We start from the raw sequence: 53,659 nt of genomic DNA on the forward strand, positions 1-53,659 counted from the left end.
GGCGGATGCCGTCGCTGATCACTTTGTGGGCGGCGCCAAGGACTGTCGAGGTCGCCGCGACATGTTTGCCATAGGAGGCGTCCGCCATTTTTTCATCGATCGACGCCGTGATGGCGCCAAAGTGACCCGCAGACGCCACGCCCTGTGGGATCCCCGCACCGGCAAATACCGCCAGGCCCGTTACAAAGCCGGTCTTGGTCTTGAGGTCGGCGACATAGTCCTGGCGTGCGACGTTCTTCAGCGCGGTGTCCAGTACCTCGTTTTTCTTCGTCGCCGTCGCCAGTGCGCTTGGCGTGTTCGGCTTGTCGTCATCGGTCTTCAGCAACTCGCCAAGCTCCTCCCGGACCTCGCGCAACTGGCCCAATTGATCCTGCGCCCGGTCCCGCTCGGCCTGGGGAAGGCTCTCGTTGCCAGCGGCTTGTTGCGCATGCTCGATTCGGCTTTCCATAAAGGTGTTCAAGCGCGTGGGCATGTCTTGTGTCATGGCTTGCATGACACCCTTCGCATAACTGCGGAAGGCTTTGTGGCTATCTTGCAGCAACTTGCGATCTTCCCCTTCCGGGGTTTTATCGATGACTTCCTGGCACAACGAATGATAGGCGCCGAGGGTATTACCCATGCGGTCGCAGTGTTTGTCCCAGACGGCTTTGAAGCCACCGTCTTCTTTCCTGTCGTCCTCGTTCTTGCCCAGGTATTCGTTGAAGTCCTTGACGAATGCTTCGGTTTCTTCGTGGCCCGACAGCATCGGGTGGGGCGTGCCACCCAGTGTGGTCAAGTGCTTCTGTACGTCTTGATAGCTGGTCCCTGGCGCGTAGCCCAATATTCTGCCTTCCAGGATCATGTGATCACGTGCATAGCCGATGGGGTCGCTGTCAGGGTTCTTCTTGCCGAGGCTGTTGACCAGTCCTGTCAGGCGCTGTTGCCGGGTCTTGAGTGTTTTCTGAGTCTCATCGGTCGGTTTTCCTTCGAAGTGATAAGGCACGAGGGGATTGGTGGAGGGACGAACCTGCCCGGCCAGGCTGGTTCCCACCGGCGTGATCCGATCGTCCTGTTGCTGGCGCAACGCCGCGGAACTGGTGCTTTGTCCTACTGATAAATCAGGCATGTGGTGTTCTCCTAGATTGACAGGGCGTTGTTGAGCCCGGAGCTACGGGGAGTGGGTTTGTGCTGGGTGGTCTTGGCGCTGTCGCTTGGGCTGGCACCGTCGAAGAAGTAGCCGTCTCGCCAAATCAGCGCCATATCGGCGGCGGCGCCCATCAGACCGAGCAGGCGCTCGGCCGCAAGCTCCTCCAGCGGCACGTGGCCGATCAGGATCACTTGTTCGCTGTCGCGGTTGTAGGACAGGGAAGGGCAGAACGCCCCGCTCAGCAGGTACAGGTTGGTTTCCAGCAGCCGTTGCAGGACCGCTTCCCGATTCGCCACCGGCAATGGCCCGAAGCTGCAATAAATAAAGACGTCTCCCTCACCCACGCCTGGGGTGTGCTTCAGGGAAAAGTCCACATCCTTGACTGACAGGTTCGCCTGTTCGTAGAACGCTGACGGGGTGGGGATCATCGTGAGTTCGCACAGCTGGTCGATCAGCCTGCAATAGGTGGGTGACGCCATGGTTGACCTCGCATTGTCGCGCCGGCGCCGACGAGCGCCTGCTAGCCCATGGTGAGTGACACCTGCGTCATTTCAGTTCCCGCCCACCGTTGGCGCGTGGAACCGCTGCCCTGTGATCTGCCACCCAATGGCGCCACCTCATTCAAGGTTGACCGCCATGTCCCGTTCACTTGCACGCTCGCCGGCCCTGCGCTTCGCCCCCAAAGGCTTGTCCATGCTTGCCATAGGCACCTTGTTGTACGGCTGTCAGCATCTCGAACCGCAGCTGACCATCGGCGATCCCTTCGCCAACGAGCCCTACCGTTCCCAGTTGCGCTGGCTGGAGCCGGCGCCCACGGACACCCTCGTGCAGATCGACGAGTTGTCGGGACAAAACAACGGCAGCCTGTGGGCGCGTATGCGCCAGGGATTTTCCCTTCAGGCCAGGACCCGGGGCGTGGCGCGCATCGATGAGCAGCGCCGCTGGCTGCTGGAACGTCCGGCGTTTCTTACCCAGACCGGACGCGCCGGCAGCCGTTACTTGCACTTCATCGTGGGCGAGCTGAGCAAGCGCAATATGCCGCTGGAGCTGGCGCTGTTGCCGGCCATCGAAAGCGGCTTCAACCCGAACGCCCAATCGCCTGCCCAGGCCATGGGCCTCTGGCAGTTCATTCCCGCCACGGGGCGCCGCTACCAATTGCAGCAGCGAGGCGACTATGACGAGCGCCGGGACATTCCATCCTCCACCCGGGCTGCCCTGGATTATCTGTCCTACCTGCATGACTACTTCGACGGCGACTGGCTGCTGGCGCTGGCCGCCTACAATGCCGGCGAAGGGCGGGTTCGCGACGCCATCACGCGCAATCGTGCCCGTGGCCTGGCGACCCGTTACTGGGACCTGTCGTTGCCCGGCGAAACCCAGAACTACGTGCCCCGGTTGCTGGCACTGTCGCAACTGGTGAATTCCCCCGCCGACTATGGCGTGAACCTGGCGCCCATCGCCGACCAGCCGTATTTCCAGATGGTTGCCTTGACGCAGCCCGTGGACCTGGCGCGCCTGGCGACGTTGTCGGGGGTGCATGAGCGCGAGTTGCGCATGCTCAACCCCGCCGGACGCGGCCGGGCCAGTGGGCGGCTGCTGATGCCCATGGAAGCCTCGCGCAGGTTGTTGGCACAACCAGACATGATCGCCAAGGCGGCGCGCCCTCACGTGGCCGGTGGCGAAGAGCCCTTGGTCGCCTCGCCCGATACCGGCACGGCCGAGCCGCAGGTGGCGGAGGTGGCTGCGCCACCAGGGGTGTGAGCCAAGGCCCACCCCCGAGCAGACCGCGCATTGAGTCAGAGGCAGGCCATCGCGACGTTGGCCAGGCCTCGTGCGCGAGGGTCCATCAAGACGTAGGAACCGATGGTGTTACAGGCGAAGCCGAACGCCACCCCGCGCTCAGGGTCGGCAAAGCCGATGGTGCCACCGGCGCCCATGTGCCCGAACGCCTCGGCCCCCATGCCGTAGCTGCCGTTCGCCACATGCGGTTGGTTGAGCATGACACCCAGGCCGAAACGCGCAGGGGTCTGCAGGGTCGGGTCGTACCCCGCACTGTGCTCGCGCAACATTTCGTTGAGCAGCGGCGACTCCAATAACCGTCCATCGAGCAGGCCCGCGTAGAACGTCGCCAGGCTGCGGGCATTGCCGTGTCCGTTGGCCGCCGGTTGGGTCATGCGCTTCCAGCCGGCTTCGTTGCTGCGTCCCAGCACCATCGGCGGGTTGGCGAAGGCCAGCGCGCTCATGGCGGTCGGTTCGTTGAGCACGAACTGAAGCACCCGGGCGAAGGCCTCGTCGTCGATCTCGTCCTTGGTGCGTGCCATGTAGGCGCATCGAGCGATGGCTGCATCGTCCAGGCCGAGGTGGAAATCCAGCCCGAGCGGCACCGCCACCCGTTGGCAGATGCTCTGCGCCGGTGTCTGGCCGTCCACCCGGCGCAGCAATTCGCCGAGGATCCAGCCGAACAGTAACGGCGAATAGGTCTGCTGTTCCCCTGCGGCCGCCCATGGATGCTCTTCGGCGATCAGGTCCGTCATGGTGGTCCAGTCGTAGAGGGTTTCCGGTGCCAACGGCGTGCGCAGCGCCGGGAGCCCGGCGCGGTGACAAAGCACTTGACGCAGGGTGATGGATGCTTTGCCGGCGTTGGCAAAATCGGGCCAGTAATGACAGATCGGCGCGTCCAGCTCCAGGCGTCCTTCGCCCACCAGTTGCATGATCGCCACCGCCGTGAACGGCTTGGTGCAGGAGAACAGATTGAGCAGTGTGTCGCGTTGCCAATGGCTCTGCGGCTCTGGGCCGGCAATGCCGGCCCAGAGGTCGATCACGGTTTCGCCGTCAATCTGGATGCACAAGGCGGCGCCGCGTTCGAAGGGGCTTTGCATCAGCTGGGTAAAAGCTTTTTTGACCGGTTCGAAGCGGGTGTCGCATTGGCCATGGATAGCAAGTGCACGCGTCATGTCAGCTCCACGAAGGGATGGTGTTTTCCCTTGAGTGACCGTGGCGGGGCAAACGGTTCATCGACAGCTAGACGCCCATGTGGAGAGCGAACTTGCTCCCCCAGGGATCTTTTTTGGCGAGCCGTGCCACTCAGGAGCAACGATGCATGCCTTTGGAGAGTGTTCATGGCTTACGAGCGTACCCTGGATTGGAACAGCGACGCGTTTCGCGGCGAAGCTTATCGGCATTATGCGGCGCTGCGCGAGGCCTCTCCGGTGTTCCTCAGCCAGCCTGAGGGGCAATTGCCGATTTGGTATGTCACCGGCGCCCGGGAAGTCGAGGAGGTGCTGCTCGACAGCGACCGCTTCGCCCGTGACCCGTCACGGATCGATCCACAGTTCGCGGCGATGCTCGGCGGCGAGCAATCCATCGCATTTCTTAACGACCACATGCTCAACCGCGACGGGGACGACCATCGCAGGTTGCGCCGTTTGGTCAACAAGGCCTTCACCCTCAAAGCGGTCAACGCCATGCGCCCGCGCATCCTGCAGATTGCCGAGACGTTGCTGGACCCCGTGGGGCCGAACGGGCAGATGGACGTGGTCAGTGAATACGCATTTCCCCTGTCGATCATTGTCATCGCCGAACTGCTCGGTGTCCCCGCTCAAGACCGGGACGATTTTCGCCGCTGGTCGCAGATGATCGTCCAACAGGTCGGGCAGGACTTGAGTCAATTGCAGCGTTGCTACAGTGAATTCGCCGCCTACATGCTCGCCTTGATCGATCAGCGCCGGGCGCAACCGACCAACGATATGATTTCGGCGCTGGCACAAGTCGAGGAAGAAGGCCGGATGCTCAGCCGAAGTGAGCTGTGCAGCATGATCGCGCTGCTCATCATCGCCGGCCACGAGACCTCGGCGTCGATGATTGGCAACGCCGTCCACATGCTCTTGCAACACCCCAGGGCGCTGGCGCGCTTGCGTGACGAGCCGGCACTGATGCCCAACGCGGTCGAGGAGTTCTTGCGTTATGACTCGTCGGTGGAACGGGCAATGGTGCGCTTCGTCACCCGCGACACCGTCCTGGCCGGCCAACATTTGCAACGCGGGCAACTGCTGGTTGCGGTGGTGGGCTCGGCCAACCGTGACGAAGCGCTGTGTGCAAATCCTGGCACACTCGACGTCGCTCGCCCGGCTTGTCCGCACATGGCGTTCGGCAAAGGTATCCACTACTGCCTGGGTGCCTCGCTGGCCAGGCAAGAGTTGGAGATTGCCTTGAGCACACTGCTGCGGCGATGTCCCGGCTTGCAATTGGCCGTTGACCCCGGCGCCATACGCTGGCGCTACGTTCCCAATTTCAGGGGCCCGCAAGCGCTGCCGGTGTGCTGGTCAGTGGACTGACGCAATCGCAACGCGCGATGAGACGCCAGGAGGCGCCCACCTCAAGAAACGGGATGGGCGCGAAAGCTGAAAAATACGGCCCGCCCGGCCAACCGCCGGGCGAGCCGCAGGTTCACGCCAGGCTGGCCTGCGCGTCTTGCCTTTGCACGAGGGGCTTGGCCGGCGCAGTGTCGCTTGGCGTCAGTTGCAAGCCATAGAGCACCACGTCCGCACGGGTGTCGCCGAACCGCGCGATGCCGGGAAAGCGGCCCCACAGCGTTGCGCCCAGGCCTTGCACGCCGCGTTTGCTCGCCTCGTTATGCTCGATGATCCAGGCCACCAGCGTCTCGAAACCATAACGCTTGGCCAAGGTGACGGCGGCCTGGCCGAGGCGAATGCCAACGCCGCTTCCGATGTGGTCGTTGCGTACGTAGATCGACACTTCGCCGGTCAATCGGCAGGCCTGGGCGCCCCAGCTGAAGCGGTTGACGATCAACCAGGCGATGACTTCGCCCCCCCGTTCGAGTACGTAGATCGGATCCCCTTCCTTGACGAAACAGTCGACGAAGAAGGTCATTTCCTTCAGGGAAAACGCTCTGAGTACCGGAGAACTGGTCCCTCCCAGAGCGCTTTCGTTGAAGATATCCGTCATCACCGGCAAGTCATCAGGGGTGAAACGGCGCACACCGCGCGGCAGGTCGGGCCGGTTGTTCAAACGATTGCCGGTCATGGCTGTACCTCCCCGTAGACGCTTCGCTTGAGTTGTTCGCGGGCGCGAAACAACCTGGAGCGCACGGTGCCGATGGGCACGCCCAGTCGCTCGGCGGCGTCGCGATAACTGCTCTCGGTGTCCACGGCGGTCCACAGCGTATCGCGCATGTCCTTGGGCAGCGCATCCATGGCCAACAGCGTGCGGTCCAACAGTCGACGGTGTTCGCACTGCTGGCTCAGATCGGTGCCGTCGCTGGATTCGATGAACTCGCTTTCATCGAAGGTACTCAGCGGCGGTTGTGCGTAGAAGCGCCGAAAATGATTGCGGATGAGGTTGAGGGCGATGCCACACAGCCAGGTGTCCGGCTTTGCCAAGCCCTTGAATTTCTCCTGGTTGCGCCAGGCTTCCAGATAGGTGAGTTGGACGATGTCGTCGGCGTCGTCCTGGTTGAGTACACGTTTTTGCACAAACAGACGCAGCTTGCGTTCTTCGCCGAAGACGAAGCTGGTTGCGCGGGCGCCGGATCGGACGGTCCCTGGGGGTGTCATGAGGTTCAGACTGCTCATTGATGTATCCCTCTGAATGGATTCCATAGCGTCGACAGCAAGGTCGACCTGACCCCTTCAGCAGGAGCTGTGCCATACCTCTGTTTATTTTTATCTATCTGATAAACAAGGGTTTTATCTGTCTTTAAACACGCGTTCGGTGCAAAGGGCTGCGCAGCGGCTACAAGATCCGCTGCACTAATTTGCACGGACGAGGATCGGCTCAAGGGTCTGTGTGTCGTCGCCGCTGGAGGCCTGCGCAAAAGGCTGTGCAGGGATGGAACTCAATGCGCACTCGCCGCCACCCACTGAGCGTCCCAAACCACGCTCGCGGCCATCATGAAAGTAGAAGCACCGATCAATACGCGCATTGCCGTCAATCTTGCCCAGGCCGCTTCGGCGGTGGCGGGCCTGGGCAGGCCTGGCGAAACGTTGCAGGCCGTGCAGTCCAACTCGATGGAGGAAGTCGGCATGACCTTCAGCCATCATGTGGAGCGCAACACCAAGGCGCTGAGCCAGCGGCGTATTCGCAACGCCCGCAGCGAGGTGGGGCAGGCGCGGGTCGAGACGCGTGAGCAGCTGGAAGAGTGGTACGACCAGCTCGGTCATCCTGGCAAGCAGAGCCTCGGGGCGATGGCTGCCCAGGCCGGCATACTATTGAATGGCGAGCCGGTGCTCGAAGAGGTGGTACAGGCCACCGGTGGTGATCCGGCCCGTACCGACCTGATCCTGCAGCAAGCGTTGCGTGATGCCGAGGCGCAAGGCCGCCTCGTCGAAGCCAGGCGTGCGCGCGATTACCTGCAGCTGTTGCGCGAACGCTATGGCGCACAAATCCAGGCGGGCATGAACATCGCCGAAGCGCTGCGTGCTTCGGGCGGTGACCCCGAGCTGCGCCAGGCGGTCAGGCGACTCTATTACGACACGGTGGTGCTCAAGCAGTCGTTGCCCACCATGATGCAGGCGTTGCTGGGACTGTTCGGCGAAGCGGCATTCGTTTCGGGGCTGGACATGATGCGTCGGGCGCTGGCGGACGACATCGCCGCGCAGACACCTTCGCGGCCAACCGCCCTGCTGCGCACGCTGCTGATTGGCCTGGCTGCCTCGACCCAGCTCAGCAGCGTGCTGCAAAGTTGCCGCCAGTTGCTGGAACAGTTGGCCTACAGCTGTCCGGCCAGCCAGCTCACGGCCGTGCTGTTGCTCCAGCGCATGCTGGGATTCGTCAGCAGTGGCCTGTCTTCGGCGGAAGTACGCCGCATCGGTCGGGAATTGGGTGGCGAACTGGAGCGGGATCAATTGGTTTGCCTGAACGGGTTGTACCCGATGCTCAAGCGCATGCCCGTGGCCCTGTGGCGCGATGGCAAGAGCCGTCAGACCGCGCTGAAGAACCTGCTGGTATTGCTCGATGAGCGTTCCCGGGGCGAACCCCGCACACAGACCGCCCGCCCGGTCATCGGGGGCCGCCCATGATCGCCCTGTTGAACAAAGTGGCCGGTGAAGCAGTGCGTCGCGTCGAAGTGGTCGGGGCGTTCGTGGTGCTCGGCATTGTATTCATGTTGATCCTGCCTTTGCCGACCTCGGTGGTCGATGCGCTGATCGCAATCAACATCTGCATCTCCTGCCTGCTGATCGTGCTCTCGCTGTACCTGCCCCGGCCGCTGGCGTTTTCCTCGTTTCCGGCGGTGCTGCTGCTGACCACGCTGTTCCGGTTGGCGCTGTCGGTGGCAACCACACGATTGATCCTGCTCCAGGGCGACGCCGGCCATATCGTTCAGGCGTTCGGCAATTTTGTGGTGGGAGGCAACCTGGCGGTCGGGTTGGTCATCTTTCTTATTCTGACGGTGGTCAACTTCCTGGTGATTACCAAGGGCTCCGAGCGGGTCGCCGAAGTGGCGGCGCGTTTTACCCTGGACGCCTTGCCGGGCAAACAGATGTCCATCGACAGCGACCTGCGTGCAAACCTGATCGATGTCAGCGAAGCCCGCCGGCGTCGCGAAGAGCTGAACAAGGAAAGCCAACTGTTCGGTGCGATGGACGGGGCGATGAAGTTCGTCAAGGGCGACGCCATCGCCGGCCTGGTGATCGTGGTGATCAACCTCATCGGTGGTTTCTCGGTGGGGATGCTGCAACACGACCTCGGCGCCTCCGAATCGATGCACTTGTATGCCGTGCTGACCATCGGCGATGGTTTGATCGCGCAAATTCCGGCACTGCTGATTTCCCTGACCGCCGGCATGATCATTACCCGGGTATCGCCGGAAGGGCAGCCGGCGGGTAGCAGCGTTGGCAAGGAAATCGCCAAGCAATTGACCGCCGAACCCAAGGCCTGGGTGATCGCTTCGGTGGGGATGCTCGGCTTTGCCGCCTTGCCCGGCATGCCCACGCTGGTGTTCATCGTGATCGCCCTGATCACCGGTACCACAGGCATCGTCCAATTGTATTCACGCGCGCGTGAAGCTCGCCGGGGCGACCAGCCGACGGATGTCGTGGCTCCCGAACACAACGGCGCTGAAGACCTGCGCAGCTTCGACCCAACCCGTGCCTATCTGCTGCAGTTTTCCAAAGCGATGGAAGGCAACGCTGCGGCCGAAGACGTCATCCAGGCCATCCGCAAGAAGCGCAATGGATTGGTGGCCGGCTTCGGCCTGACCTTGCCACCCTTCGAGATCGAGTACAGCGCCACGCTGGAGGATGACGAGTTTCGGTTCTGCGTGCATGAAGTGCCGATGTTGCGGGCTACCTTTGGAGAGCGTGTCGCCGTGGCACGTGGGCCGCTGCCGTTCGAGCCTAGCGATGCGCGAGTAGGCAGCGAGGTCCGTGACGAGCACCAGTGGTTGTGGCTGGCGCCAGATGACCCGCTGCTGGCGGACGAACGCGTGGAGGCAGTGTCGGCAGCCGAGTTGCTGGTGGAACGGATGAGCCGTGCCATGTTTGCCACGGGGCCGCAATTCCTCGGGCTTCAGGAAAGCAAGTCGATTCTCAGTTGGCTCGAAGCCGGCCAGCCGGAGCTGGTGCAGGAACTGCAGCGAACCATGCCGTTGGCCCGTTTTGCCGCCGTGTTGCAGCGCCTGGCCGGGGAGGGTGTTCCGCTGCGCGCGGTGCGCCTGATCGCCGAGTCCTTGATCGAACATGGGCAGCATGAGCGTGACGTCGGTGCGTTGACCGACTACGCGCGCATCGCCCTGAAGTCGCAAATCTATCACCAGTACCGCGACGAAGCGGGCCTGCACGTGTGGCTGCTGACGCCGGAAACCGAGGGGCTGTTGCGCGACGCGCTGCGCCAGACCCAGACAGAAACCTTTTTTGCCTTGGAAAGCCTGCATACCCGTGCCTTGGTGATGCAGTTGCGCGAAGGCTTTCCGTTGCGTGCCAGGCGCGTGGCCGTGCTGCTGGTGGCCCAGGACCTGCGCGCACCGCTGCGTGATTTGCTGCGTGACGAATTCAATCACGTCCCGGTGCTGGCCTTCAGCGAGTTGCACAGCAACGCCCAGGTCAACGTGCTGGGTCGTTTCGATCTCGAACAGGAACACTTGCGAGTGGAGGAAGCCGCGTAACGGACGGGCTTGGCGCGTCGGGACCGTCGTCGCGCAACGATGCAAATCCAGGTGCGTTCGACGGCCTGGCTGTGACAGGAGAAGGGGGGCGCGAGAGCCCCGCCGTACAACCGGATTGAGGGCGAACATCGGTCGCCCCTTTGAGGACTTGGCCATGTTCGAACTGCGGGTATTGAGTGGTCTGCATCAAGGCGCGGCATTGCCGCTGGTGGGCGAGCAGTGGGTTGTCGGAGCGGCGGAGGATGCCGACCTGGCGCTTTACGATCCGGGTATCTGCGCCCGTCACGTACGCCTGAGCCAGAGACAGGGCGAGTGGCTGTTGGATCGGTTGGAGGGCACGGTGGGCGATACCGAGGGCGAGCCTCAGGTGCTACAGGCCAACACGCCGTTTTCGGTGGCGGGTGTCTGGTTGTGCCTGGCCCTGGCCGATCAGCCTTGGCCGTCCGAGGCGGTGCTCGATGACGCTGCCCCGATCGGTGCGAGCCAGGAAACCCTCAAGCCCGCCGCGCGGCCGTCATGGCCCAAGCGCCTGGCGATCGCCGCGACGGTGATCACCGTTGCCTCCAGCGCCTGGGCATTCACCAGTCAACCGACGCAGACCGTGGACCGCAGCCCGGCCCAGCCCCTCAAGCGCGTCAAGGTGACATTGGACAATGTCGAGGCGGTGCGCCTGGAGCTTGACCGCATGCTGCAAGAGCGTGATCTGGACGCGGGCGTGCGGGTCGAGGTGGATAACGATCGGCTCGTGCTGGTGGGTGAACTGCCACGTCAACGCCTGGCGGTGGTCGAGCGATTGATCGAGCGCTTCAATGACCGCTATGACACGCCGGTCACCCTGACGGCCAATGTGAAGGAACACCTGACGCAACTGCCCTTTCAGATTGCCCAGATCGTGGGCGGCAAGCGCGGCCATGTCGTCACGTCGGATGGGCGCCGGCTGTTTCTGGGGGACCAGATCGATGGCCTGCGCTTGACCTCGATCGACAGCGGCAAGGTCGTTTTCGAGGGTGATCAACGCTACGAGGTCACCTGGTGATGACGCAGGCGGCCATCGCCCGCCTTGAGGACTGGGAAACCAGGCAGCGCGTCCATTTGCGTCGGTTCGCGCCGGTCGTGGTGCGCGGGCGGGTGCAGCGGGTCAGCGGCATATTGTTGCAATGCCGCCTGCCTGGGGCACAGATCGGCGACCTGTGCCGGGTCGAGCGCGATGCACGGGAATCGCTGCTGGCTGAGATCGTCGGCTTCGATCAGCACGACGCTCTGCTCAGCGCCCTCGGTGGCCTGGAAGGCGTGCGGGTTGGGGCGGCGGTGGAACCGCTGGGCATGCCGCATCGGGTATGCGTGGGGCCGCAATTGCTCGGCCAAGTGCTGGATGGGTTCGGTCGGCCGCTCGTAGACGGCGGTGCGGGAGCGTTCGCCGATGCACATGTGTTGCACGCGTCGGTGGTGATTGGCGAGGCCCCGGCGCCCACCGCAAGGCCGCGCATCCAGCGGCCCTTGATGACCGGTGTGCGGGCCATCGACGGCCCGCTGACGCTCGGCGAAGGCCAGCGTGTGGGCTTGTTCGCCGGTGCCGGTTGCGGCAAGACCACGCTGCTGGCGGAGATCGCCCGCAACGTTGACTGCGACGTCATCGTGTTCGGCCTGATCGGCGAGCGTGGTCGTGAACTGCGCGAGTTCCTCGACCACGAACTCGACGATGAGCTCCGTGCCCGTGCCGTCCTGGTGTGTGCCACCTCCGACCGTTCCAGCATGGAACGCGCCCGCGCGGCGTTTACCGCCACGGCATTGGCCGAGGGCTTTCGCGCCCGCGGCCAACGCGTGCTGCTGCTCATCGATTCGCTGACCCGGTTCGCCCGCGCCCAACGGGAAATCGGCTTGGCCGCAGGCGAACCGTTGGGGCGCGGTGGCCTGCCTCCGTCGGTCTACAGCCTGCTGCCGCGCCTGGTCGAGCGGGCCGGGCTGACCAACGAAGGCGCCATCACCGCCCTGTATACGGTGCTAATCGAGCAGGACTCGATGAACGATCCGGTGGCGGACGAAGTGCGTTCTTTGCTTGACGGTCACATCGTGCTGTCACGAAAGCTCGCCGAGCGCGGCCATTACCCGGCGATCGACGTGCTGGCGAGCCTGTCGCGAACCCTGGCCAACGTAGCCGAGGCGGAGCACCTGCGGGCGGGCATCAATCTGCGTCGGCTGCTATCGGCCTATGAGCAAATCGAATTGATGCTGCGCCTGGGCGAATACCAAGCCGGCGCCGACCCGCTGACCGACCTTGCCGTGGAGTCGCGTGGTGCCCTGGATGCGTTCCTGCGCCAGGACCTGCGCGAGCCTGCGCTGTTTGCGTCCACGCTCGATCATCTCCAGCAGTTGACCGCCTATGTCCCGGGCTGACCTGAACGCCCTGGCGCCCGTGCGCCGCCACCGCGAAGCGCAAGCTGAACGGGTATGGCACCAGCAGCGCGACCTTTTGCGCGAGCGGGAAGCGGCGCTGGTTGCCGCGCGGGCGCAATGGCAGGCCGCCGCTGAACGGCAGGCGGCGCAGCGCGAGGCGTTGTACGACGAACATCGGGGGCGGGCGGTAAGTGCGAGCCAATTGAAAGCCTGGGGCACGCAGGAGCGTCGCTTGATCGGCGAGTTGGCCGAGCAGGCGCGTGCCGTGCAGGTGTTGGATGAGCAACAGGCGCAACAGGCCCGCAACACCGAAGCCGCCCAACAGCAGTTGCAACGACGCCGGCGTGACCTGGAAAAGCTCAAGGCATTGATGGAGAGCCTCGTGGAGATTCCCTGTGATGAATGAATGCACCGTGGGCAGTGGGTCGACGCCCCGTCACGAACCTTCGACGCCCCCCGTCCGGCATCCGTTTCGGGCCTGTGAGCCGCCGCCCGTCCAGGTCAGTCGGGCGACGCGGCCAGCGGCGCGCGAGCCTGCGCCGGGTGCTGGGCGCGATCCTGATGGCACGGTGGGGCGCAGCGACAGCTACTGGTTTCGCCAGTGGGTCGATGCGCCACAGGGCGACTCGCAAGATGACACCGCAGGTACCGGTTCTCTGTCTGGGCGGTTGAGCCTGGAGGGTGGCGACGTGGAGGCCTTCGTCGACCAGCTCACGCCACGCTTGCAGGCCACGCTCGACCAGCAACTGGACCTGCTGCTGCATCTGCCGAATCTGGGCCGCATCCGGGTGGCCGCACGGCGCTTGGGCGGGGCGTCGGGTTGGGACATCGGCCTGAGTGGCGAAAGCGATGAGGCACAGGCGCGACTGTCGAGTCGCTCCGGCCGCCTCGAAGACGCCTTGACCCAGGGCTTGGGCCAGCGAGTGATCGTGCGCGTGGAGCGCGAAAAAGAGGAAAGCCTGACATGACCGTCCGCGCGTTACCGCTACCGCGTATCCGCACCGAGGACGCCAGCGCCCGGCAGCTTTTAGGGATAGGCGTCAGCTTGCCCTTCGAGGTTGCCGGCGAGACCGGGCTGCTGGAGCTGACCCTGGGCAGCGGCCCCGAGGGCGCAGCGCCCTGTGTGCTGGAATGCGCCCATGGCGTTTTCACCCTGAGCGAGCCCGGCGCGGTGTTGAGTCTGTTCGGTGAGTGCCCGGTGGTGCTGCCTGCCGACCCCGGGCCGGATGACGCGTGGTTCTGGGCGCTGTTTCATCAAACCCTGAGCGAGACCCTGCGTCAGGCATTCGGTTATCTCAAACCGGTGGCCACGCCCAGCGCCCCTGGCATCGGCTGTCGGCTCGAAGTGAGGCTGGGGACGGCGTGCGTCGTCAGTCATCTGGAAATTGCCGGATCGATCCTGCTGGCGCTGCTCCGTGGCGCTCCCTGGCAACGCCGTGCAACACCTTGGATCGAGGGCCTTGAGCTACGCGTGCCGTTACTGGTGGGCCAGTTGGCACTGCCCGCCGGGCAGTTGGCGGCGCTGCGCCCCGGTGACGTATTGGTGCCGGAAACAGCGTTGTTCGATTCGTCCGGCCAGGGACTGATCCACTTGGGCCGGCATTGTTTGCAGGTGTGCGTGCAAAGCCGTACCGCGCCGTTGCGCCTGACCGTATTCGCTCTGGAGGAGACCGTTATGAGCACCACCACCGATACCGATATCCTGACGCCCGACTGGGACGATACCGCCCGATACGAACCCGATGCCCAAGCCGACGAGGCGGCAGCGCATCCGGTATCGCTAGCTGCCGATACCCCGGCCGAGGTGATGGCCGAACCGATCGCCGTCGATGCCAACGAGCGCTTCGATGACCTGCCGCTGGCACTCACGATACGCTGCGGTCACTTGAGCCTGACCTTGGCCGAACTGCGCAACCTGGCGCCCGGTGCCGTGCTGCAAGTGCAAGGCATGGCTCCAGGAGGCGGGGCGCTGTTCTATGGCGAACGTGCCCTGGCCCATGGCGAGTTGGTGGAGGTCGATGGCCGGCTGGGCCTGCAAGTCGCCCGCGTGGATGTGGCTGGATGAGTTTCCAGGGGGTCGACCCCTTTCTGCTGGCGCTGTTCATCGGTGGGATCTCGCTGGTGCCGCTGCTGCTGATCATTTGCAGTGCCTTTCTCAAGATCGCCATCGTATTGACGATCACCCGCAACGCCATCGGCGTGCAGCAGGTGCCGCCGAACATGGCGCTGTATGCGATTGCGCTGGCCGCGACGCTGTTCATCATGGCACCGGTCGGCCACAACATCGCCGAAGCGCTCAAGGAACGGCCACTGGATTTCAGCAACAGCGAGGCCTTGCAGGAGACGGCCTTGAACGCAGTCAAGCCGCTGCAAGCCTTCATGTCGCGCAATACCAACCCGGACATCCTTGCGCACCTGCTGGAGAACACCCAGCGCATGTGGCCCAAGGAGCGCGCCGAGCAGGCCAGCCGTGACGACCTGATGCTGCTCATCCCAGCGTTCATGTTGTCGGAGCTCGAAGCCGGTTTCCAGATGGGGTTCCTGATCTACATCCCGTTCATCGTCATAGACCTGATCGTGTCCAACCTGCTGCTGGCGCTCGGTATGCAGATGGTCGCGCCCATGACCATTTCGTTGCCGCTCAAGTTGCTGATCTTTGTCCTTGTGCAGGGCTGGACGCAGTTGCTCGACAGCCTCTTCTATTCCTATCTTTGAGGACCTGCGATGGATGCGCTGACGTTATTCAAGGAAGGCATGTTGCTGGTGGTCCTGCTCTCTGCGCCGCCGTTGATCGTGGCGGTGATCGTCGGCGTGCTGACCTCGCTGGTCCAGGCACTGATGCAGATCCAGGACCAGACCTTGCCCTTCGGTATCAAGCTGGTGGCGGTCGGGCTGACCCTGCTGGTAACGGGACGCTGGATCGGCGGGGAGTTGTTGGGGTTGTTGCGCCGGGCGTTCGAAATGATGGCCAACACCTGATGACGGCCCAGGCGTTCATCCCCTATGTCGACTTGCTGCTGTCGATAGCGCTCGGTATGGCGCGCATTTACCCGGTCGCCTACCTGGTGCCGGTGTTCTGCTTCCAGCATCTGCGAGGCTTGCCGCGTCATGCCGTGGTATTTGCCTTGAGCATGTTGCCAGCGCCCGGCATCCGCCAGGCCTTGATCGACGCAAAGGTCAACTGGCTGTCACTCGGTGGGCTGATGTTCAAGGAACTGGTGTTGGGTTTCTTGCTCGGGGTGCTGCTCGCCGTGCCGTTCTGGCTGTATGAATCGGTAGGTGCGTTGCTGGACAACCAGCGCGGCGCCCTCATCGGTGGCCAATTGAACCCGGCGCTGGGCGCTGACACCACGCCCCTGGGCCATCTGTTCAAGGAAATGACCATCCTGCTGCTGGTCGCCACGCTGGGCATTGGCACGCTGACGCAGGTGATCTGGGACAGCTACCTAGTGTGGGCGCCCACCGCCTGGTTCCCGTTGCCCGGAGCGGATGGCTTCGGTGTGTTCCTGGGGATAATCGCCGAGATGTTCATGCACATGATGCTGTATGCGGCGCCGTTCATTGGCTTGCTGTTGCTGGTGGAATTCAGCCTGGCGCTGCTTAGCCTGTACAGCCCGCAATTGCAGGTGTTTGTCCTTGCCATGCCGGCCAAGAGCCTGATCGGCTTGGGCTTCCTGTTGTTCTACCTGCCCACGTTGTGGGATGCGATGACCGGCCGTCTCGGTCGCTACTCGGAAATCCGGCACCTGCTTCACCTGCTGTTGCAGGCACCCTGATGGAGGGCTCCGTCCATGAGCGACGATAGCGGTGAAAAGACCAAGCGCGCGACGCCGAAGAAAATTCGCGACGCGCGCAACAAAGGCCAGGTCGGCCAGAGCCAGGACCTGAGCAGCCTGCTGGTGCTGGCAGTCATCACCGAGGTGGCGTTGACGCAGGCCGAAGACAGCATGCAGACGCTGCAAGACATGGTGGCGTTCCCGCTGCGCCGGCTGGATGTCGGGTTCGTGCGTGCGTTCGAGGAGACCCTGGCTCATGCCGGTGGGGTGTTGCTCAGTTTCACCTTGATGACCGTAGGGCTGGCGATCGTCACGCGCCTGGTGGCCGGTTGGATGCAGTTCGGCTTCCTGTTCGCCCCGGAGGCCCTTCAACCCGACCCCAACCGTCTGAATCCGCTGAACCAGGCCAAGCAAATGGTCTCCGGCCAGGCGTTGATCCATTTGCTGATGGGCCTGGTAAAGGCGGCGTTCATCGCCATGGTGCTTTATCTGGTGACCCTGCCGTCGCTCGGGTCGCTGATCGGTTTGGTCAACAGCGACCTCCACACCTATTGGCGCGGCCTGGCCAGTCTGTTCCGGCACATCATGCACGTTTGCCTGGGTGTGTTGCTGGTGCTGGCGATTCTCGATTTCGGCCTGCAGAAGTACTTCTTTGCCAAGCGCCTGCGCATGAGCGAGGAGGAGGTGCGCAAGGAATTCAAGGAAATGGAAGGCGATCCTCACGTCAAGATGCATCGCCGCAGCCTGGCTCGGCAATGGGTCGAGCAGCCCGCCAGCAAAGAGACCAAGCCGGTGGAAGATGCCGACATGCTGGTGGTCAACCCCACCCACTTTGCCGTCGCGTTGTTGTATCGGCCGGAAGAGACCGCGCTGCCACAGCTCATCGTCAAAGGTGTCGATGCCGAGGCCCGTGCGCTGATCGAGCGGGCCAAGGCGGCGCGGGTTCCGGTGATTCAATGCATCTGGCTGGCGCGCACGATCTATCGCGAGGACGTCGGTGGCTATATCCCCAGGGAAACGCTGCAGGCGGTTGCGCACATTTATCGGGTGCTGCGCGAGCTGGACGATGAGGCCAAGGGGGAGGTGATCGAGATTCCGGAATTGAATCTGCGCTGAGGCGATGGAACCGATGCACATGCGGTTGCCACTCAGGTAGTGAGCCAGGCTCGTCCGGAGGATACCGGCCTGCCGACAGTGCCCATCACACAGACATCGACTCGTGGAGGATTCCCATGCCTGAACCCAATTCCCTGACGAGCCCCGTGGGGCGCGCAGGTGCCCTGCACGGCATCGACAGCTTATCGCCATCGCGCTCACCCTCGCTGAGCCAACGCCCCCGCGAGGCGCAGCAGCGCCAAGGCACCCAAAGCCTGCACGGCCGCGGACGTTCATCATCGACGCCTCCGGCGGTGCATCAACGCGGTCGCACCCGGACGCGGGATGCCAGCCACGCGGCGGCGCCGAATGACACTCAACCGCTGGATGACGCGTCAACCTCCAGCCCCACTTCGGCATCTCGCACTCCGGACTCCTTCATGAGCGAGATGGAAACCCGTCAAAAGCAGTTGATGGAAAGGCAGTTCGATATGCAGATGCGGATGGAAGAGCGCCAGAGCGCCATGGTGCTGGTTAAAAGCTCCGCCGACATGGCCAAATTGATGAGCGATACGGTGACAGAAGTCACCAAGGGCTTTATGGACAGCGCGAGGAAAGTCATGCAGGAGGGCGGAGAAGCCATGAAGCTTCGTTAACGTCCGGCGGTGCCTTTCGGTCCCGTGGGCGTTGCCCAGCGGGGTCGGAAGGCATTCATGCCGTGGCCGCTTAACCCAGCCGCGTGCGGTTTGTGTTGAGCGAAGCCGGGCGTGGACCACCGGGCGTCGCGGGGGTCATCAGGCGTGTACGAACCTCGGCGACCTGGTCAACGAAGCCCACGATCCAATGGCAGAACCGCGCCTCATCGAGCATCGACAACGGGCAATGGGCACAAAGGCGAACGCTGCCCTTATCGTCCAGCGCCAGCCAGCTGCCGCCGAGCAGGTCCAAGCGGAAATTGAGCTCCAGCAAGCGCTTGTGCAGGCCGGGCGCGTGGGCCGGTACATCGATCGAGCAATGAAGAATGACGGCGTCGCCGAGGTCGGGTAGTTCGATGACCACGGCTTCGCGGTTGTTTGTGTCATACAGCGCGCATACGCCACCTTCCAGTTGCAAGTCCGCGTGCAGATGTTCCGCGAGGGCCGAGATCAAATGCTGGGCTAGCGGTGCGACGGTCATTGAACACCTCCCTCAATAAGTGGCTGAGTAGTCGTCGAGGTCTTCCAGGCCCAGCAGCGACAACTGCCGGGACTGGATTTGATCGAGCAGTTCAGTGGATATCGACGAGTCCGGCAGAGCATGCCAAACCACCAGCGCTCGCTGTGGATCGAGAAATACGAACAATTGGGCGTACTCCGTCGGGTTGGCGAAGCGCCGCTCCAGTGCCCGTTGGATCTGGTTCGCATGCAGCGCCTGGCTTTGTATCTGCAAGGCGAGCCCCACGCTGTGCGGCTCGCGTCGCAGGCTGAATTCAATGCCGGGAGCAATTTCCCAATACGTCGCGATGCCGGCCATGATGTTTTTCTGAAAAGCCTGGCGAGTGCTTACGCTGTGTACCGAAAAAGACATGGCGTTTCAGTTCTCCAGTGGGACGACTGTATGGTCGAGCGGGTGTTCAGGAGAGCCAAGGCCGCCACGCATACCGGGCGACCACCAGATCACCAGTCGGCCGCTGTCGGGCTCGGCACGATCACAGGCCTCGCCGTGGCAGCCCGAGCGGCTCGCACAACCGGCGAACACGGGCAGGCTCAGTAGTAGAACGAACAGCAGTGATGGGCGATTCATGGCGTGGTCCTCGCACGGGTTTGCAGGAGGGAAGGGCGCTCACCGGCAGGCGTGCGAGCGGGTTGTTTCATCACCACGAACACTTCGGTTTCCTCGCTGGGCTCAAGCCACACCTTCGGCCAGGCGGAGGCGGCCATGGACCAGCGACTGCTGCAGCTTGCCTCGTCGAAGCGCAGACGCTGCTGGCCGTCATTGCGGACCACGCCCACGGCGATTCCATAATCGGGGCCCGCAAACCATTGGGCCCGTGCCGCATCCAGCGTTAATCCGGGTGGCAAGGCGCAAAGCGTATCGGGCGAGTACGGAATCGATGACGCTTGTTTGAACGTTGCCGGGACATGACCATCGGCGAGTTGGGCCAGCACGTCGCTGACCTCCAGCCGACCGACGGGTCGGTTGCCGTTGCGTCGCTCTTCCAGGCGCGCCATGGCGCTGTCGACCTGTTCGCGGTCCAGGGCGGAAATGTAGCGGGCCGGGTCGACCTGGTCGCCGATCAGGCGTGGTGTGATGATGAACACCCGTTCGCGGCGGTTGGTCTGGCGCGTAGTCGAAGAAAACAGCAGCGGGCCGATCAGCGGGATACGACCCAGCCACGGCACCCGTTCCAGGTTGTCGCCGGTCTCTTCGGTATGAAAACCGCCCACGACCAACGAGCGGCTTTCGCCCATGACCGCCTGGGTGCTGACCACGCCCCGGCGCACGCTGGGTGTCTGCTGGCCAACCTCCGAGGGTTCGATGCGACCGTCTTCGATGTCCAGGGACATCTGGATCTGGTTGCGACCCCCGGTTTCGATGGCATGGGGTACCACCTGCAGGCTGGTGCCTGCTGTGATGGGTTCGATGTTGGCCACGCGTTCACCGATGGCGGAGAGGTATTCGGTGCGGCTGAAGTCAATCACCGCTGGCTGGTTTTCCAAGGTCAACACTGACGGATTCGCCACCACCGAGGCCAGGCCACGCCCCTCCAGTGCCCGCAGTTGTGCAGAGAAGTCGCCGTAGTCCTGAATGAATACCGTCGAGCTGGCGCCAGGGCGAATCATCGAGGCCCCGCCAATCAGATCGCCGCTCTCGACGTTCCAGTTCGAAGCCAGTTCGGCCAGTTGAGTGCGGTCGATGTCCAGAATGATCGCGTCGATTTCCACCAGCTTGCGCGGCACGTCCACGTCGCGGATCAGCGGCGTGTAGATTTCCCTCCGCTTGGGCGCGTCGTAGATGAGCACCGCATTGTTGCGCACGTCGGCTTCGACCCGGATCTTGCCTCGGCCACCTCCACCACCGTGCCCGACGGGTTGGACCCGGTTGGTGTTCGGTCGGCCCATGCCGCTGAATGCCAACTGTTCGATATTGCCCATCGCCAGGGATTGATGGTTCTGCATGTTCTGGAACGACGCTTGCGGCGAAGCCGTTTGCATGCCTCCCGTCGCGGAACTGCGGGTTTCCAGCAACCCCCTGAGGATGCTCGCGACGCCGGGAATGACCAGTGTCTCGCCCCGGTACTTGACGTTGCGGTCGGCGGCGGTGGCGTAGCGCAGCGGGAAGCTGATGACTTCCTGCTTCTCTTCCGGGGTCTTGCGCGCCTCGGCAAACTGCGCCACCAGGCGCACGTAGCGCTCCGGGCCCGAGACCAGTACGACGCCTTCGTCGGGCAATTCACCCCAGCCAAAACGCGGGTCCAGCAGGCCGATGTCGGTCAGGGCCTGTTTCATGTCCGGACCGGCATCGGCGGAGACTTCCAGGCGCATGGAGTCTTGGTTTTGCAGCGGGCTGACGTACAAGGTGTTGCCGTACACGAACCACTGGAAACGATTTTCCAGGCCGAGCCTGTCGAGAAACGCCTGGGGGCTTTCGGCGCGCATCCGGCCCTCGACGGTGCCTTTGACGGTGCCGTCGATCACCAACTGCACCGCGAAGGTATTGGCGAAGTCACCGAGTACCTTGGCCAGCGGCGTGTTCTGGGCGTCATAGGCGTAGGGCGTATTCTTCCAGTCGGTCGGCACGGCTGCCTGTGCCGGCATACCCAGGCCAAGCGTGCCGGCCAATGCCAGCGCCATGAGTGAAGGTCTCGCCCACTGGCGTGCGATCAACTGGCGAAGGCGTGCCTTGCCTTCGGTCATCAAGCGGTACGGCGTAAGCCACCTGTTAGGCATGTCGGATTCCTGTTCCGAGGAGGGGAGAGTGCGAGGGGCGTCGCGCCACAGGCGCCGCAACGGCACGTTGGTCTTTGTTGAGGATCGACTGCCATGTGTCGCGCTGGTTGAGCAGCGCTTCGAGCATCTCGATCAGGTCGTCGATGTGCCAGCCGGGAGACTGTTGCGCCATCAGCCATAACCGGCCGTCCTGCGGTGAAAGGGCCAGCGCACCGGGAAATCGTGAAAGGCTTGGGTGTGCCAGCCGAAGCAGCCCTTCCAGGGAAGCCCCGTTGGCCCATGACGGGCTCAGCTCGACCGAAACCAGCAGGGTCTCTTCGAGCTTGCTGAAGGTCGCTTCGCCATCGTCGACGATCAGGGCGAAGGCCTCCGGTTCATCGCCACTGGTGCTCCAGCGCATGAGCTGCGCGCGCAGCTCATGGCATTGCATCGATGATCGCCTTGGCGAGGTTATGGTGGGCGGTGGTTTGCTGGGTGGCCGCGTTCACCGCGACGGACATGCCGTTCATGCTGGTGACGAAGGCATGCATATCGTCGAGCGACTGAGTGTCTGCGGCATTCATCGCCGCGTCGTTGACGTTGTCGGTGGCGCGCTGGAAATAGGTGTCGAGGCGGCGCTGGACGGCATCGGTAGAAGACATGGACGGTTCCTCCTGGCTGGGCATATTCACCGTATGAGTGGCGATGACCCCCACAGCGGTTCCGCGACAGTCGCAATCCCTCAGGCGCAAGCTCGCTCGCGATAGCGGTGGCTCAGCTTGCACCGCTGTTGGATGGACTACCGCCTTCGCGAGCAAGCCCGCTCCCACAGGATGTCGCTCGCTTGAGAAGTACATATTCCCGTGGCGAGGGAGCTTGCTCCCGCTGGGCTGCGCAGCAGCCCCACACAGGGCATGCGGTGTATCTGAATAACCGAGTCGGCTGGCTTGAGGGCCGCTTCGCGCCCCAGCGGGAGCAAGCTCGCTCCCACAGGATGTCGCTCGCTTGAGAAGTGCATATTCCCGTGGCGAGGGAGCTTGCTCCCGCTGGGCTGCGTAGCAGCCCCAAACCAGAGCAAGCGGTGTATCTGAATGACCGAGTCGGCTGACTTGAGGGCCGCTTCGCGCCCCAGCGGGAGCAAGCTCCCTCGCCACGGTGTAAATGACTTGAAACCCCCTGTGGGAGCGAGCAAGTCCGATTACTGGTGTGGTTCGGGCAGGCGTAGTGCTTCGACGGCGGTGCTCCAGTCGAGCAGGAACGTGCCGCCCGGTGTTTCCAGTTTCAGTTGATACCGCGCCATGTCGGCGTCTGCCACTGGCGTCCAGGGGCGTCGGTCATCGCTGCCCAGGCTCTGCGTCAGGTGCGCCAGGTCCTCGGGATGACAGCGAAGGGTGGCGCTGACCGGGTCGTTCTGGCGATAGGCAAGCTGGCGTACGAGCGCATCGATGCGCGCCTGATCCGGGATATCGTCCAATAGCGTCCCCAAGGCTTCGTTGACCAGCTGCGCGGCACTTGTCTCGATCCGCTCCCACATGGCCTGGCGTTGGGCGTCCCACGCGGCGAGCACGGTCTCGGCGTTGTTCCAGAATTGAGCCTGGGCTTGGAGCACCACCGCGTCGGCCTCTTCGGCGGCGCGCTCAAGCAACTGAGCGGCCTGGGCCTGGGCCTGTTCAATGACGACTTGCGCGCGGGTGCAATCGGCCAGGGTCTCGCGTGCGATATAGGGCTGCAACAAGCCCTGGCCATTGGGGCGCAGTTCAAGCGAACGCCGAGCGAACATCGTGTGTCTCCGTTTCGACAGGGGCGCGGATTGCCAGGCTTTGCTCGGCTTTCCAGCATGCGGACAGCCACAGTGTGTTGAGCTTGGAAGCCGGCGGTTGTGGCGCTGGTAAGGATTGGAGGGCAATGATCCGGGCGCGAGGGAAGGCCAGGCGCGCGCGTTCCCAGGTCCGCTCCCCCAGCCAGGCACGCAACAAGGCGAGCGGGTCCTGGCCTTGTTCCAGCCAGTGGCCCGGGCGCAAGGCTTTGGCGGTGCGTTCGCACCAGGCTCGATCTTGCGGCGAAAGCGCATCCGTTGCGGTCAATGGCGAGCAGGTAGTTGCCACCAGTTCGCAGGCCAGGGGCAAGGCCTGGGGAGTGCCGCAGAGCAACGACTGCACTGCCGGGTTGGGCTGTGGTGGCAGACAAGGGGTGATGCCGAAGCTGCGCGCAATTGCGCCATGATGCCCTCGGGCCAGGGCGTCGAGGTGCGCCGCGCTCAGCAGGCAAAGCGTCGGCGGATACCAGTCACTGTCTGCCTCGCGCCACGCCTGACTCCACCAACGAGCCCACTCAAGCGCCGTGCTCATGCGGCGCTTCCCTTGCTATCCGGCTTGGCGCCCGGAGATTTCACTGCAAAGAGCGGAGGCGTCGTGCTGCCATGCGGTGAGGAGGCGGTCATGGTCGGCTTGGCGAGCTTGCGTTCCAGAAATCCTGGCAGCACCCACACACCTTTGCGCCATAGCCTGTAGAGGCCGAACACGCCGCCCAGCAGCAAGGCCAGCAACGTGATGCTCGCCGCCACGGTCATCGCCCGCCAATAGCCGACGTCATCCGCCTGCATGAGAAAGGGGCCGAAGTAAGCCATCTTGCGACGTTCCTGATACGGCGCCGTGGGCACGAACACCACCGACAACTTGCTCGCGTTCTGGGCGGCGTCGGCCATGCCGGGGATCCCGCTGGCGACCAGGTTGCGCACACGCGGCGTAATACTGTCGGGGTCCAGGGCACGGGTGTGCTTGATGAATACCGAGGCCGATGCTGGCTGCACCGGCTCACCCGGTGCAACCCGTTCCGGCAGGACCACATGGACGCGGGCGAGCACCACGCCGTCGATCTGTGAAAGCGTCGATTCGAGTTCCTGGGACAGCGCATAGATATAGCGGGCACGTTCTTCCATCGGCGTGGAAATGACCCCCTCCTTGCGGAAGATTTCACCCAGGCTGGAGCGCGAGCGACGAGGCAGGCCCGCGGCTTCGAGCACATGAACGGCGCTGTTCATGTCGGCCGGCTCAACCAGCACGGTCAGCCCTTCCTTGTCGGCTTGCTTGCTGGCCTCGATGCTCTTGTCCGCCAGTTCAGCGATCACTTCGTTGGCATCTTGCTCGGAGAGGCGGCTATGCAGCGCCGCTCGCTCGTCGCAACCGTTGAGCAGCAGACACAGCAGCAGTGTGGAGAGCGCACGCATGCACATGACCGAGCCTTCCTTTATTGAAGATTGGTGAGCTTCTCGATCGCCTGGGAGCCTTTGCTGACCATCTTCGCGGTCATCAGGCTTTCCAGTTGAAACGCTGACAAGGACCGGTTCGACTGCAACATGTCCTGTGGGTCTGCGGTGCGGACGGCCTTGAGCATGTCTCGGTTGGCGCGATCATCGAGCCGCTGCAGTTCGCCGGAGCGGCTCGACAACGAGTCGATGATCCTTGCCGCGACATTGTTCTCGCTGTCCGGGACGGGTGGCTTGTCGCGCATCTGCGCGTTGAACCAATGGACGTCACTGGCTTCGGCGCCGCCGTTTGGCCGGGCGGTGGCCTTGGCAGAAGCAGAAGCGAGGTTGCTGGTATCGATGGCTTGTATTTCCATGGGGTTTTCTCCAGTGCCGAACGGATTCATTGCAGGGGGGCTTCAGACGCACATCAGTCTCAAGACGTTGCGAGCGCTACCGGTGACGCTCAGGTGAAACTCGATTTCTTCCCGGCTCCGTTTGCCGCGCCGACGCATCGGAGCGTGCTGGCCGGCCAGGCGGGCCAGTGCGAAGTCCAGTTGTTCCAGGGCGAGTTGAAACAGGCGGGCCTCATGGGCATCGAGCCATGAGCCCTGGGCAATACGTAGGGTCCATGTCCACGGCTCGGCGCTGAAAGCCGCAGGGGGCGGATATCGCGCGGGATGCTGGTCCATGAATGCTGCGATTTCCAACAGCAGGTCCCGGTCGTCTGGCTCATGGCGCGCCCGGCCGTCGCTTTCGTCGATGTCCAGCAGCGTCAGTAATTTGCGACGACCCAGGACCGCAATGAGCTTTAGCAGCAGCAACAGGTTCGCACTGTTGCGATCGCGCAGGGTGGCGGGGCCACCGTCCATTTCCCAGGCACCGAACAGTGCGCCGCAGAAAGGGTTGTTGGCATTGCCGAACTCGCTCTGGCTGTCGACATCGTTATCGCCGATGGGCTGCCGGCGATGGGCGAACATCTGCGCCAGGTCGTCGAACAGATCTTCGTCGGAGTAGGCATCATCGATATCGACGTTGAGATTGGAACCGGTGCCGCCGTTGATCTCTTCCAGGATGTCTTGCAGCACAAGGTGCAAGGGATTCGCCGTCTCTGGCGCCAAGCTGTTCTGCGAGCCTCGCCAATCTTGCTGGGACCGGCCTGACGCCGTGCCATGCTCGCTGCCCCATTGCGCAAGCGACTCCTTCAACCGGTCGCTGGCCGCATGATGTGTCAGGTGCTCGACGACCACGCTCGCCAGGCCTTGCGAGGCCGGGGCCGGGCGCCGCGTGGATGCGTCAGGTGGCAGGTCCTCGGACGAACGAAGGCTGTTCAGCAAGTCGATGTGCATGGCGCCTCCTCTCATCGCGCTTGGGGTTACCCCGCCAGGGCGGGGTCTGGAGCGTGGTGTCAGAATCGTATGTTCTTCGAGGCCTCCCCCATGGCCGTGATGGCTTTGGTCGCGGTGTCCATCGAGCCGGCCGCGATGGCGTTCATGGTGTCGGCGACCAGTTTTTTCTGGTCGAACTCGGATTTCATGGTTGTCATCGCAGCCGAGGTAGCGTCCATCTGCTGCATGGCAGCCGTCGAGGCGGCGAGAGAAAGTCCACCAAAACTCATAGTCGTATCTCCAGATTGTGGAATGGCGAGACGATCGTGAGCGTCTCGACGGGTAAGTGGTGGCGGGGACCTAAACGGTTCCACACCGATCCAGTTGACTCGTCGATATTTGCAGGCACTTCATCCGGTAATACAGCGTGCGCCTGGCGATACCCAGTTCGGCGATGACCTTGTCGATGCAGTGATGGTGGCGGCGCATGCAGTCCTCGATGAGGATTTTCTCGAACTGCTGCAGGTGTTCCTTCAGCTTGAGGGTGGAACTGCTGTGTTCCAGTGGTTCGGCGCGGGGCAACGGCGGCAAGCCCAGCACGTATCGCTTGGCGGCGGATTGCAACTCGCGAATGTTTCCAGGCCACGAGTAGCCGAGTAACTGGCGCAACAGCTCTGGCGAAGGTGCGATATAGGGCCGGTCAAGCGCCAGCGCCTCGCGGCGTACCAGCGACTGGAACAGCGGCACGATGCGCTCCTTCCGGCTGCGCAGCGGAGGCAGCTTGAGGCTGATGATGTTCAGGCGGAAATACAGATCGCGGCGAAATTCACCCCGCTCGACCATCTCTCCCAACGGGCACTGGGCGGAGGCGATCACCCGCATGTTCACTGGAATGTTCTGAGTCGAACCCAGTCGCTGGACCGTCCTGGACTCCAGGACACGCAACAGCTTGGCTTGCAGCGACAAGGGCATGCTGTCGATTTCGTCGAGGTATAGCGTGCCGTTATGTGCGGCTTCGACGAATCCGGCGCGATTTTGGCTGACCCCGGTGAACGCGCCAGTGTTGGCGCCGAAGAGTTGGCTTTCCGCCAGGGATTCGGGGATAGCGGCGCAGTTGATGGCCACGAACTTGCCGGAGCAGCCGGACATCCGGTGGATTTTCTCTGCCAGCGTATCCTTGCCAGTGCCGGTCTCACCGCGCAGAAGCACGTCGATCATGAGCGGCGCCACGCTTTGGACAAACGCCTCGAGGTTGAGCGCATCTTCTTTATGGGTGTTGGAAAGTGCAGCGCATAGCAGCTTTTGCATCACTGACGATTCCATTTTTTGTTTAGTTTAGGAAGGTCGACGAGTAGGACGATGAAAAGGCGTTTACAAGATCCTCGATAGAGCGCCGCCGCGCGACTGCACAGAAATCAACATTTTGCTGGTACCGAGGTTTAGAGAAGCGATTAAAAAAAGTTCATGCTTGGAGGCGTCTGTTAATCGATTCAGCGGACGCTCAGGAAACTCCGATAAGCCTGCACAACCCCGGGTTCTCTGGCGAACAGGCCGTTAAGGAAGCGTATCGGCCTCATTTGGGCAGGATTGGATCCGACAAACGGTTCAGCATCGGCAAGCAATTGGAGCAGCAGCTCTAATAGCGAGCAATTGCTCTAACGGTTTACGACTGCCAGGGATGAAAAACCGCAATGGTGCTGCTCGTGGGCGACCGGGTTCATGGGGTGGAAGTCGACCACGGGCAATAGCAGCCCACCGCCAAAGTGTGGGTTGCATTGACCGCCCGGCCAACGCTCAACGCCTCGAGAATCGGTTCGATGAAGCTGTTGCTCGAGTTGCAGGTCAGGCCTTCGCTGTAAGGGCCGAAATACGCCAGTTCGCCGCTGTGATCCCAGATCGCCACGGCTGGGCTGGCGGGGATCTGGTTCGAGCCGGGCAGCGCGGCGAGAGGTTTGAGGCGCGTCAGCGTGGCCGGTAATTGGCCCTGGCTGCCGGTCTTTTGTACGGCATAGAACTCGACGCCTTGCGGCAGGTATTTATCGACCAGCTCGGAAAGGTGTTGTTGATTGCCAACGTTGCACGGGCAGGCCGGGTCCCAGAAATGCACGAGACGGATCGGGCCGGGGCCGGCGAGGTCGGCGGGCAGGCGCAGTGGATCGCCGGAAAACACCGCCGTATGTTGGCTGAAGGCCCGCAGGAAACGTCCCTGGAACCAGTCGTAGGCCATCCACAACACGACGGCGCATCCGAGGGCGAGCAGGCTGGCAAGCAAGGTCGTGCGGTGGGACGGGCGCATGAAGTCGATCCTCTGGAGCCGCGTAGCTTGCCATGCCTGTCGCGACAGATGAATATCGCAGGCCTAAAAGTCTGTTTCGCGCGATGCGCCTGCCTGGGAATACTGATGCCTGCCACTTTTGATCCGGATGACCTGCGCGCCAGCCTGCTGCCCCTGGCTCAGTGGCAACCCCTGTCGGAGCAGGCGCAGGCTTACCAGCGGTTCTATGGATTGGATTTCCCCCAATACCCGTTGCGTAAGGGATTGGGGCGTTTCGAGATCGACGGGTATGAGGTGGTTGCCCAAGCCTGGTGGCCGGAAAAAGCCGTGGCGACGATGTTCGTGTTCCACGGTTACTACGATCACATGGGGTTGTACCGGCACTTGATCGAATGGGCGCTGGGGCAGAAATTCGCGGTGATTGCCTGCGACTTGCCGGGTCATGGCCTGTCCAGCGGCGAGCGCGCCAGCATTGGCGATTTCGCCGAATACCAGGCGACGTTGCAGGGCCTGCTGGTCGAGGCCGGCACATTGGGCCTGCCGCAACCCTGGCATCTGTGTGGGCAAAGCACTGGCGGGGCGATCGTGGTCGATCACGTGCTCAACCACGGCGCGCACAGCCCGGCCCAGGGCCAGGTCATCCTGTTGTCGCCCCTGGTGCGGCCACGGGCCTGGGGCTGGTCGCGGCTGAGTTATTACTTGCTCAAACCTTTCGTGACCGGCATCGCCCGTCGCTTCAGCGAGAACTCCACTGACCCCCAGTTCTTGCCATTTCTACAGGCCGATCCGCTGCAACCGCTGCGCCTGCCCACCGCGTGGGTTGGCGCGTTGGGGCGTTGGATCAAACGCATCGAAGCCGCCCCGAGCAGCCCACGCCAGCCGCTGATCGTGCAAGGGCAGGCGGACATGACGGTGGATTGGGCGCACAACCTGCAAGTGCTGCGCAGCAAGTTCGACCGGCCCCAAGTGTTGATGCTGCCCGAGGGCCGGCATCATCTGGCGAACGAGGCCCTGGCGATGCGGCAGGAGATGTTTGGGTTTCTGACGAAGCGGATGAGCCGGGTTCGGCGGTGACTGATCAATCGCCTTCGCGAGCAAGCCCGCTCCCACATGGGATCTTCGCCGGTCGAAGAACTTAAGTTCACTCAAGACCCTGTGGGAGCGGGCTTGCTCGCGATGGCGGCCATGCAGGCGCTGCGAATCTACTGCCCGAGATTCTGTCCCACCGCCAGCCCCGCCCGAATCGCCGCCAAAGCCGCCTGATAATAAGCCTGGCCCTCGGCCGATTCGGCGAACGTGGCGAATTCTTCCAGCTCGGTGTCCGTCAAGTCACGGTAGACATACAGCAGCGTGTTGTTCAGGTCGGCGCCGATCTGCTCCATCAGCCGCTGACGCTGGCCGTTCAGCATGCCTTGGGCCTGGCCGCCGCCCAACAGTCCGGGGATCATCGAACTCAGGCTGTCGGCCGCGACACCGGCGATCGCCAGGCTGACCTCGGCGCCGGCTTCGCGGGCGGGCAGGGCCTGGGCCAGGTGACCGATGGTCAGCAAGCGGTTGTCGCTGGCTTGCATCTTCGGCAGGCCCTTGGCGTTCTTGGCCAATTGATCGCGCCGGGTCGCCAACAGCTCGGCGGAAACCACCTTGCGGCCCAGGGGTGATTGGAAAAATTCCAGCGCCGGGCTTGGGTCTCGCAGGTTCTTGCGCATTTGCGCCTCGGCCCGCTGGTCCATGGCCTGGGGGGCGAAGCGTTGGTTGCTGTTGTTCACCAGCGCCTGGAACACCGCCGGTGGCAGGCTATTTTGATAGCGCTGCTGCGCGGCGCTCAAGGCATCGTTGAAATGCGCACGTTGTTCCGGCCAGCCGGCGACCTTGTACAACTGGTCATAGCTGTCTGCCCAGGCGGGCAACACGCAGAACATCAACAGTGAGAAAAGCAAACGGCGCATAGGGACTCCTGTCAGCAGCCGACTATTCTCCGTGGGGTGTGGGATCTTGTCGAGAATTCGTATCAAGTTCGTACCGTGGTGCCATCTGGCGCGGCGAACCTGCTGCGTGGCGCTGTCGGTTTTGCAGGCACAGGAATACTATGCGCGCCATGCAAATACCTTCTGATCATCCGCTGCTGCTACGTATCGTGGACGACCTCGCCGAGCGCGGCTGGTCGCAGCAGGACATTTTCCTGCCGGATGCGCTGACTCGCGCCCTCGCGGCCGAATGTCGGCAACGTGCCGCCGAAGGCGAACTGGCCCCGGCGGCAGTCGGGCGCGGGCCGTTTTCGGAGATCCGGGAGGGCATTCGCGGTGACCGGATCCAATGGATCGAGCCCGGCCAGGCGCAAGCCTGTGACGATTATCTGATGCTGATGGACAGCCTGCGTGAGGCGATGAATCGTGGGCTTTTCCTGGGCCTGGAAGATTTCGAGAGCCACTTCGCCCTTTACCCGCCCGGCGCGTTCTACCTCAAGCACGTCGACCGCTTTCGCGACGATGACCGACGCATGGTGTCGGCGGTGCTCTACCTCAATGAGGCCTGGCAGCCGGAGCATGGCGGGCAATTGCGCATGTACTTGGACGACGCCGTGGAACAGGACGTGGTGCCCATCGGCGGCTGCCTGGTGGTGTTCCTCTCGGGGGATATTCCTCACGAAGTGTTGCCGGCCACGCGGGATCGCCTGTCACTGACCGGCTGGTTCCGGCGCCGTGGCAATGAGTTGTTTTGAACATGGAAAAGATTCTGGTCAGTCGCTGCCTGCTCGGCCATCGTGTGCGCTATGACGGTGGCGCGAGCGGGCCATTCGATCAGCTACAGCAGTGGCTCGACGACGGCCGGGTCGTGCCGCTGTGCCCGGAAGTCGCCGGCGGCTTGTCCACCCCTCGGGCGGCGGCGGAGATCCCCGGCGGGCAGGGCGGACAAGTGCTCGACGGTCGCGCAGCGGTGATCACCACTGACGGCGAAGACGTCAGCGCGCAATTCTTGTCAGGTGCGTACCAAGCGCTGGCGTTGGTGCGTGAGCATGGCATCCGGATCGCCGTGCTCAAGGCCAACAGCCCATCGTGCGGGAACCTGCTGACCTATGACGGGACGTTCGGCGGCGTGAAAGTCCCTGGTGAAGGCGTGACGGCAGCCTTGCTCAAGCGACATGGAGTAAAGGTGTTCAGTGAACTGGAATTGCCTGAAGTGGCTGTCGCTCTTGTGGCGAGGGAGCTTGCTCCCGCCGGGCCACGCAGTGGCCCCAAAAAGCCGGAACGAGGTTGACCTGAGACACCGACGTGTCCGGTTTTGGGGCTGCTGCGCAGCCCAGCGGGAGCAAGCTCCCTCGCCACGGGGTTTTGTGTCGCTTCAGATTTCTTCGGCCAACCGCTCGATCTGCTCCTGCCGTTCTGCCTGGCTCAATCGCGGCTGAGGATTCAAAGAGGACCATTGCGGATACGCCCGGGCCTTGCTCAAGGCTTCGGGCAACTTGCCTTCGCGCCAGGCTTTGTCCTCAGGCGGGGCGATGCGGATGCTGTCCATCGCCGCATGGCCGCGCTGGTCGAGTGCGTGCAACAGCTGGCGCTGGCGCAAGGCCAACAGGCGCAGCACGTTGTCATCCACCGTCAGCTCGCGCTGGCCCTTGAGCTTGCCCATCAGCCGATTGCCATAGCTGCGTGCGGTTTGCAGGGCACCGCCAGCGATGGCCCCGGCCAGGGCGGCGGCGCCGAGGGTCAGGCCGCCCACCAGCAAATCGACGCCGGCGCCGGCCGCTGCGCCCGCCGCGATCCCGCTGCCGACCCGCACGCCCAATTGCTTGAGGGTTTCGGGGTTGAACAAATCATCGCCCCAACGCCCGTCGAGCAGCGGCAGGTCGCTGGCGGCAGCGTCGCGGGGACGGAAGGCGTAGAGCTTGAGCAGGGCCTCGACGCACCGTTGTTCCCGCTGCCGCACCGCGTTGCGCAAGTCGCTGATGGCTTGGTGCTCAAGCTCGGGAGTGCTGGCGACGCTGCGTCGGCAGGCGGCGCAGTCGATCAGCAGTTCGGCGATCAGTCGCGCCGCGCTCTGCTGCCGGGCCAGACGTTGGGCCTGCTGGTCGGCTATCAACCGTTCCAGTTGGCCGCGAGCGCTTTCCAGCAACAGCGCGAGGCTTTCATACAGGCGCCGTTCGCCGTCTTCGGGCGGGGCAACACTGTCAAAGCGCACCAGGGCGTGCAGGCCCAATCGCGCCAGGGCTTCGCGCCAGTCGGGCTCGCGATGGTGGGTGCTGCTGACAAAATTCAATACCGGCAACAAGGGCTTGCCGCAACTGGCGAGGACTTCCAACTCATCGCGATATTTGGCCAGCACCGGTTCCCGGGCGTCGATCACATACAGTCCGGCATCGCTGGCGAGCAATTGCCGCAGCACCTTGGCTTCCTGCTCGAAGCGTTGCCGCGCCTCGCTGCCATCGAGAAAGCGCGCCAGGCGCGCCGGACCGTCCAGGCGTTCGCCAGGGCGTTCAAGGCGTTCGAGATAATCGAGCAGGGCGATGGCGTCTTCCAGCCCCGGCGTGTCGTACAGCTCCAGCAAGGCCTCGCCGTCCACCGACAAACGCGCGCCCTCGACGTGGCGAGTGGTGCTGGGGCGGTGGGAGACTTCGCCGAAGCCGACGTCCCGGGTCAACGTTCGCAACAACGAGGTCTTACCGACGTTGGTATGGCCGACCACGGCGAGTTTCAGCGGCTTGATGGCGTCAGTCATGGCCGCTCTCCAGCCAGTTCAGGGGGGCGCAATCGGCGAACGGCAATTGCAGCTGGCGCAGCGCGTTGTGCCAGTCGCCCAGGCGCTCGGCGTCCAGCGCTTCGCCGGGCGGCACCTGTAACAGCCAGACGCGGGTGGCGCCGGCGCTGCGGGCCAACTCGGCGATCAATGCCAGGCTGCCGCGGTCCGGTGAGCGGCGTGGGTCGCAGGCAATCGCCAGTCGGGCAGGGGGAAAGCGCGACAGTTGCTCAAGAAGTTTGTGGCGCGACTCGCGGCTGTCGAGAATGCCGGCGTTTTTCACGCTGCCGGGCAGTTTTGGCGGCCAGGGCCGCTCGTCCAACTCAATGGCCACCAACAGCGCGCCGTCGCTGTGCATCGGATTCTGGGTGGTTTCGACCGGATGCAACTGCGCGGGCGCGGCGTCGTTGACGCCCAGGCGCTCACTGCTGGGCATCAGGCGTTCGCGCAGTTGCGCGTAACCCGGCAGGTTCAAGTCCAGGCGCAACGTGGCCCGGCCGCGCCGCCAGCGCCACAGGCACAGCAGCGCCAGGCACAGGCGCGGCAACACGCCGTAGACCAGCAGCACGCCCACCAACCAGCCGGCCCAGGCCTGGCGGGCGCTTTCGATGTTGAGGGCTGCGTCGCCACTGGCGCGGATCATGTCCACGGTTGGCACGCTCAAACCCAACAGTGCGGGCAAAGCACCGAGGGCCTGGGTCACGGCAACGAAGGTCTCGCCGCCAAGGATCGTGGTCTCCCAGACAAAGCCATAGCGCCGGGTCGCCATCAGCATCAGTACGATGACCAGCGCACTGAGCATCGCCAGCAGCCATAAGCCGTTGACCAGCCCACCGAGCGCCCAGCGATTGAGCTTGTGGCGTTGCAGCAACAGCAGCAGGGCCGGCGCCAATTGGGCGGCCTTGGCATCGCGGGCAAGCTTTTCGCTGAGCCACAACCACAAGCGTCCCAACGTTGCGCCTTGCTCGCTGGCGAATATCAGGCCCAGGGCCCAGCCGATGAGCAGGATCAGGTTCAACCCCAGCAGGCTGCCCAGGGCCCAGAACACATTGACGGGTGTTTGCCCGTCACCGAGCGCGGCGAACCCGAGGCCGGCGCCGCTGATGATGGCGAGCGCCGCCAGGACGATCAACGCCAGCCGCGCCCCTTGCAGCCAATGGCGCAGGGCTTGGGTGAGACCATCACGTTCGGCCAGCGAGCGGGCACGGCGGCGGATGCGGGTGGATAAGTCGCCGCCCGCCGCACGGGCCAGGCGATTGGCTTCCTGGTCCTCGAGCGGGCCGGCGTGTTCTTCACGCAGGCGAACCGTCTCGGTCAACCAGAGGTTCTGCAGTTCTGTCACGGGCGCTTCCGTTGCTCGAATGAGCGATGAGCATAACCTCTGTGGCGCTTGTCGGGGTACGTTGCCAGGCGGCGAGCCTCTGGTATCCTCGCCGCCATGAAAAAAACTCTCCCCCTCAGCCTGATCGCAGCCCTCGGTGAAAACCGCGTGATCGGCGTCGACAACAGCATGCCCTGGCACTTGCCGGAGGATTTCAAATACTTCAAGGCCACCACGCTGGGCAAGCCGATCATCATGGGGCGCAAGACCTGGGATTCCCTGGGGCGGCCGCTGCCGGGGCGCTTGAACATCGTGGTCAGCCGTCAACCGGGCCTGGTGCTGGAAGGGGCGGAAGTCTTTTCCTCGCTGGACACAGCGGTGCAGCGAGCGCAGGCGTGGGCGCTGGAACAGGGTGCCGATGAACTGATGCTGATCGGCGGTGCGCAGTTGTATGCCCAGGCCCTGGAACAGGCTGATCGGCTGTACCTCACCCGTGTGGCGCTGAGCCCGGATGGCGATGCGTGGTTCCCGGAGTTTGATTCGAGCCAGTGGAAGCTGGTTTCGAACCAGCCGAACCCGGCGCAAGGGGACAAGCCGGCTTATAGCTTCGAGGTGTGGGAGAAGCTCTAAGGCAAAAGCTTCGCGAGCAAGCCCGCTCCCACAATTGACCGAGTTGTATCAGCAGAAACCGGTCGACTGTGGGAGCGGGCTTGCTCGCGAAGGCGATCGACCAGGCGCCGCAACTCAAGCGTGCACCAATTCCCCATGCTCCTCGGCATCCAGCAACGCCTTGTCGGTTTGCTGCATCACCTGGCTGGTGATCGCCCCGGCGGTGATCGAGCCGCTGACGTTCAACGCCGTGCGGCCCATGTCGATCAGTGGTTCGACGGAAATCAGCAGCGCCACCAACGAGACCGGCAAGCCCATGGCCGGTAGCACGATCAACGCAGCGAATGTCGCGCCGCCACCGACCCCGGCCACACCGGCTGAACTCAGGGTCACAATTGCCACCAGTGTCGCGATCCACAGCGGATCCAGCGGGTTGATGCCCACGGTCGGTGCGACCATCACCGCCAGCATGGCCGGATAGAGCCCGGCGCAGCCGTTCTGGCCGATGGTCGCGCCGAACGAAGCGCTGAAGCTGGCGATGGCCCGTGGAATGCCGAGGCGGCTGGTCTGGGCTTCAATGCTCAACGGGATGGTTGCGGCGCTGGAGCGGCTGGTGAACGCAAAGGTCAGCACCGGCCAGATCTTGCGGAAGAAGCGCAGCGGGTTTATTCCAGCGGCGGACACCAGCAGGCCATGAACCACGAACATCAGGCCCAGCCCCAAGTACGACACCACGACAAAACTGCCGAGCTTGATGATGTCTTGCAGGTTGGAGCCGGCGACCACTTTGGTCATCAGTGCCAGCACACCGTATGGGGTCAACTTCATCACCAGGCGCACCAGGCGAGTCACCCAGCTTTGCAGGGTGTCGATGGCGTTGATCACTTTCTGACCTTTCTCCACATCATCCTTGAGCAATTGCAGGGCCGCGACACCCAGGAACGCGGCGAAAATCACCACGCTGATGATCGACGTCGGCTTGGCCCGGGCCAGGTCGGCGAAGGGGTTCTGTGGAATGAACGAAAGCAGCAGTTGCGGGACATTCAGGTCGGCGACCTTGCCGGCGTAGTCGCTTTGGATCACTTGCAGGCGCGCCAGCTCCTGGGTCCCGGCCACCAAGCCTTCGGCGGTGAGACCGAACAGGTTGGTCAGGCCGATGCCGATCAGGGCGGCGATGGCGGTGGTGAACAGCAACGTGCCGATGGTCAGGAAGCTGATCTTGCCCAGGGACGAGGCGTTATGCAGCCGGGCCACGGCGCTGAGAATCGAGGCGAAGACCAGCGGGATCACGATCATCTGCAGCAATTGCACGTAGCCGTTGCCCACCAGGTCGAACCAGCCGATCGAGGCTTTGAGCACCGGGTTACCTGCGCCATAAATCGCGTGCAGGGCGACACCGAACACCACGCCCAACGCCAGTGCCAGCAGCACTTTCTTGGCCAGGCTCCAGGTGCTGTGACGGGTTTGCGCCAGGCCGAACAGCAAGGCGAGGAACACCAGGAGATTGAGGATCAGCGGCAGATTCATCAAAAAGAGACTCCGATAAGACTGGCCAGTCGCTTGATGCTGCGACTGTGAGCCGGGAAGCCTAACAGCTTGATAACTATTGAATTAATACTAAAAGCGCATGTGAACTGTCGCTTTTGGAATAAGCCGCTGACGCTCTGGGGAATGCCACTGGCGTTATCGGGATGCAAGCGGTCGCGCACAGGCGAGGATTGTCACAGGCATTTGTTAGCGTCGAGTCTTTAAACCCTGGGAGTAACGCCGATGAAGCTCGTACCGCACCTTCTCGCTGTCGCCTTGGGCCTGAGCCTCGCCGGTCAGGCACTCGCCACCGATCTCAAGCATTGGCCGGCGGAGCAGGCCAAGGCCCTGGACGCGATGATCGCGGCCAATGCCAACAAGGGTAACTTCGCGGTGTTCGACATGGACAACACCAGCTACCGCTACGATCTGGAAGAGTCGTTGCTGCCGTTCATGGAGAACAAGGGCCTCATCACCCGCGAAACCCTGGACCCTTCGTTGAAGCTGATGCCATTCAAGGACACGGCCGATCACAAGGAGAGCCTGTTCAGTTATTACTACCGCCTGTGCGAAGTGGACGACATGGTCTGCTATCCATGGGTTGCCCAAGTGTTCTCCGGTTTTACCCTGCAGGAACTCAAGGGCTACGTCGACGAACTGATGGCTTCCGGCAAACCGGTGCCGACCACCTATTACGATGGCGACAAGGTGGTCCAGTACAACGTCAACCCGCCGAAAGTCTTCACCGGCCAGGCCGAGCTGTACAACAAGCTGATGGAAAACGGCATCGAAGTCTATGTCATGACCGCCGCTTCCGAAGAACTGGTGCGCATGGTCGCTTCCGATCCGAAGTACGGCTACAACCTCAAGCCGCAGAACGTGATAGGCGTGACCACCCTGCTCAAGGATCGCAAGACCGGTGAGCTGACCACCGCACGCAAGCAGATCACCGCCGGCAAATATGACGAGAAAGCTAACCTGGGCCTCGAGTACACGCCTTATCTATGGACCCCGGCGACCTGGATGGCCGGTAAACACGCGGCGATCCTGACCTACATCGACGAATGGAAAAAACCGGTGCTGGTGGGGGGCGACACGCCGAGCAGCGATGGCTACATGCTGTTCCACGACGTGGACGTGGCCAAGGGCGGTATTCACCTGTGGGTCAACCGCAAGGACAAGTACATGACCCAGATAAACGGGATGATGGCCAAGCACGCCGCGGCCCAGGCCAAGGAAGGACTGGCGGTGACGGCGGATAAAAATTGGGTGATCGTCAAGCCTGAAGACATCCAGTAAGTCTCATGGAACCTTGTGGGAGCGGGCTTGCCCGCGAAGACGTCGGCACTTCGATACTGATGCAAGCTGACCCACCGCCTTCGCGAGCAAGCCCGCTCCCACAAAGATCTGTGGGTATTCGAAAATGTGCGGCCCCCCCGTCCCCCTGTGGGAGTGGGCTTGCCCGGAAAGACGTCGGCACATTCGATACTGATGCAAGCTGACCCACCGCATTCGCGAGCAAGCCCGCCCCCCACAGGGGGATCGGTGTTGTCAGGGTTGTCCCACCCATAAAAATGCCCCGCACTTGGCGGGGCATTTTTTATTACGGCTAACGACGCTTACAGGCCGTCGAGCATCGCCTTGTTGCGCACCGCGCCTTTGTCGGCGCTGGTGGCGAGCAGGGCGTAGGCCTTGAGCGCGGTGGTGACTTTGCGCGGACGCACTTCCACCGGTTTCCAGCCTTTCTGGTCCTGTTCGACGCGGCGCGCGGCCAGTTCTTCATCGCTGATCAACAGGTTGATCGAGCGGTTCGGAATGTCGATCAATACCTTGTCGCCATCCCGTACCAGGCCGATGGCGCCGCCAGCAGCCGCTTCCGGCGAAGCGTGGCCGATGGACAGGCCAGAGGTGCCGCCGGAGAAACGGCCGTCGGTGAGCAGGGCGCAGGCTTTGCCCAGGCCCTTGGACTTCAGGTAGGAGGTGGGGTAGAGCATTTCCTGCATGCCCGGGCCGCCTTTCGGGCCTTCGTAGCGGATGATCACGATATCGCCAGCCTTCACTTCGTCGGCGAGGATCCCGCGCACCGCGCTGTCCTGGCTTTCGAAAATCTTGGCGTTGCCTTCGAACACGTGGATCGACTCGTCGACACCGGCGGTTTTCACCACGCAGCCGTCCAGGGCGATGTTGCCGTACAGCACGGCCAGGCCGCCTTCCTTGGAATAAGCATGTTCGACACTGCGAATGCAGCCGTTTTCGCGGTCGTCATCCAGGGTTTCCCAACGGGTCGACTGGCTGAACGCGGTCTGTGTCGGAATGCCCGCCGGGCCCGCCTTGAAGAAATGATGCACTGCCTCGTCGGTGGTCTGGGTGATGTCCCATTTGGCGATGCCTTCGGCCATGGTCTTGCTGTGCACGGTCGGCAGGTCGGTGTGCAACAGGCCGCCACGGGCCAGGGAGCCGAGGATGCTGAAGATGCCGCCGGCGCGGTGCACGTCTTCCATGTGGTACTTCTGGATATTCGGCGCGACCTTGCACAGTTGCGGCACGTGACGGGACAGGCGATCGATGTCGCGCAGGTCGAAATCGATCTCGGCTTCCTGGGCTGCGGCCAGCAAGTGCAGGATGGTGTTGGTGGAACCGCCCATGGCGATGTCCAGGGTCATTGCGTTTTCGAACGCCTTGAAGTTGGCGATATTGCGCGGCAATACCGACTCGTCGTTCTCGCCATAGTAGCGCTTGCACAGCTCGACGATGGTCCGGCCGGCCTGCAAGAACAGCGCTTCGCGGTCGCTGTGGGTGGCCAGTGTCGAACCGTTGCCCGGCAGGGCGAGGCCCAGGGCCTCGGTCAGGCAGTTCATCGAGTTGGCGGTGAACATGCCGGAGCACGAACCGCAGGTCGGGCAGGCGCTGCGCTCGTACTCGGCGACCTTCTCGTCAGAGGCGCTGGAGTCGGCGGCGATGACCATGGCATCCACCAGGTCGAGGCCGTGGCTGGCGAGCTTGGTCTTGCCGGCTTCCATCGGGCCGCCGGAGACGAAGATCACCGGGATGTTCAGCCGCAGGGCGGCCATCAGCATGCCAGGGGTGATCTTGTCGCAGTTGGAAATGCACACGATGGCGTCGGCACAGTGGGCGTTGACCATGTACTCGACGGAGTCGGCGATGATCTCGCGGCTCGGCAGCGAATACAGCATGCCGTCGTGGCCCATGGCGATGCCGTCGTCCACGGCGATGGTGTTGAATTCCTTGGCAACGCCGCCGACACGTTCGATTTCCCGGGCAACCAGTTGACCCAGGTCCTTGAGATGAACGTGGCCCGGTACGAACTGGGTGAAGGAGTTGGCAATGGCGATGATCGGCTTCTTGAAGTCGTCATCCTTCATCCCCGTGGCGCGCCACAATGCGCGGGCGCCGGCCATGTTGCGGCCATGGGTGGATGTTTTCGAGCGGTAATCAGGCATGGAGCACTCCGGGCGGCTAATCAGATATCAAAGGGGAAGTGAGCTTCTGTTGACGTTCTGGAACACCGGGGATTGGCCGAGAGTCCGGAAGTGGCCGATGACGGTGCAGGATCGCTGCGCGCCTCAGCATGAGCTCATAAACCCGCCGGGGATGAATGGCGATGAATGACGCGATTCTACACCGCTGGCGTCAGGATGAAATGACGCAAAGCGCTGATCGAACGCCAATGTCGCGTGCGGGATGACGACTGGCAGTGTTCAACCGGCTTGCAGCGCTCTGTCACGATGCCGGACCAAGGCGTTAAGCATCAGTCCCAGGAGACTGAGCAGTATCAAGCACAGGGCCAGTGTGAGTTGAAGATCCAGCGCAGAGGCGCTGATCGCCGCACTGGTCAGCCCGCCGACGACGAAGATCAGCACGCTACCGGCCGAGGCGGACGTGCCGGCCTGTTCGGGAAACGTGTTCATGGCCAGGGTGTGGGCCGCGGCACGGGTGATGGTCGTTCCGGTGGTGCAGATGATCATGGGCAGCAATACGGTCATCACTGTCGTGCCGAGATAACGCAAGGACACGACCATCAGGACCCCCGCCATCAGGATCAGGCTTAGACCGGCGATGATTTGCGTTTGAGTGCCGATTCGGCTGCTCAGCGCGGCCGCAATGGCTCCCCCGCCGATGTAGGCCAGTCCGTAGGCCAACAGGACAAGGGAGAAAGACTGAGGCGAGAGTTGTAATTGATCGATGAAAACCAATGGCGAAATGACGATGAATGAGAAGTGGCAGGAAAACGCCAGCGCTGACGTAAGCCAATAAGCCATGAAGCTGAAGTCACTGCATACGTTTCGATAGGCCTCCATGAAATTCAGAGGCCTGGGTTTGCGGTCTGTTATCGAGCCGCGCAGCAAGCGGCAGGCGCCCAGGAACGCAACGACCGCCAAGGCGATGAACACCAGGAAACTGCCACGCCAATCCATCCAGCCCTGCAGCCAGGTGCCGACCAACGGCGAGACGGAAATGAAAATTCCGCCGCAGGTGACCAGGAAGATGCGCAAGCGCGGCTGCTCGTCGCCTGTAAATAGATCCTGTATCAATGCTTGGGACAGCACGAAACAGCCGCACCCCAACGCCTGGATGATGCGAAACAACAGGAAGAATTCAAACTCATCAGCGACGACGCAGCCGGTCGCGCCGATGGCTGCAACGGTGATGCCGGCCAGTAATAACTGCTTGCGCCCGATCGTATCGGAAAGCGGGCCGACCACCAGTTGCGCCAAGGCGATGCCGATCGCGTACAGGCTGACCGACAGGGCGATGTCCGACGATGGGCGTTCGAACTGCGCGGAAAGAGCCGGAAAGGACGGCAGCACAACATCGATAGGAAAGACGCCGAGCAATGTCAGCATGAGCAATAAGCCAACGGTGGCAGGTTTATGGGCAGCCAGGCGATTTTGCGGATCAGTCATCGGGGACCCCAAGGCGTACCTGAGCGGCACGTTTCAATCCTAATGCGTCATGCCCGCCGAGCGCCGGGTAGATTGAGTAGGAAGGCTCTGGAAATTGCGTGGGGGGTCTCCTACAGATTTATTCGCACGGGCAAAAAAAAATCGCAGCCAAGGCTGCGATCAGGATGCCGCTGATATGAGCGCGCGGGGCGCAGAGCGATGGCCCTGGCCCCGTCCAGCCTCAACTGTTGGGCAACAGCCGGCAGGTGATGCTCTTGATGTAACGGGTTTCCGCGATGGCCGGGTGTACCGGATGGTCCGGGCCTTGACCGCCGCGTTCGAGCAGTTGGATGTTGCGGTCCAGGTGACGGGCGCTGGTCAGCAGGATGTTCTGCAGGTCATCTTCGGGCAGGTGCATCGAGCACGACGCGCTGACCAGGATGCCGTCCTTGCTGAGCAGGCGCATGGCTTGCTCGTTGAGGCGGCGGTAGGCGCCTTCGCCGTTCTTCAGGTCTTTCTTGCGCTTGATGAAGGCGGGTGGGTCGGCCACGATCACGTCGAAACGCTCTTCGCTGGCCTTGAGCTCCTTCAGGGCTTCGAACACGTCGCCTTCGATGCAGGTCAGTTTCTCGGCGAAGCCGTTCAACGCGGCGTTGCGTTCGACGCCGTCAAGGGCGAAGGCCGAAGCGTCGATGCAGAATACTTCGCTGGCACCGAACGCTGCGGCTTGTACGCCCCAGCCACCGATGTAGCTGAACAGGTCCAGGACGCGCTTGCCCTTGGCATACGGTGCCAGGCGTGCGCGGTTCATGCGGTGGTCGTAGAACCAGCCGGTTTTCTGGCCTTCCATGACCGGTGCTTCGAATTTCACGCCGTTCTCTTCCAGGGCAACCCATTCCGGGACGAGGCCGAACACGGTCTCGACGTAGCGGTTCAGGCCTTCGGCGTCGCGGGCGGCGGAGTCGTTCTTGAACAGGATGCCGCTGGGCTTGAGCACCTGGGTCAGGGCGGCGATCACGTCGTCTTTGTGGGCTTCCATGGTGGCGGAGGCGATCTGCACCACAAGAATGTCACCAAAACGGTCGACCACCAGGCCCGGCAGCAAGTCGGAATCGCCGTAGACCAGACGGTAGAAAGGTTTGTCGAACAGCCGCTCGCGCAGGGACAACGCCACGTTGAGGCGATGCACCAACAGGGACTTGTCCAGGGGCAGCTTCACGTCGCGGGACAGCAACCGCGCGCAGATCAGGTTGTTGGGGCTCATCGCGACGATGCCCAACGGCTTGCCGCCGGCGGCTTCGAGGATGGCCTGGTCGCCGGCCTTGAAGCCATGCAGTGGGGTGGCCGCCACATCGATTTCGTTACTGTAGACCCACAGGTGGCCGGCGCGCAGGCGACGGTCGGCGTTGGCTTTGAGGCGCAGGCTAGGCAGGGACATGACGTCGCTCCGGAAAAAAGAGCGGGAGTATAACGCGTTGAAGCCTGCACGGGGCTTGCGGTGGACATGTGGCGAGTGCGCTTGTTTCGCCGGGTGGCAGCGCTCTCGCCACGAGGGGTCAGGCCGAAAGTGCGTTGATCAGCTCGCGATTGAAGGCGGGAATATCATCGGGCTGGCGGCTGCTGATCCAGGTACCGTCCTTGACCACTTCCTGGTCGACCCAGTTCGCGCCCGCGTTGACCAGATCGTCCTTGAGCGTCTTGTAGCTGGTCAGGGTCTTGCCCTTGACCAGGCCGCTGGACACCAGCAACCAACCGCCATGGCAAATCACTGCGATGGGCTTGCCCGCCGCCTCGAAGCCCTTGACCAGTTCCTGGGCGTCGGGGTCGATGCGGATCGTGTCGGAGTTCTGCACGCCGCCGGGCAGCACCACGGCGTCGTATTGGTCGACATTGGCGGCCTTGAAGGTCAGGTCGATAGGGAAGTCGTCGGCCGGCTGGTCATGGTTCCAGCCTTTGACCTGGCCTTCACTGGCCGAAACGATATCCACCTTGACCCCGGCCTGTTCCAGGGCCTGTTTGGGGCCGGTCAGTTCGGCCTGTTCAAAACCGTCGGTCACCAGGATGGCAACACGTTTACTGTTCAGGGAGCCGGGCATGAAAAATCTCCTCAAGCTGAGTGGGTGGGCTGCCGACCTAGCCTCTATGAGGCGTGACTGTCGGCCCTACACAGTCCGAAGCCGGTGCCTGAAGGAAAGTTCCGCCGATCTACCCGGCGGTGTATCGGATCCATCTTTAAGGGTTAGAATCCCCGCCTGCCCCAGAGTGTGTACTCATGTCCAAAGAACTCTCCGCTGAACAGATCCAACAGTCCCTGCAAGGCATCAGCGTGCCGCCCCAGCCGCAGATCATGGTGGATCTGCAGATGGAGCAGTACATGCCCGACCCTGACCTTGAGACCATCGCCAAGCTGATCTCCCAGGATCCAGGCCTGTCCGGTGCCTTGCTCAAGATTGTCAATTCGCCGTATTACGGCCTGCGCAACAAGATCACCTCCATCCAGCGTGCGGTGAACCTGCTGGGCAGCCGGTCGATCATCAACCTGATCAACGCGCAGTCGATCAAGGGCGAATTGCATGACGACGCCATCGTCACCCTGAACCGATTCTGGGACACCGCCCAGGACGTGGCGATGACCTGCCTGACCCTGGCCAAGCGGGTCGGCCTGGAAAATGGTGACGAAGCCTACGCAATGGGCTTGTTCCACGATTGCGGCGTGCCGTTGATGCTCAAGCAGTTTCCCAACTACATGAGCGTGCTGGAGCAGGCCTATGCCAGCGCCAGCGCCGAATGCCGAGTGGTCGACACCGAGAACCGGGTGTTCAACACCAACCATGCGGTGGTCGGCTACTACACCTCCAAATCCTGGCGCCTGCCGGATCACGTCAGCCAGGCCATCGCCAACCACCACAACGCCTTGGCGATCTTCAGCGACGAGTCTTCGCGCAACAACAGCCCGCTGAAAAACCTGCTGGCGATCCTGAAAATGTCCGAGAACATCTGCGCGTCCCACCGGGTGTTGGGCAATCAGGCCGAAGACCACGAGTGGGAATGTGTCGGTGCGCTGGTGCTCGATTACCTTGGTTTGTCGGAATACGACTTCCAGACCCAGAAACAGGAAATCCGCGACCTCGCCTCTCGTTGAGTGCGTTGCTTCGCCTGACCCGAGAACCTCATGCCAGAACTGCCGGAAGTCGAAACCACCCGTCGCGGCATCGCGCCGCACCTTGAAGGGCAACGGGTCAGCCGCGTGGTGGTACGTGACCGCCGCCTGCGCTGGCCTATCCCGGAAGATCTCGATGTGCGGCTCTCGGGCCAGCGCATTGTGCTGGTGGAGCGGCGGGCCAAGTACCTGCTGATCAATGCCGAGGTCGGTACCTTGATCAGTCATTTGGGCATGTCCGGCAACCTGCGGTTGGTGGAGGTCGGTATGCCTGCCGCCAAGCACGAACACGTCGACATCGAGCTGGAATCCGGCCTGGCCTTGCGCTACACCGACCCGCGGCGCTTCGGGGCGATGCTCTGGAGCCTCGATCCGCTCAATCATGAGTTGCTGATTCGCCTCGGGCCGGAGCCGCTGACCGACCTGTTCGATGGCGAGCGCCTGTTCCAGCTCTCCCGCGGTCGCTCCATGGCGGTCAAGCCGTTCATCATGGATAACGCGGTGGTGGTGGGCGTGGGCAATATCTACGCGACCGAGGCACTGTTTGCCGCCGGCATCGATCCGCGTCGGCCGGCCGGGGGCATTTCCCGGGCGCGTTACCTGAAGCTGGCCATCGAAATCAAACGCATCCTTGCCCATGCCATCGAGCGCGGCGGCACCACGTTGCGTGACTTCATCGGCGGGGATGGCCAGCCCGGGTACTTCCAGCAGGAACTGTTCGTGTATGGCCGGGGCGGGGAGCTTTGCAAGGTCTGCGGCAGCGGACTTCGGGAAATCCGCCTGGGACAGCGGGCCAGCGTCTGGTGCCCACGCTGCCAGAGCTGATTCGTCCTAGGGTCTATAGTCAGTAGTCATACTGCTTAGCCGAAGGATCGCGCCATGAATCTGCTTCGACCTGTCGTTCTTGCGCTGCTGCTGAGTGTCGGTTTGCCTGCCCAGGCGAACGGCGGCAGCGGCGACCCGCGCTACACCATCCAGAATCCGCCCGCCTACGCCATGCTCGGCGATCTGCTGATCGCCCGTCCGCTGCTGCTCGCCGCCACGGTGATCGGCACGGGGGCGTTCGTGGTGTCGCTGCCCTTTACCGTGCTGGGCGGTGGGGTCGGCGATGCTGGAAAAGCGTTGGTGGTGGACCCGGCGAAAGCCACGTTTGTGCGATGCCTGGGGTGCATTGGCGAGGGGTTTGAGCGGCAGGAGTGAGGCGGGCAGTTGGATTTTGGGCGTTGCTGATGGCCCCTTCGCGAGCAAGCTCGCTCCCACAGGGTTTTGTGGTGTCCACAGCACTTGTGCCTTAAGCAAATCCCCTGTGGGAGCGAGCCTGCTCGCGATGAGGCCGGCACAGGCGCTACAAAACTACTGGGTTCAAGCCTTGGCGGTAATCTTGATGTACTTGGCCATCAACTGTTCTTCCGTCTCCGGATGCGCTTCGTCGAGCGGGATGCAATCCACCGGGCAAACCTGCTGGCACTGGGGCTCGTCGTAATGGCCGACGCATTGGGTGCACAGGTTCGGGTCGATGACGTAGATCTCTTCGCCTTGGGAAATCGCTTCGTTCGGGCATTCGGGTTCGCAGACGTCGCAATTGATGCAGTCGTCGGTGATGATCAGGGACATGCAGGCTCCTGCCGGGGCGTTGAGCCCGGGCATCTGAAAACGTATGGGCGCAATTGTGCCGCATTGGCGCGCGCAGTGCACGCGGGGGCGATGGACTGCGCTGTGCTGCGAGATGGCTCGCAGCGCCAGCAGGTTATTTCTTGAAGCGCAGGGTCAGCGCGTCGGCCACGGCCGGGTGGACGAACTTGGTGATATCGCCGCCCAGGGCCGCGATTTCCCGCACCAGGGTCGAAGAGATAAACGAATAACGCTCCGACGGCGTGAGGAAAAGGCTTTCGACGTCCGGCGCCAACTGGCGGTTCATGTTGGCCAGCTGGAACTCGTACTCGAAGTCCGAGACCGCGCGCAGGCCGCGCAGGAACACATTGGCGTTCTTTTCCTTGGCAAAATGCGCCAACAGCGTCGAGAAGCCGACCACTTCCACGTTGGGCAGGTGCTTGGTGACTTCGCGGGCCAGCTCCACGCGTTGTTCCAGCGGGAACAGCGGGTTTTTCTTCGGGCTGGCGGCGACAGCAATGATCACATGGTCGAACAGGCGCGCGGCGCGTTCGACCAGATCGCCATGGCCCTTGGTAATAGGGTCGAAGGTACCTGGGTACAACACTCGGTTCATCGCGTCGTCCTGGCGGGAGTCCGTTGGGGAGTCGGATGGTATCGCAGCCTACTCGGTCGGCCAAGTCGGCTGTTCGGTAAGAAAGCACTATAGACGCTGCGAATACTGCGGATATTCATGAGTTCTTCAGGCGCTCGGCCAAGGCAGTCGCCAATTGTGCAGTCAGCCCGTACACCGATAATTGCGGGTTGGCGCCGATGCTCGTGGGAAAGAGCGAACCGTCATGGATCGAAAGATTGCCCAGTTGATGATGGCGACCAAGGCTGTCGGTCACGGCGGTTTTCGGATCCTCACCCATGGCGCAACCTCCCATCACGTGGGCGCTGCCCAGGCGCGTGCGGTATAGCGCGAGGTCCAGGCCGTCGATCAGCGAGCGGGCTTGCGCCAGGGTTTTTACATAGCCGGCGTCGCTGTGCAGGGGCATGACCGCCTGGGCACCGCCGGCGAACTGAATCTCCGCCATGCTGTGGAAGGCCCGGCGCAAGCCGTCCCAGGCGTATGGCGAAACCGGATAGTCGAGCACCGGCGTGCCGTCGCCGCGCAACTCGACGCTGCCGCCGGGGCTGTCCGGATGAAAGCCGTCGCGCAGCAGCGCCAGCATCGCGTGGGTGTGGGGCAGTCGCGACATGTGCAAGGCGTTCTCGGGGCCGAACCCGCCCAGTAGCGTGGCAGCAAGGGCCGGGTGCAAGGGCGGGACTTCGAGTTTGTAGGACATCTTGCCGGTGGCGCCGTCCTGCCATTGGAAATGATCGGAATAGATCGATTGAGGGGCGCCGTAGAACGGGTTGATGACCTCGTCGAATTGCCCGGCGGACATGTTCACCAGATGCAGGAAGGTGCGCTTGCCCAAGCGTGCATGCGGATCTGGTGCATCGGAGCGCAACAGCAGGCCCGGGCTATTGATACCGCCGCCCGCCAGCACGTAGTGCCGCGCCTTGACCGTTATGCGCCGCCCGGTCGGGGCCACGCAGCGCTCATCCATGGCTTGGCATTCCAGGCCCACAACCGCATCGTGCTTGAATAACAGGCGTTCGGCCCGGGCCAGGTAAAGCAGCGCGCCGCCCTTTTCCAGCGTGGCGGGGATGGTGGTGACCAGCATCGACTGTTTGGCGTTGGTCGGGCAGCCCATGCCGCAATAGCCCAGGTTCCAGCAGCCGCGCACATTGCGCGGGATGACGTGCCAGCTATAGCCCAATTGTTCGCAGCCCTTGCGGATCACGTCGTTGTTGGCATTGGGTGGAACCAGCCACGGCGCCACGCCCAGGCGTTGCTCCATCCGCTCGAACCAGGGCGCCATCTCGGCGGCGCTGTGCCCCTTGACGTTGTGCTCGGTGGCCCAGTGTTCGAGGGTTTGCGTGGGGGTGCGAAAACTGGAGGTCCAGTTGATCAGCGTTGTGCCTCCGACCGCCCGGCCTTGAAGAATGGTGATCGCGCCATCCTTGCTCATGCGGCCGAGGCCTTCCTGATACAGGCTGGTGTAGGCCTGGGCCTCGAGGAGCTTGAAATCATGGCTGGTCTTGAGCGGGCCTTCCTCGATCAGCAGCACTTTATAGCCGGCGGCGCTGAGAATTTCTGCCGTGGTGCCGCCGCCGGCGCCGCTGCCGATGATCGCCACGTCCGCTTCCAGGGTCATGTCGCTGCTCAGCTGCGCGCCGTTATAGGTGGTCCAGCCACGGGCCAGGCCTTCGAGGAAGGGATCGGGTACGGGCATGTTCAGGTTCTCTTATTGTTATGAGTTGTCGAAAGAACCCTGTGGGAGCGGGCTTGCTTGCGAATACCGTTGCGCATTCAATACTTTTGCAAGCTGACACACCGCCTTCGCGGGCAAGCCCGCTCCCACAGAGGAGAGGCTGGTCTGGTTTTCAAACGGTCGGCGGTCCCGGATACCCGCAATGCGCCCAGGCTTCGGGCCGGCTGTACCACGCCATCATCACCATCTGCAGCAACGAGCTGTGGCCTTGCTGCAAAAGGTCCAGCGAGCTGTTTTCCCAGCGCGTCAGAAACTGGCGAATGCCATCGGCGTCGGCGTTTTCCCACGAGCCCCAGACCCCGGTCAACGGCCCGCGGGTCACGCCCAGGGTCAGCACATCGAATAGCTGGCGCGTGAGTTTGAGCATGGAGGGCGACAGGTGGGCCAGGCCGTCGTCCAGGCTCTGCAGGGTCGTGCTGGCGGCGGCGGGGATCTGCTCTACGGCCACTGCACCATCGAGTAGCACCGGAATGACGGCGCGCAAGAACGGCAGGTCGCTGTCACGCAGCACCGCCAGGCCACCGGCCGGTTGGCTGGCCGAGCAGCCGCTCAGGCTCGCCCCCAACCCGACGGTGGCCAGGAAAGCGCTGGCGCCGAAGCTGAACTTCAGCAGGCCGCGCCGTGACAGGGCAGGGGTATCAGTGAGGCTTGGGGGCATTTTGGTCACACCGGCAGAGATGCGCGTTAGCGGACGAACAGCTTCTGGATCAACTTCTGCAGCGGCTTGCCGTAGGGCGGATAAATCAGTTTCGCGACGTTGAATCGCTGCTTGACCAGCACGCCCTTGGCTTTGCTGAAGGTCAGGAAGCCTTCGTGCCCGTGGTAATGGCCCATGCCCGAAGGCCCGATGCCGCCAAACGGCAAGTCATCCTGGGCAACGTGCAGCAGCGTGTCGTTCATGCAGACGCCGCCGGAATGGGTTTCATGCAGCACTCGATTCTGTTCGGCCTTGTTGTAGCCAAAGTAGTAGAGCGCCAGCGGGCGAGGTCGCTGGTTGATGTAGGCAAATGCCTGGTCCAGATTTTCATAAGGCACGATAGGCAGCAACGGGCCGAAGATCTCGTCCTGCATGACGGTCATGTCGTCACTGACATTGAGCAGCAGGCTGTGGGCCATGCGGCGTCCCTGGCCCTGCTCGAACAGTTCGATCAGCAAGGCGCCCTTGCTGGTGGCGTCACTGATGTAGCCGTTGAGCCGCGCCAGTTGTCGCTCGTTGATGATGGCGGTGTAGTCCGGATTGTCCGCCAGGGTCGGATAAAACCCGCGAACCGCCGCGCGATAGGCTTCGACGAATTCACCGACACGGCTTTGTGGCACCAGCACGTAGTCCGGCGCGACGCAGGTTTGCCCGGCATTCAGGGTCTTGCCGAAAGCAATGCGTTCGGCGGCGTCCTTGAGGGGCACGTCGGCCGACACGATGGCCGGCGATTTCCCACCCAGTTCGAGCGTGACCGGCGTCAGGTGTTCGGCCGCCGCCCGCATGACATGCTTGCCGATGCTGGTGGCGCCGGTGAACAACAGGTGGTCGAACGGGAGCCGGGAAAACGCCATGCCGATCTCAGCCTCGCCAAGCACCACGCACACCAGGTCCTGAGGAAAGATCCGGGCCAGTAGTTGCTTGAGCAGCAGCCCGGTGGCAGGGGTCGATTCGCTGAGCTTGAGCATCACCCGGTTGCCCGCAGCCAAGGCGCCCACCAACGGCCCGATGGCCAGGAACAGCGGATAGTTCCAAGGCACGATGACCCCAACCACCCCCAGTGGTTGATACACCACTTTGGCCGACGCCGGCTGGAAAGCCATGCCCACCTTGCGTCGGGACGGTTTCATCCAGCGCGGGAGGTGACGGCTGGCGTAATGGATGCCGTGCAGGCTGGGCATCAGCTCGGCCAGCAGCGTTTCGTCAGCGCTGCGGTGGCTGAAATCCTCGCTGATGGCGTCGATCAAGGCTTGCCGTTCACTGCTCAGGACCTCTCGCAGCGCCTTGAGCCACTGGCGGCGCTGTTCGGCCGGCGGCATCGGATGGGCGGCATAGGCCTGGCGCTGGGCATCGAAGAGAGACCGCAACTCGCCGAGTTGCTGTTGAGACTCGTGCAGGTAAGCAACGTCGGCAGGCATCGTCGGGCACCGGTTATTATTGGAATGGGTGTTTTCTAGAGCTTGTACTCTAGAAAGTCAATGGCTTGTGCAACGGCGATGGGTTTTTCCTGTGACCGTTAGGTCGTAAGATGCCATGCAATGCCTTCGTCGAATTAAAGCCCAAACCATGGCCCCACGAATAAAAACCAGCGAGCGCATCGTGCAAAACAGCCTTGAGCTGTTCAACCAGCAAGGTGAGCGCAGCGTCAGCACCAACCATATTGCCGCCCATATGGACATGTCGCCGGGCAATCTCTATTACCACTTCCCCAACAAGCAGGCGATCATCGCCGTGCTGTTCAGTGAGTATGAAAACCTGGTGGACAGCTTCCTGCGCCCGCCCCAGGGGCGAGCGGCCACGGTGGAGGACAAGCGCTTCTACCTCCAGGAGCTGCTGGCGGCCATGTGGCGCTACCGCTTCCTGCATCGGGACCTGGAGCACCTGCTCGACAGCGATCCGGAGCTTGCGGCGCGCTACCGACGGTTTTCCCAGCGCAGCCTGATTCACGGCACCGCCATCTATGAAGGCTTCGTCGCTGCCGGCATCCTGAAAATGGACCGGGTGCAGATCGAGTCCCTGACTCTCAATGCCTGGATCATCCTGACGTCCTGGGTGCGTTTTCTGTGCACCACGCGGGAAAATTTCAGTCACCTGAGTGAACAGGCCATCAAGCGTGGCGTTTATCAAGTGCTGGTGCTGGAGGCCGGTTTCGTCACCGATCAGGCCCGCGACGCGGTGGATGCACTGTTCAAAGAATATTACGTCCCGCTGGCCCAGACCCTGGAAGAAGGGCAGTAGGCATCGGATCTCGACTTGACCACACAGGAGCTCACCATGCCCATCGCGCAACTCATCAGCCCCTCAGCCCTTGAGGATAAAAGGTCACAGCCGGGGCTGGTGATCCTCGATTGCCGGTTTGCCCTGGAGGATCCGGATTACGGCCAGTGCAGTTACGCCGAGGGTCATATCGCCGGGGCGTCGTTCGCGGACCTTGAGCGAGATTTGAGCGGGCCGGTGACCAAGGGCGTGACCGGGCGTCATCCGCTGCCGGAGCCCGAGGCCTTGATAGAACGCCTTCAGGCCTGGGGCATCAGCAACGACAGCGACATCGTGCTTTATGACGACGGCCCCGGTGCCTTTGCCGCCCGGGCCTGGTGGCTGCTGGCTTGGCTGGGCAAGCGTGATGGCGTGTTCATCCTCGACGGCGGGCTCAAGGCTTGGCACGCCGCCGGCCTGCCCTTGAGTCTTGATGCCCCCCAGGGCACGCGCGGGACCTTCGCTGGATCGCCCGACGCATCCTTGCTGCTCAGTGCACAAACGCTGCAACAACGCCTCGGCCAACCGGACATGACCCTGCTGGACGCCCGGGCATTGCCGCGCTTCAAGGGCGAAGTCGAGCCGATCGATCCAGTGGCCGGGCACATCCCAGGTGCCCAATGCGCAGCGTTCGCCGACAACTTGGGCGCAGATGGGCGCTTTTTGCCAGTCAATCAGCTCAAGCAGCGCTTCGCCGAGAGACTGGGGGATCGTTCACCGACGGACCTGGTGGCGTACTGCGGCTCTGGCGTGACGGCGTGCCATAACCTGTTTGCCCTGTGCCTGGCAGGCTATCCGCTGGGCAAGCTGTACGCTGGCTCGTGGAGCGAGTGGATTACGGACCCGCAGCGGGAAGTGGCGACGGGTGAATAGATATTGGCAGGGAGCTTCCGTGGCGCCGGTTCAACCCCGGCCCAGACTGGCCAGCCAATGGGGAATCCGCCGCTCCAGGTAATACCCCGGGCGCCGCAACGTCCCGTCGACAAAACCCACATGCCCACCTTGCTCGTGCAACTCAAGTTGGGTTGACGCAGACAACTCCGCAGGCCCGGGCAAACTGTGGGGAAACACGAAAGGATCGTCGGCAGCCTGGATAACCAGGGTCGGCGTCTTGATCCCACCCATGAAATAGCGGCTGGAGGCGCGCCGGTAGTAATCCGCCGCATCCGAGAAACCGTGCAATGGCGCCGTTACGCGGCCATCGAAGTCCCAGAAGGTGCGCATGTTTTCCAACGGGCCCAGCGCCGTCAGGGTCGCCAGGCCTTCGTGGCGTCCGTCGTGCTGGAACTGGCGTTGCTTGTTACGTACATAGATCACCAGCTGGCGCATGAAATGTGCTTGGTAGAACTTGGAGAACCCCTGTCCGATACGGTCGGCGCACTGGTCGAGGCGAAACGGCACCGAGACCGCCACCGCGCCCTGCAACTGGCTGTCGCCGCCGGTTTCCCCCAGATGCTTGAGCAGCACATTGCCGCCCAGCGAATAGCCCACCGCAAACAGCGGCGCCAAGGGCCGTCGGGCGCGCAAATGCGCGATGGCGGCGGCCAGGTCTTCGCTGACGCCGGAGTGGTAACTGCGTGGCAAAAGGTTCGGCTCGCCCGAACAGCCGCGCCAGTTCAGCGCAACACTGGCCCAGCCTTGACGGCCAAGGGCTTGTTGCAGTCCGGCCACGTAAGGCGAGTTGGACGAACCGGTCAGCCCATGAAGCACCAGCACCAGTGGCGCCTTGGCGCTGTGGGGGCCATGCCAGTCGAGATCGAGGAAGTCACCATCCTCCAGCCACAGGCGCTCGCGCTGGCGATCGACATGGGTGGTCTTGCGCCACAAAGGGCCCCACAAGGTTTGCAAGTGGGGGTTGCGAAGGCCAAGGGCCGGAACGAAAGGTTCAGGTGCGGCGGACATTCTTATTCTCGATGCACTGGCAGCCGTTCAGTCATCGTCCTTTGCCGAGCGCTGCCACAACGCGTAATAGACCCGTCCGGATTTCTGCTCCCGATGCAAACGCCAATTGCCGGGCAAGCCCAGTGTGGACGGGGCGGTCTCGCTTTCAGTGTAGACCCAGGCATCCTCGGCCAGCCACTGCCGTTCCTCGAGCAGGGCGCACACCGTCGGCAACAGGTTCTGGTTGAACGGCGGGTCGAGGAACACCAGGTCGAAGGGCGTTGCCGGCTGGCTGTCGAGGTAGCGCAGCGCGTCGGCCGTTTGCACCT

The 53,659-nt window shown here is 62.9% G+C and carries 58 protein-coding genes (2 of these 58 cut by a window edge); 24 read left to right on the forward strand and 34 right to left on the reverse strand.

Annotated elements, in window-relative coordinates:
- Together PFLQ2_RS25850 and PFLQ2_RS25845 are read right to left on the reverse strand one after the other, a co-directional pair.
- On the reverse strand, nucleotides 1-1,105 hold the 5' portion of the coding sequence (locus PFLQ2_RS25850; RefSeq protein ID WP_003177411.1) for a hypothetical protein. It extends 1,022 nt beyond the left edge of the window; only the first 1,105 of its 2,127 coding nucleotides appear in the window; its start codon is at nucleotides 1,103-1,105; its stop codon lies off the left edge, out of view.
- A gap of 11 nt (nucleotides 1,106-1,116) precedes the next feature.
- The gene (locus PFLQ2_RS25845) at nucleotides 1,117-1,605 is read right to left on the reverse strand and encodes a CesT family type III secretion system chaperone (protein WP_003177412.1); all 489 of its coding nucleotides are present in this window, start codon (nucleotides 1,603-1,605) and stop codon (nucleotides 1,117-1,119) included.
- A gap of 157 nt (nucleotides 1,606-1,762) precedes the next feature.
- Between PFLQ2_RS25845 and PFLQ2_RS25840 the strand changes: the two genes are divergently transcribed.
- On the forward strand, nucleotides 1,763-2,887 hold the full coding sequence (locus PFLQ2_RS25840) for a transglycosylase SLT domain-containing protein (RefSeq protein ID WP_003177413.1): 1,125 nt from the start codon (nucleotides 1,763-1,765) through the stop codon (nucleotides 2,885-2,887).
- Between the two features lie 35 nt (nucleotides 2,888-2,922).
- Here the strand turns inward: PFLQ2_RS25840 and PFLQ2_RS25835 are convergent, their stop codons facing one another.
- Nucleotides 2,923-4,080 (reverse strand): EstA family serine hydrolase, encoded by a 1,158-nt coding sequence (locus PFLQ2_RS25835; protein WP_003177414.1) that lies wholly within the window; start codon nucleotides 4,078-4,080, stop codon nucleotides 2,923-2,925.
- Between the two features lie 165 nt (nucleotides 4,081-4,245).
- Here PFLQ2_RS25835 and PFLQ2_RS25830 point away from each other — a divergent pair, with 165 nt between their 5' ends.
- A complete protein-coding gene (locus tag PFLQ2_RS25830) occupies nucleotides 4,246-5,460 on the forward strand; it encodes a cytochrome P450 family protein (RefSeq protein ID WP_003177415.1) in 1,215 nt (404 codons plus the stop codon).
- A 112-nt stretch (nucleotides 5,461-5,572) separates the two neighbouring features.
- Here PFLQ2_RS25830 and PFLQ2_RS25825 read toward each other — a convergent pair whose 3' ends face one another.
- Entirely contained in the window at nucleotides 5,573-6,169 is a 597-nt protein-coding gene (locus PFLQ2_RS25825; protein WP_003177416.1) for a GNAT family N-acetyltransferase, read from the reverse strand.
- Entirely contained in the window at nucleotides 6,166-6,717 is a 552-nt protein-coding gene (locus PFLQ2_RS25820; protein WP_003177417.1) for an RNA polymerase sigma factor, read from the reverse strand. Before PFLQ2_RS25820 ends, PFLQ2_RS25825 begins: the two co-directional genes overlap by 4 nt.
- Before the next feature lie 318 nt (nucleotides 6,718-7,035).
- Between PFLQ2_RS25820 and PFLQ2_RS25815 the strand changes: the two genes are divergently transcribed.
- From PFLQ2_RS25815 to PFLQ2_RS30410, 12 genes are all read left to right on the forward strand, one after another.
- Nucleotides 7,036-8,163: a TyeA family type III secretion system gatekeeper subunit gene (locus PFLQ2_RS25815; RefSeq protein ID WP_003177418.1), complete on the forward strand. Its 1,128-nt coding sequence runs from the start codon at nucleotides 7,036-7,038 to the stop codon at nucleotides 8,161-8,163.
- Nucleotides 8,160-10,247 (forward strand): type III secretion system export apparatus subunit SctV, encoded by a 2,088-nt coding sequence (sctV, locus tag PFLQ2_RS25810; protein ID WP_003177419.1) that lies wholly within the window; start codon nucleotides 8,160-8,162, stop codon nucleotides 10,245-10,247. The genes PFLQ2_RS25815 and sctV overlap by 4 nt, the downstream gene beginning before the upstream one ends.
- Before the next feature lie 154 nt (nucleotides 10,248-10,401).
- Nucleotides 10,402-11,283, forward strand: coding sequence for an FHA domain-containing protein (locus PFLQ2_RS25805; protein WP_003177420.1), 882 nt, complete (start codon nucleotides 10,402-10,404; stop codon nucleotides 11,281-11,283).
- On the forward strand, nucleotides 11,283-12,641 hold the full coding sequence (locus PFLQ2_RS25800) for a FliI/YscN family ATPase (RefSeq protein ID WP_003177421.1): 1,359 nt from the start codon (nucleotides 11,283-11,285) through the stop codon (nucleotides 12,639-12,641). The genes PFLQ2_RS25805 and PFLQ2_RS25800 overlap by 1 nt, the downstream gene beginning before the upstream one ends.
- The gene (locus PFLQ2_RS25795; protein ID WP_003177422.1) at nucleotides 12,628-13,047 is read left to right on the forward strand and encodes a hypothetical protein; all 420 of its coding nucleotides are present in this window, start codon (nucleotides 12,628-12,630) and stop codon (nucleotides 13,045-13,047) included. The genes PFLQ2_RS25800 and PFLQ2_RS25795 overlap by 14 nt, the downstream gene beginning before the upstream one ends.
- On the forward strand, nucleotides 13,040-13,609 hold the full coding sequence (locus PFLQ2_RS25790; RefSeq protein ID WP_003177423.1) for a hypothetical protein: 570 nt from the start codon (nucleotides 13,040-13,042) through the stop codon (nucleotides 13,607-13,609). Before PFLQ2_RS25795 ends, PFLQ2_RS25790 begins: the two co-directional genes overlap by 8 nt.
- Nucleotides 13,606-14,706, forward strand: a complete 1,101-nt coding sequence (gene sctQ / locus PFLQ2_RS25785; RefSeq protein WP_003177424.1) for a type III secretion system cytoplasmic ring protein SctQ — start codon at nucleotides 13,606-13,608, stop codon at nucleotides 14,704-14,706. The genes PFLQ2_RS25790 and sctQ overlap by 4 nt, the downstream gene beginning before the upstream one ends.
- Nucleotides 14,703-15,356 carry a type III secretion system export apparatus subunit SctR gene (gene sctR, locus PFLQ2_RS25780; RefSeq protein ID WP_003177425.1) on the forward strand — a complete coding sequence of 218 codons (654 nt, stop codon included), beginning with the start codon at nucleotides 14,703-14,705 and terminating at the stop codon, nucleotides 15,354-15,356. The genes sctQ and sctR overlap by 4 nt, the downstream gene beginning before the upstream one ends.
- A gap of 9 nt (nucleotides 15,357-15,365) precedes the next feature.
- Nucleotides 15,366-15,620 (forward strand): type III secretion system export apparatus subunit SctS, encoded by a 255-nt coding sequence (gene sctS / locus PFLQ2_RS25775; RefSeq protein ID WP_003177426.1) that lies wholly within the window; start codon nucleotides 15,366-15,368, stop codon nucleotides 15,618-15,620.
- Nucleotides 15,620-16,417, forward strand: a complete 798-nt coding sequence (sctT, locus tag PFLQ2_RS25770; protein WP_003177427.1) for a type III secretion system export apparatus subunit SctT — start codon at nucleotides 15,620-15,622, stop codon at nucleotides 16,415-16,417. The genes sctS and sctT overlap by 1 nt, the downstream gene beginning before the upstream one ends.
- A gap of 15 nt (nucleotides 16,418-16,432) precedes the next feature.
- A complete protein-coding gene (gene sctU / locus PFLQ2_RS25765; protein WP_003177428.1) occupies nucleotides 16,433-17,533 on the forward strand; it encodes a type III secretion system export apparatus subunit SctU in 1,101 nt (366 codons plus the stop codon).
- Nucleotides 17,534-17,649: 116 nt separating this feature from the next.
- Nucleotides 17,650-18,168, forward strand: a complete 519-nt coding sequence (locus PFLQ2_RS30410) for a hypothetical protein (RefSeq protein WP_003177429.1) — start codon at nucleotides 17,650-17,652, stop codon at nucleotides 18,166-18,168.
- Between the two features lie 70 nt (nucleotides 18,169-18,238).
- Here the strand turns inward: PFLQ2_RS30410 and PFLQ2_RS25760 are convergent, their stop codons facing one another.
- The 14 genes from PFLQ2_RS25760 to PFLQ2_RS25700 form a co-directional block, all read right to left on the reverse strand.
- Nucleotides 18,239-18,688: a type III secretion system chaperone gene (locus tag PFLQ2_RS25760; protein ID WP_003177430.1), complete on the reverse strand. Its 450-nt coding sequence runs from the start codon at nucleotides 18,686-18,688 to the stop codon at nucleotides 18,239-18,241.
- A 12-nt stretch (nucleotides 18,689-18,700) separates the two neighbouring features.
- Nucleotides 18,701-19,078 carry a hypothetical protein gene (locus tag PFLQ2_RS25755; protein ID WP_003177431.1) on the reverse strand — a complete coding sequence of 126 codons (378 nt, stop codon included), beginning with the start codon at nucleotides 19,076-19,078 and terminating at the stop codon, nucleotides 18,701-18,703.
- Nucleotides 19,079-19,084: 6 nt separating this feature from the next.
- The gene (gene hrpT, locus PFLQ2_RS28460; protein ID WP_003177432.1) at nucleotides 19,085-19,294 is read right to left on the reverse strand and encodes an HrpT family type III secretion system protein; all 210 of its coding nucleotides are present in this window, start codon (nucleotides 19,292-19,294) and stop codon (nucleotides 19,085-19,087) included.
- Nucleotides 19,291-21,441, reverse strand: a complete 2,151-nt coding sequence (gene sctC / locus PFLQ2_RS25750) for a type III secretion system outer membrane ring subunit SctC (RefSeq protein WP_003177433.1) — start codon at nucleotides 21,439-21,441, stop codon at nucleotides 19,291-19,293. Before sctC ends, hrpT begins: the two co-directional genes overlap by 4 nt.
- Nucleotides 21,434-21,871 carry a type III secretion system chaperone gene (locus tag PFLQ2_RS25745; protein WP_003177434.1) on the reverse strand — a complete coding sequence of 146 codons (438 nt, stop codon included), beginning with the start codon at nucleotides 21,869-21,871 and terminating at the stop codon, nucleotides 21,434-21,436. Before PFLQ2_RS25745 ends, sctC begins: the two co-directional genes overlap by 8 nt.
- Nucleotides 21,858-22,082: a type III secretion protein gene (locus tag PFLQ2_RS25740; RefSeq protein ID WP_003177435.1), complete on the reverse strand. Its 225-nt coding sequence runs from the start codon at nucleotides 22,080-22,082 to the stop codon at nucleotides 21,858-21,860. Before PFLQ2_RS25740 ends, PFLQ2_RS25745 begins: the two co-directional genes overlap by 14 nt.
- A 536-nt stretch (nucleotides 22,083-22,618) precedes the next feature.
- Nucleotides 22,619-23,200, reverse strand: coding sequence for a type III secretion system stator protein SctL (sctL, locus tag PFLQ2_RS25735; protein WP_003177436.1), 582 nt, complete (start codon nucleotides 23,198-23,200; stop codon nucleotides 22,619-22,621).
- Nucleotides 23,178-23,768, reverse strand: a complete 591-nt coding sequence (locus tag PFLQ2_RS25730; RefSeq protein ID WP_003177437.1) for a hypothetical protein — start codon at nucleotides 23,766-23,768, stop codon at nucleotides 23,178-23,180. The genes sctL and PFLQ2_RS25730 overlap by 23 nt, the downstream gene beginning before the upstream one ends.
- Nucleotides 23,765-24,652, reverse strand: a complete 888-nt coding sequence (gene sctJ, locus PFLQ2_RS25725) for a type III secretion system inner membrane ring lipoprotein SctJ (protein WP_033045877.1) — start codon at nucleotides 24,650-24,652, stop codon at nucleotides 23,765-23,767. Before sctJ ends, PFLQ2_RS25730 begins: the two co-directional genes overlap by 4 nt.
- A 14-nt stretch (nucleotides 24,653-24,666) precedes the next feature.
- On the reverse strand, nucleotides 24,667-25,041 hold the full coding sequence (gene sctI / locus PFLQ2_RS25720) for a type III secretion system inner rod subunit SctI (RefSeq protein WP_003177439.1): 375 nt from the start codon (nucleotides 25,039-25,041) through the stop codon (nucleotides 24,667-24,669).
- Between the two features lie 42 nt (nucleotides 25,042-25,083).
- Nucleotides 25,084-26,013, reverse strand: a complete 930-nt coding sequence (locus PFLQ2_RS25715) for a type III secretion protein (RefSeq protein WP_003177440.1) — start codon at nucleotides 26,011-26,013, stop codon at nucleotides 25,084-25,086.
- Nucleotides 26,014-26,072: 59 nt separating this feature from the next.
- The gene (locus PFLQ2_RS25710) at nucleotides 26,073-26,282 is read right to left on the reverse strand and encodes a type III secretion apparatus protein RspA (RefSeq protein WP_003177441.1); all 210 of its coding nucleotides are present in this window, start codon (nucleotides 26,280-26,282) and stop codon (nucleotides 26,073-26,075) included.
- 70 nt (nucleotides 26,283-26,352) lie between these two features.
- Nucleotides 26,353-27,300 carry a sigma 54-interacting transcriptional regulator gene (locus PFLQ2_RS25705; protein ID WP_003177442.1) on the reverse strand — a complete coding sequence of 316 codons (948 nt, stop codon included), beginning with the start codon at nucleotides 27,298-27,300 and terminating at the stop codon, nucleotides 26,353-26,355.
- Nucleotides 27,301-27,709: 409 nt separating this feature from the next.
- On the reverse strand, nucleotides 27,710-28,288 hold the full coding sequence (locus tag PFLQ2_RS25700) for a DUF6436 domain-containing protein (RefSeq protein WP_003177443.1): 579 nt from the start codon (nucleotides 28,286-28,288) through the stop codon (nucleotides 27,710-27,712).
- A 105-nt stretch (nucleotides 28,289-28,393) separates the two neighbouring features.
- Between PFLQ2_RS25700 and PFLQ2_RS25695 the strand changes: the two genes are divergently transcribed.
- Nucleotides 28,394-29,341 carry an alpha/beta hydrolase gene (locus tag PFLQ2_RS25695; protein WP_003177444.1) on the forward strand — a complete coding sequence of 316 codons (948 nt, stop codon included), beginning with the start codon at nucleotides 28,394-28,396 and terminating at the stop codon, nucleotides 29,339-29,341.
- Nucleotides 29,342-29,469: 128 nt separating this feature from the next.
- On the opposite strand, the gene PFLQ2_RS25690 is transcribed toward PFLQ2_RS25695, so the two are convergent.
- Nucleotides 29,470-30,213, reverse strand: coding sequence for a DUF2059 domain-containing protein (locus PFLQ2_RS25690; RefSeq protein ID WP_003177445.1), 744 nt, complete (start codon nucleotides 30,211-30,213; stop codon nucleotides 29,470-29,472).
- Nucleotides 30,214-30,353: 140 nt separating this feature from the next.
- Between PFLQ2_RS25690 and PFLQ2_RS25685 the strand changes: the two genes are divergently transcribed.
- Together PFLQ2_RS25685 and PFLQ2_RS25680 are read left to right on the forward strand one after the other, a co-directional pair.
- The gene (locus PFLQ2_RS25685; RefSeq protein WP_003177446.1) at nucleotides 30,354-30,986 is read left to right on the forward strand and encodes a 2OG-Fe(II) oxygenase; all 633 of its coding nucleotides are present in this window, start codon (nucleotides 30,354-30,356) and stop codon (nucleotides 30,984-30,986) included.
- 2 nt (nucleotides 30,987-30,988) lie between these two features.
- On the forward strand, nucleotides 30,989-31,522 hold the full coding sequence (locus PFLQ2_RS25680) for a DUF523 domain-containing protein (RefSeq protein WP_003177447.1): 534 nt from the start codon (nucleotides 30,989-30,991) through the stop codon (nucleotides 31,520-31,522).
- 84 nt (nucleotides 31,523-31,606) lie between these two features.
- Here the strand turns inward: PFLQ2_RS25680 and PFLQ2_RS25675 are convergent, their stop codons facing one another.
- Both PFLQ2_RS25675 and PFLQ2_RS25670 read right to left on the reverse strand, forming a co-directional pair.
- Complete coding sequence (locus PFLQ2_RS25675; RefSeq protein WP_003177449.1) at nucleotides 31,607-32,980, reverse strand: GTPase/DUF3482 domain-containing protein; 1,374 nt, start codon at nucleotides 32,978-32,980, stop codon at nucleotides 31,607-31,609.
- Nucleotides 32,973-34,340 carry a DUF2868 domain-containing protein gene (locus PFLQ2_RS25670; protein ID WP_003177450.1) on the reverse strand — a complete coding sequence of 456 codons (1,368 nt, stop codon included), beginning with the start codon at nucleotides 34,338-34,340 and terminating at the stop codon, nucleotides 32,973-32,975. Before PFLQ2_RS25670 ends, PFLQ2_RS25675 begins: the two co-directional genes overlap by 8 nt.
- A gap of 96 nt (nucleotides 34,341-34,436) precedes the next feature.
- Here PFLQ2_RS25670 and PFLQ2_RS25665 point away from each other — a divergent pair, with 96 nt between their 5' ends.
- Nucleotides 34,437-34,949 (forward strand): dihydrofolate reductase, encoded by a 513-nt coding sequence (locus tag PFLQ2_RS25665; protein WP_003177451.1) that lies wholly within the window; start codon nucleotides 34,437-34,439, stop codon nucleotides 34,947-34,949.
- Between the two features lie 114 nt (nucleotides 34,950-35,063).
- On the opposite strand, the gene PFLQ2_RS25660 is transcribed toward PFLQ2_RS25665, so the two are convergent.
- Nucleotides 35,064-36,455, reverse strand: a complete 1,392-nt coding sequence (locus tag PFLQ2_RS25660; protein WP_003177452.1) for an L-cystine transporter — start codon at nucleotides 36,453-36,455, stop codon at nucleotides 35,064-35,066.
- A gap of 243 nt (nucleotides 36,456-36,698) precedes the next feature.
- Between PFLQ2_RS25660 and PFLQ2_RS25655 the strand changes: the two genes are divergently transcribed.
- Complete coding sequence (locus PFLQ2_RS25655; protein WP_003177453.1) at nucleotides 36,699-37,754, forward strand: hypothetical protein; 1,056 nt, start codon at nucleotides 36,699-36,701, stop codon at nucleotides 37,752-37,754.
- A 320-nt stretch (nucleotides 37,755-38,074) separates the two neighbouring features.
- On the opposite strand, the gene ilvD is transcribed toward PFLQ2_RS25655, so the two are convergent.
- From ilvD to PFLQ2_RS25635, 4 genes are all read right to left on the reverse strand, one after another.
- Nucleotides 38,075-39,916 (reverse strand): dihydroxy-acid dehydratase, encoded by a 1,842-nt coding sequence (gene ilvD, locus PFLQ2_RS25650; RefSeq protein WP_003177454.1) that lies wholly within the window; start codon nucleotides 39,914-39,916, stop codon nucleotides 38,075-38,077.
- 258 nt (nucleotides 39,917-40,174) lie between these two features.
- Nucleotides 40,175-41,380: a Bcr/CflA family efflux MFS transporter gene (locus tag PFLQ2_RS25645; RefSeq protein ID WP_003177455.1), complete on the reverse strand. Its 1,206-nt coding sequence runs from the start codon at nucleotides 41,378-41,380 to the stop codon at nucleotides 40,175-40,177.
- A 220-nt stretch (nucleotides 41,381-41,600) separates the two neighbouring features.
- Nucleotides 41,601-42,797, reverse strand: a complete 1,197-nt coding sequence (locus tag PFLQ2_RS25640) for a class I SAM-dependent rRNA methyltransferase (protein WP_003177456.1) — start codon at nucleotides 42,795-42,797, stop codon at nucleotides 41,601-41,603.
- A 118-nt stretch (nucleotides 42,798-42,915) separates the two neighbouring features.
- Nucleotides 42,916-43,455 carry a type 1 glutamine amidotransferase domain-containing protein gene (locus PFLQ2_RS25635; RefSeq protein ID WP_003177457.1) on the reverse strand — a complete coding sequence of 180 codons (540 nt, stop codon included), beginning with the start codon at nucleotides 43,453-43,455 and terminating at the stop codon, nucleotides 42,916-42,918.
- 230 nt (nucleotides 43,456-43,685) lie between these two features.
- On the opposite strand from PFLQ2_RS25635, the gene PFLQ2_RS25630 reads away from it, so the two are divergent.
- The 3 genes from PFLQ2_RS25630 to PFLQ2_RS25620 are packed head-to-tail and all read left to right on the forward strand — an operon-like array spanning nucleotide 43,686 to nucleotide 45,719.
- A complete protein-coding gene (locus PFLQ2_RS25630) occupies nucleotides 43,686-44,501 on the forward strand; it encodes an HDOD domain-containing protein (RefSeq protein WP_172680575.1) in 816 nt (271 codons plus the stop codon).
- A gap of 30 nt (nucleotides 44,502-44,531) precedes the next feature.
- Nucleotides 44,532-45,344, forward strand: coding sequence for a bifunctional DNA-formamidopyrimidine glycosylase/DNA-(apurinic or apyrimidinic site) lyase (gene mutM / locus PFLQ2_RS25625; protein WP_003177459.1), 813 nt, complete (start codon nucleotides 44,532-44,534; stop codon nucleotides 45,342-45,344).
- A gap of 54 nt (nucleotides 45,345-45,398) precedes the next feature.
- On the forward strand, nucleotides 45,399-45,719 hold the full coding sequence (locus tag PFLQ2_RS25620; RefSeq protein ID WP_003177460.1) for a hypothetical protein: 321 nt from the start codon (nucleotides 45,399-45,401) through the stop codon (nucleotides 45,717-45,719).
- Between the two features lie 162 nt (nucleotides 45,720-45,881).
- Here the strand turns inward: PFLQ2_RS25620 and PFLQ2_RS25615 are convergent, their stop codons facing one another.
- The 5 genes from PFLQ2_RS25615 to PFLQ2_RS25595 form a co-directional block, all read right to left on the reverse strand.
- The gene (locus PFLQ2_RS25615; RefSeq protein ID WP_003177461.1) at nucleotides 45,882-46,133 is read right to left on the reverse strand and encodes a YfhL family 4Fe-4S dicluster ferredoxin; all 252 of its coding nucleotides are present in this window, start codon (nucleotides 46,131-46,133) and stop codon (nucleotides 45,882-45,884) included.
- Between the two features lie 133 nt (nucleotides 46,134-46,266).
- Entirely contained in the window at nucleotides 46,267-46,746 is a 480-nt protein-coding gene (gene coaD, locus PFLQ2_RS25610; protein ID WP_003177462.1) for a pantetheine-phosphate adenylyltransferase, read from the reverse strand.
- A gap of 115 nt (nucleotides 46,747-46,861) precedes the next feature.
- On the reverse strand, nucleotides 46,862-48,457 hold the full coding sequence (locus PFLQ2_RS25605; protein WP_003177463.1) for a GMC family oxidoreductase: 1,596 nt from the start codon (nucleotides 48,455-48,457) through the stop codon (nucleotides 46,862-46,864).
- Nucleotides 48,458-48,608: 151 nt separating this feature from the next.
- Entirely contained in the window at nucleotides 48,609-49,154 is a 546-nt protein-coding gene (locus PFLQ2_RS25600) for a hypothetical protein (RefSeq protein WP_003177464.1), read from the reverse strand.
- 26 nt (nucleotides 49,155-49,180) lie between these two features.
- Nucleotides 49,181-50,611, reverse strand: coding sequence for a coniferyl aldehyde dehydrogenase (locus tag PFLQ2_RS25595; protein ID WP_003177465.1), 1,431 nt, complete (start codon nucleotides 50,609-50,611; stop codon nucleotides 49,181-49,183).
- Nucleotides 50,612-50,759: 148 nt separating this feature from the next.
- Here PFLQ2_RS25595 and PFLQ2_RS25590 point away from each other — a divergent pair, with 148 nt between their 5' ends.
- Both PFLQ2_RS25590 and PFLQ2_RS25585 read left to right on the forward strand, forming a co-directional pair.
- Nucleotides 50,760-51,431, forward strand: coding sequence for a TetR/AcrR family transcriptional regulator (locus PFLQ2_RS25590; RefSeq protein ID WP_033045878.1), 672 nt, complete (start codon nucleotides 50,760-50,762; stop codon nucleotides 51,429-51,431).
- A gap of 36 nt (nucleotides 51,432-51,467) precedes the next feature.
- The gene (locus PFLQ2_RS25585; protein ID WP_003177467.1) at nucleotides 51,468-52,322 is read left to right on the forward strand and encodes a sulfurtransferase; all 855 of its coding nucleotides are present in this window, start codon (nucleotides 51,468-51,470) and stop codon (nucleotides 52,320-52,322) included.
- Nucleotides 52,323-52,352: 30 nt separating this feature from the next.
- Here PFLQ2_RS25585 and PFLQ2_RS25580 read toward each other — a convergent pair whose 3' ends face one another.
- Nucleotides 52,353-53,351 (reverse strand): hydrolase, encoded by a 999-nt coding sequence (locus PFLQ2_RS25580; RefSeq protein ID WP_003177468.1) that lies wholly within the window; start codon nucleotides 53,349-53,351, stop codon nucleotides 52,353-52,355.
- 27 nt (nucleotides 53,352-53,378) lie between these two features.
- Nucleotides 53,379-53,659: the end of a 16S rRNA (guanine(966)-N(2))-methyltransferase RsmD gene (rsmD, locus tag PFLQ2_RS25575; protein WP_003177469.1), read on the reverse strand. Its footprint extends 331 nt past the window's final position; 281 of the gene's 612 nt are visible here — the last part of the coding sequence; its start codon lies off the right edge, out of view; it ends in the stop codon at nucleotides 53,379-53,381.

The organism is Pseudomonas fluorescens Q2-87 (genome assembly GCF_000281895.1).
Taxonomy (GTDB): Bacteria; Pseudomonadota; Gammaproteobacteria; order Pseudomonadales; family Pseudomonadaceae; genus Aquipseudomonas; species Aquipseudomonas fluorescens_S.

Bases quoted from the DNA above. Each gene is read 5' to 3' on its own strand.
- PFLQ2_RS25845 (WP_003177412.1), bottom strand. From the start codon at position 1,605: ATGGCGTCACCCACCTATTGCAGGCTGATCGACCAGCTGTGCGAACTC.
- PFLQ2_RS25840 (WP_003177413.1), top strand. From the start codon at position 1,763: ATGTCCCGTTCACTTGCACGCTCGCCGGCCCTGCGCTTCGCCCCCAAA.
- PFLQ2_RS25835 (WP_003177414.1), bottom strand. From the start codon at position 4,080: ATGACGCGTGCACTTGCTATCCATGGCCAATGCGACACCCGCTTCGAA.
- PFLQ2_RS25830 (WP_003177415.1), top strand. From the start codon at position 4,246: ATGGCTTACGAGCGTACCCTGGATTGGAACAGCGACGCGTTTCGCGGC.
- PFLQ2_RS25825 (WP_003177416.1), bottom strand. From the start codon at position 6,169: ATGACCGGCAATCGTTTGAACAACCGGCCCGACCTGCCGCGCGGTGTG.
- PFLQ2_RS25820 (WP_003177417.1), bottom strand. From the start codon at position 6,717: ATGAGCAGTCTGAACCTCATGACACCCCCAGGGACCGTCCGATCCGGC.
- PFLQ2_RS25815 (WP_003177418.1), top strand. From the start codon at position 7,036: ATGAAAGTAGAAGCACCGATCAATACGCGCATTGCCGTCAATCTTGCC.
- sctV (WP_003177419.1), top strand. From the start codon at position 8,160: ATGATCGCCCTGTTGAACAAAGTGGCCGGTGAAGCAGTGCGTCGCGTC.
- PFLQ2_RS25805 (WP_003177420.1), top strand. From the start codon at position 10,402: ATGTTCGAACTGCGGGTATTGAGTGGTCTGCATCAAGGCGCGGCATTG.
- PFLQ2_RS25800 (WP_003177421.1), top strand. From the start codon at position 11,283: ATGACGCAGGCGGCCATCGCCCGCCTTGAGGACTGGGAAACCAGGCAG.
- PFLQ2_RS25795 (WP_003177422.1), top strand. From the start codon at position 12,628: ATGTCCCGGGCTGACCTGAACGCCCTGGCGCCCGTGCGCCGCCACCGC.
- PFLQ2_RS25790 (WP_003177423.1), top strand. From the start codon at position 13,040: ATGAATGAATGCACCGTGGGCAGTGGGTCGACGCCCCGTCACGAACCT.
- sctQ (WP_003177424.1), top strand. From the start codon at position 13,606: ATGACCGTCCGCGCGTTACCGCTACCGCGTATCCGCACCGAGGACGCC.
- sctR (WP_003177425.1), top strand. From the start codon at position 14,703: ATGAGTTTCCAGGGGGTCGACCCCTTTCTGCTGGCGCTGTTCATCGGT.
- sctS (WP_003177426.1), top strand. From the start codon at position 15,366: ATGGATGCGCTGACGTTATTCAAGGAAGGCATGTTGCTGGTGGTCCTG.
- sctT (WP_003177427.1), top strand. From the start codon at position 15,620: ATGACGGCCCAGGCGTTCATCCCCTATGTCGACTTGCTGCTGTCGATA.
- sctU (WP_003177428.1), top strand. From the start codon at position 16,433: ATGAGCGACGATAGCGGTGAAAAGACCAAGCGCGCGACGCCGAAGAAA.
- PFLQ2_RS30410 (WP_003177429.1), top strand. From the start codon at position 17,650: ATGCCTGAACCCAATTCCCTGACGAGCCCCGTGGGGCGCGCAGGTGCC.
- PFLQ2_RS25760 (WP_003177430.1), bottom strand. From the start codon at position 18,688: ATGACCGTCGCACCGCTAGCCCAGCATTTGATCTCGGCCCTCGCGGAA.
- PFLQ2_RS25755 (WP_003177431.1), bottom strand. From the start codon at position 19,078: ATGTCTTTTTCGGTACACAGCGTAAGCACTCGCCAGGCTTTTCAGAAA.
- hrpT (WP_003177432.1), bottom strand. From the start codon at position 19,294: ATGAATCGCCCATCACTGCTGTTCGTTCTACTACTGAGCCTGCCCGTG.
- sctC (WP_003177433.1), bottom strand. From the start codon at position 21,441: ATGCCTAACAGGTGGCTTACGCCGTACCGCTTGATGACCGAAGGCAAG.
- PFLQ2_RS25745 (WP_003177434.1), bottom strand. From the start codon at position 21,871: ATGCAATGCCATGAGCTGCGCGCGCAGCTCATGCGCTGGAGCACCAGT.
- PFLQ2_RS25740 (WP_003177435.1), bottom strand. From the start codon at position 22,082: ATGTCTTCTACCGATGCCGTCCAGCGCCGCCTCGACACCTATTTCCAG.
- sctL (WP_003177436.1), bottom strand. From the start codon at position 23,200: ATGTTCGCTCGGCGTTCGCTTGAACTGCGCCCCAATGGCCAGGGCTTG.
- PFLQ2_RS25730 (WP_003177437.1), bottom strand. From the start codon at position 23,768: ATGAGCACGGCGCTTGAGTGGGCTCGTTGGTGGAGTCAGGCGTGGCGC.
- sctJ (WP_033045877.1), bottom strand. From the start codon at position 24,652: ATGTGCATGCGTGCGCTCTCCACACTGCTGCTGTGTCTGCTGCTCAAC.
- sctI (WP_003177439.1), bottom strand. From the start codon at position 25,041: ATGGAAATACAAGCCATCGATACCAGCAACCTCGCTTCTGCTTCTGCC.
- PFLQ2_RS25715 (WP_003177440.1), bottom strand. From the start codon at position 26,013: ATGCACATCGACTTGCTGAACAGCCTTCGTTCGTCCGAGGACCTGCCA.
- PFLQ2_RS25710 (WP_003177441.1), bottom strand. From the start codon at position 26,282: ATGAGTTTTGGTGGACTTTCTCTCGCCGCCTCGACGGCTGCCATGCAG.
- PFLQ2_RS25705 (WP_003177442.1), bottom strand. From the start codon at position 27,300: ATGCAAAAGCTGCTATGCGCTGCACTTTCCAACACCCATAAAGAAGAT.
- PFLQ2_RS25700 (WP_003177443.1), bottom strand. From the start codon at position 28,288: ATGCGCCCGTCCCACCGCACGACCTTGCTTGCCAGCCTGCTCGCCCTC.
- PFLQ2_RS25695 (WP_003177444.1), top strand. From the start codon at position 28,394: ATGCCTGCCACTTTTGATCCGGATGACCTGCGCGCCAGCCTGCTGCCC.
- PFLQ2_RS25690 (WP_003177445.1), bottom strand. From the start codon at position 30,213: ATGCGCCGTTTGCTTTTCTCACTGTTGATGTTCTGCGTGTTGCCCGCC.
- PFLQ2_RS25685 (WP_003177446.1), top strand. From the start codon at position 30,354: ATGCGCGCCATGCAAATACCTTCTGATCATCCGCTGCTGCTACGTATC.
- PFLQ2_RS25680 (WP_003177447.1), top strand. From the start codon at position 30,989: ATGGAAAAGATTCTGGTCAGTCGCTGCCTGCTCGGCCATCGTGTGCGC.
- PFLQ2_RS25675 (WP_003177449.1), bottom strand. From the start codon at position 32,980: ATGACTGACGCCATCAAGCCGCTGAAACTCGCCGTGGTCGGCCATACC.
- PFLQ2_RS25665 (WP_003177451.1), top strand. From the start codon at position 34,437: ATGAAAAAAACTCTCCCCCTCAGCCTGATCGCAGCCCTCGGTGAAAAC.
- PFLQ2_RS25660 (WP_003177452.1), bottom strand. From the start codon at position 36,455: ATGAATCTGCCGCTGATCCTCAATCTCCTGGTGTTCCTCGCCTTGCTG.
- PFLQ2_RS25655 (WP_003177453.1), top strand. From the start codon at position 36,699: ATGAAGCTCGTACCGCACCTTCTCGCTGTCGCCTTGGGCCTGAGCCTC.
- ilvD (WP_003177454.1), bottom strand. From the start codon at position 39,916: ATGCCTGATTACCGCTCGAAAACATCCACCCATGGCCGCAACATGGCC.
- PFLQ2_RS25645 (WP_003177455.1), bottom strand. From the start codon at position 41,380: ATGACTGATCCGCAAAATCGCCTGGCTGCCCATAAACCTGCCACCGTT.
- PFLQ2_RS25640 (WP_003177456.1), bottom strand. From the start codon at position 42,797: ATGTCCCTGCCTAGCCTGCGCCTCAAAGCCAACGCCGACCGTCGCCTG.
- PFLQ2_RS25635 (WP_003177457.1), bottom strand. From the start codon at position 43,455: ATGCCCGGCTCCCTGAACAGTAAACGTGTTGCCATCCTGGTGACCGAC.
- mutM (WP_003177459.1), top strand. From the start codon at position 44,532: ATGCCAGAACTGCCGGAAGTCGAAACCACCCGTCGCGGCATCGCGCCG.
- PFLQ2_RS25620 (WP_003177460.1), top strand. From the start codon at position 45,399: ATGAATCTGCTTCGACCTGTCGTTCTTGCGCTGCTGCTGAGTGTCGGT.
- PFLQ2_RS25615 (WP_003177461.1), bottom strand. From the start codon at position 46,133: ATGTCCCTGATCATCACCGACGACTGCATCAATTGCGACGTCTGCGAA.
- coaD (WP_003177462.1), bottom strand. From the start codon at position 46,746: ATGAACCGAGTGTTGTACCCAGGTACCTTCGACCCTATTACCAAGGGC.
- PFLQ2_RS25605 (WP_003177463.1), bottom strand. From the start codon at position 48,457: ATGCCCGTACCCGATCCCTTCCTCGAAGGCCTGGCCCGTGGCTGGACC.
- PFLQ2_RS25600 (WP_003177464.1), bottom strand. From the start codon at position 49,154: ATGCCCCCAAGCCTCACTGATACCCCTGCCCTGTCACGGCGCGGCCTG.
- PFLQ2_RS25595 (WP_003177465.1), bottom strand. From the start codon at position 50,611: ATGCCTGCCGACGTTGCTTACCTGCACGAGTCTCAACAGCAACTCGGC.
- PFLQ2_RS25590 (WP_033045878.1), top strand. From the start codon at position 50,760: ATGGCCCCACGAATAAAAACCAGCGAGCGCATCGTGCAAAACAGCCTT.
- PFLQ2_RS25585 (WP_003177467.1), top strand. From the start codon at position 51,468: ATGCCCATCGCGCAACTCATCAGCCCCTCAGCCCTTGAGGATAAAAGG.
- PFLQ2_RS25580 (WP_003177468.1), bottom strand. From the start codon at position 53,351: ATGTCCGCCGCACCTGAACCTTTCGTTCCGGCCCTTGGCCTTCGCAAC.